Annotated in this window: 57 protein-coding genes; 23 read left to right on the top strand and 34 right to left on the bottom strand. The window is 52.4% G+C overall.

Going from position 1 to position 56919, the window contains the following annotated elements; translation table 11 throughout:
• Window positions 1-119 precede the first annotated feature (119 nt).
• From WCC56_RS11860 to WCC56_RS11840, 5 genes are all read left to right on the top strand, one after another.
• Window positions 120-1544: a cytochrome ubiquinol oxidase subunit I gene (locus WCC56_RS11860; RefSeq protein ID WP_424692568.1), complete on the top strand. Its 1425-nt coding sequence runs from the start codon at window positions 120-122 to the stop codon at window positions 1542-1544.
• A gap of 1 nt (window position 1545) precedes the next feature.
• Window positions 1546-2553 carry a cytochrome d ubiquinol oxidase subunit II gene (gene cydB, locus WCC56_RS11855; protein WP_424692567.1) on the top strand — a complete coding sequence of 336 codons (1008 nt, stop codon included), beginning with the start codon at window positions 1546-1548 and terminating at the stop codon, window positions 2551-2553.
• A gap of 97 nt (window positions 2554-2650) precedes the next feature.
• Complete coding sequence (locus WCC56_RS11850) at window positions 2651-2809, top strand: DUF2474 domain-containing protein (protein ID WP_424692607.1); 159 nt, start codon at window positions 2651-2653, stop codon at window positions 2807-2809.
• A gap of 159 nt (window positions 2810-2968) precedes the next feature.
• On the top strand, window positions 2969-3223 hold the full coding sequence (locus WCC56_RS11845) for a CsbD family protein (RefSeq protein WP_424692566.1): 255 nt from the start codon (window positions 2969-2971) through the stop codon (window positions 3221-3223).
• 258 nt (window positions 3224-3481) lie between these two features.
• Window positions 3482-4822 (top strand): carbohydrate porin, encoded by a 1341-nt coding sequence (locus WCC56_RS11840; protein WP_424692565.1) that lies wholly within the window; start codon window positions 3482-3484, stop codon window positions 4820-4822.
• 60 nt (window positions 4823-4882) lie between these two features.
• Here the strand turns inward: WCC56_RS11840 and fetB are convergent, their stop codons facing one another.
• The 11 genes from fetB to WCC56_RS11785 form a co-directional block, all read right to left on the bottom strand.
• Window positions 4883-5641, bottom strand: a complete 759-nt coding sequence (gene fetB / locus WCC56_RS11835) for an iron efflux ABC transporter permease subunit FetB (protein ID WP_424692564.1) — start codon at window positions 5639-5641, stop codon at window positions 4883-4885.
• Window positions 5628-6296, bottom strand: coding sequence for an iron efflux ABC transporter ATP-binding subunit FetA (gene fetA / locus WCC56_RS11830; protein ID WP_424692563.1), 669 nt, complete (start codon window positions 6294-6296; stop codon window positions 5628-5630). Before fetA ends, fetB begins: the two co-directional genes overlap by 14 nt.
• Window positions 6297-6475: 179 nt before the next feature.
• Window positions 6476-6859: a 4-amino-4-deoxy-L-arabinose-phosphoundecaprenol flippase subunit ArnF gene (gene arnF / locus WCC56_RS11825; RefSeq protein WP_424692562.1), complete on the bottom strand. Its 384-nt coding sequence runs from the start codon at window positions 6857-6859 to the stop codon at window positions 6476-6478.
• A complete protein-coding gene (gene arnE / locus WCC56_RS11820; RefSeq protein WP_424692561.1) occupies window positions 6859-7191 on the bottom strand; it encodes a 4-amino-4-deoxy-L-arabinose-phosphoundecaprenol flippase subunit ArnE in 333 nt (110 codons plus the stop codon). Before arnE ends, arnF begins: the two co-directional genes overlap by 1 nt.
• Window positions 7188-8846: a lipid IV(A) 4-amino-4-deoxy-L-arabinosyltransferase gene (gene arnT, locus WCC56_RS11815; protein WP_424692560.1), complete on the bottom strand. Its 1659-nt coding sequence runs from the start codon at window positions 8844-8846 to the stop codon at window positions 7188-7190. The genes arnE and arnT overlap by 4 nt, the downstream gene beginning before the upstream one ends.
• On the bottom strand, window positions 8843-9745 hold the full coding sequence (arnD, locus tag WCC56_RS11810) for a 4-deoxy-4-formamido-L-arabinose-phosphoundecaprenol deformylase (RefSeq protein ID WP_424692559.1): 903 nt from the start codon (window positions 9743-9745) through the stop codon (window positions 8843-8845). Before arnD ends, arnT begins: the two co-directional genes overlap by 4 nt.
• Window positions 9742-11730 (bottom strand): bifunctional UDP-4-amino-4-deoxy-L-arabinose formyltransferase/UDP-glucuronic acid oxidase ArnA, encoded by a 1989-nt coding sequence (gene arnA, locus WCC56_RS11805; RefSeq protein ID WP_424692558.1) that lies wholly within the window; start codon window positions 11728-11730, stop codon window positions 9742-9744. The genes arnD and arnA overlap by 4 nt, the downstream gene beginning before the upstream one ends.
• Window positions 11730-12710, bottom strand: a complete 981-nt coding sequence (gene arnC, locus WCC56_RS11800) for an undecaprenyl-phosphate 4-deoxy-4-formamido-L-arabinose transferase (protein ID WP_424692557.1) — start codon at window positions 12708-12710, stop codon at window positions 11730-11732. The genes arnA and arnC overlap by 1 nt, the downstream gene beginning before the upstream one ends.
• Window positions 12700-13851, bottom strand: coding sequence for a UDP-4-amino-4-deoxy-L-arabinose aminotransferase (gene arnB, locus WCC56_RS11795; RefSeq protein WP_424692556.1), 1152 nt, complete (start codon window positions 13849-13851; stop codon window positions 12700-12702). Before arnB ends, arnC begins: the two co-directional genes overlap by 11 nt.
• A gap of 476 nt (window positions 13852-14327) precedes the next feature.
• The gene (locus tag WCC56_RS11790; protein ID WP_424692555.1) at window positions 14328-15341 is read right to left on the bottom strand and encodes an XdhC family protein; all 1014 of its coding nucleotides are present in this window, start codon (window positions 15339-15341) and stop codon (window positions 14328-14330) included.
• 3 nt (window positions 15342-15344) lie between these two features.
• On the bottom strand, window positions 15345-15914 hold the full coding sequence (locus tag WCC56_RS11785; RefSeq protein ID WP_424692554.1) for a nucleotidyltransferase family protein: 570 nt from the start codon (window positions 15912-15914) through the stop codon (window positions 15345-15347).
• Window positions 15915-16108: 194 nt separating this feature from the next.
• Here WCC56_RS11785 and WCC56_RS11780 point away from each other — a divergent pair, with 194 nt between their 5' ends.
• From WCC56_RS11780 to WCC56_RS11770, 3 genes are read left to right on the top strand one after another with little or no spacing between them, the layout of a single operon-like run.
• Entirely contained in the window at window positions 16109-18898 is a 2790-nt protein-coding gene (locus WCC56_RS11780; RefSeq protein ID WP_424692553.1) for a xanthine dehydrogenase family protein molybdopterin-binding subunit, read from the top strand.
• Window positions 18895-19449, top strand: a complete 555-nt coding sequence (locus tag WCC56_RS11775; RefSeq protein ID WP_424692552.1) for a (2Fe-2S)-binding protein — start codon at window positions 18895-18897, stop codon at window positions 19447-19449. The genes WCC56_RS11780 and WCC56_RS11775 overlap by 4 nt, the downstream gene beginning before the upstream one ends.
• Window positions 19446-20681, top strand: coding sequence for a c-type cytochrome (locus WCC56_RS11770; RefSeq protein ID WP_424692551.1), 1236 nt, complete (start codon window positions 19446-19448; stop codon window positions 20679-20681). The genes WCC56_RS11775 and WCC56_RS11770 overlap by 4 nt, the downstream gene beginning before the upstream one ends.
• Before the next feature lie 145 nt (window positions 20682-20826).
• Here the strand turns inward: WCC56_RS11770 and WCC56_RS11765 are convergent, their stop codons facing one another.
• Both WCC56_RS11765 and pqqU read right to left on the bottom strand, forming a co-directional pair.
• Window positions 20827-23217, bottom strand: a complete 2391-nt coding sequence (locus tag WCC56_RS11765; RefSeq protein ID WP_424692550.1) for a glucose/quinate/shikimate family membrane-bound PQQ-dependent dehydrogenase — start codon at window positions 23215-23217, stop codon at window positions 20827-20829.
• A 146-nt stretch (window positions 23218-23363) separates the two neighbouring features.
• Window positions 23364-25460, bottom strand: coding sequence for a TonB-dependent receptor PqqU (gene pqqU, locus WCC56_RS11760; protein WP_424692606.1), 2097 nt, complete (start codon window positions 25458-25460; stop codon window positions 23364-23366).
• A gap of 507 nt (window positions 25461-25967) precedes the next feature.
• On the opposite strand from pqqU, the gene WCC56_RS11755 reads away from it, so the two are divergent.
• Together WCC56_RS11755 and WCC56_RS11750 are read left to right on the top strand one after the other, a co-directional pair.
• Window positions 25968-26360, top strand: a complete 393-nt coding sequence (locus WCC56_RS11755; protein ID WP_424692549.1) for a hypothetical protein — start codon at window positions 25968-25970, stop codon at window positions 26358-26360.
• Between the two features lie 65 nt (window positions 26361-26425).
• Window positions 26426-27565 (top strand): iron-containing alcohol dehydrogenase, encoded by a 1140-nt coding sequence (locus WCC56_RS11750; RefSeq protein ID WP_424692548.1) that lies wholly within the window; start codon window positions 26426-26428, stop codon window positions 27563-27565.
• Between the two features lie 144 nt (window positions 27566-27709).
• On the opposite strand, the gene WCC56_RS11745 is transcribed toward WCC56_RS11750, so the two are convergent.
• Window positions 27710-28570, bottom strand: a complete 861-nt coding sequence (locus tag WCC56_RS11745) for an aldo/keto reductase family oxidoreductase (RefSeq protein ID WP_424692547.1) — start codon at window positions 28568-28570, stop codon at window positions 27710-27712.
• A 144-nt stretch (window positions 28571-28714) separates the two neighbouring features.
• Between WCC56_RS11745 and WCC56_RS11740 the strand changes: the two genes are divergently transcribed.
• Complete coding sequence (locus WCC56_RS11740; protein ID WP_424692546.1) at window positions 28715-29491, top strand: SDR family NAD(P)-dependent oxidoreductase; 777 nt, start codon at window positions 28715-28717, stop codon at window positions 29489-29491.
• A 225-nt stretch (window positions 29492-29716) separates the two neighbouring features.
• Window positions 29717-30151, top strand: coding sequence for an RcnB family protein (locus WCC56_RS11735; RefSeq protein ID WP_424692545.1), 435 nt, complete (start codon window positions 29717-29719; stop codon window positions 30149-30151).
• A 34-nt stretch (window positions 30152-30185) separates the two neighbouring features.
• Here WCC56_RS11735 and WCC56_RS11730 read toward each other — a convergent pair whose 3' ends face one another.
• The 7 genes from WCC56_RS11730 to WCC56_RS11700 form a co-directional block, all read right to left on the bottom strand.
• On the bottom strand, window positions 30186-31835 hold the full coding sequence (locus WCC56_RS11730) for a methyl-accepting chemotaxis protein (RefSeq protein WP_424692544.1): 1650 nt from the start codon (window positions 31833-31835) through the stop codon (window positions 30186-30188).
• Window positions 31836-32089: 254 nt separating this feature from the next.
• The gene (locus tag WCC56_RS11725) at window positions 32090-32566 is read right to left on the bottom strand and encodes an RcnB family protein (RefSeq protein ID WP_424692543.1); all 477 of its coding nucleotides are present in this window, start codon (window positions 32564-32566) and stop codon (window positions 32090-32092) included.
• A gap of 318 nt (window positions 32567-32884) precedes the next feature.
• Window positions 32885-34138, bottom strand: coding sequence for a c-type cytochrome (locus tag WCC56_RS11720; RefSeq protein ID WP_424692542.1), 1254 nt, complete (start codon window positions 34136-34138; stop codon window positions 32885-32887).
• Window positions 34139-34149: 11 nt separating this feature from the next.
• The gene (locus tag WCC56_RS11715) at window positions 34150-35919 is read right to left on the bottom strand and encodes a GMC family oxidoreductase (protein WP_424692541.1); all 1770 of its coding nucleotides are present in this window, start codon (window positions 35917-35919) and stop codon (window positions 34150-34152) included.
• 40 nt (window positions 35920-35959) lie between these two features.
• Complete coding sequence (locus WCC56_RS11710) at window positions 35960-36685, bottom strand: gluconate 2-dehydrogenase subunit 3 family protein (RefSeq protein WP_424692540.1); 726 nt, start codon at window positions 36683-36685, stop codon at window positions 35960-35962.
• Between the two features lie 422 nt (window positions 36686-37107).
• Window positions 37108-37605 carry a DUF1198 family protein gene (locus WCC56_RS11705; RefSeq protein ID WP_424692539.1) on the bottom strand — a complete coding sequence of 166 codons (498 nt, stop codon included), beginning with the start codon at window positions 37603-37605 and terminating at the stop codon, window positions 37108-37110.
• Between the two features lie 454 nt (window positions 37606-38059).
• Window positions 38060-38923: a helix-turn-helix transcriptional regulator gene (locus WCC56_RS11700; RefSeq protein ID WP_424692538.1), complete on the bottom strand. Its 864-nt coding sequence runs from the start codon at window positions 38921-38923 to the stop codon at window positions 38060-38062.
• Between the two features lie 184 nt (window positions 38924-39107).
• On the opposite strand from WCC56_RS11700, the gene WCC56_RS11695 reads away from it, so the two are divergent.
• From WCC56_RS11695 to tspO, 3 genes are all read left to right on the top strand, one after another.
• Window positions 39108-40019, top strand: coding sequence for a DMT family transporter (locus tag WCC56_RS11695; protein WP_424692537.1), 912 nt, complete (start codon window positions 39108-39110; stop codon window positions 40017-40019).
• A 111-nt stretch (window positions 40020-40130) separates the two neighbouring features.
• Window positions 40131-40796, top strand: a complete 666-nt coding sequence (locus WCC56_RS11690) for a DsbA family oxidoreductase (RefSeq protein WP_424692536.1) — start codon at window positions 40131-40133, stop codon at window positions 40794-40796.
• A gap of 9 nt (window positions 40797-40805) precedes the next feature.
• The gene (gene tspO / locus WCC56_RS11685; protein WP_424692535.1) at window positions 40806-41249 is read left to right on the top strand and encodes a tryptophan-rich sensory protein TspO; all 444 of its coding nucleotides are present in this window, start codon (window positions 40806-40808) and stop codon (window positions 41247-41249) included.
• 19 nt (window positions 41250-41268) lie between these two features.
• Here the strand turns inward: tspO and WCC56_RS11680 are convergent, their stop codons facing one another.
• The 7 genes from WCC56_RS11680 to mqo form a co-directional block, all read right to left on the bottom strand.
• Window positions 41269-42237 (bottom strand): chemotaxis protein, encoded by a 969-nt coding sequence (locus WCC56_RS11680; RefSeq protein WP_424692534.1) that lies wholly within the window; start codon window positions 42235-42237, stop codon window positions 41269-41271.
• Between the two features lie 176 nt (window positions 42238-42413).
• Window positions 42414-43559, bottom strand: coding sequence for an FMN-dependent L-lactate dehydrogenase LldD (lldD, locus tag WCC56_RS11675; RefSeq protein ID WP_424692533.1), 1146 nt, complete (start codon window positions 43557-43559; stop codon window positions 42414-42416).
• Between the two features lie 9 nt (window positions 43560-43568).
• Entirely contained in the window at window positions 43569-44324 is a 756-nt protein-coding gene (gene lldR / locus WCC56_RS11670) for a transcriptional regulator LldR (RefSeq protein ID WP_424692532.1), read from the bottom strand.
• A gap of 197 nt (window positions 44325-44521) precedes the next feature.
• Entirely contained in the window at window positions 44522-44956 is a 435-nt protein-coding gene (locus WCC56_RS11665; RefSeq protein ID WP_424692531.1) for a 6,7-dimethyl-8-ribityllumazine synthase, read from the bottom strand.
• Window positions 44957-45156: 200 nt separating this feature from the next.
• Window positions 45157-45519, bottom strand: coding sequence for a hypothetical protein (locus WCC56_RS11660; protein ID WP_424692530.1), 363 nt, complete (start codon window positions 45517-45519; stop codon window positions 45157-45159).
• Between the two features lie 72 nt (window positions 45520-45591).
• Window positions 45592-45690: a YoaK family small membrane protein gene (locus WCC56_RS11655; RefSeq protein ID WP_141653825.1), complete on the bottom strand. Its 99-nt coding sequence runs from the start codon at window positions 45688-45690 to the stop codon at window positions 45592-45594.
• 190 nt (window positions 45691-45880) lie between these two features.
• On the bottom strand, window positions 45881-47533 hold the full coding sequence (gene mqo, locus WCC56_RS11650; RefSeq protein ID WP_424692529.1) for a malate dehydrogenase (quinone): 1653 nt from the start codon (window positions 47531-47533) through the stop codon (window positions 45881-45883).
• A gap of 317 nt (window positions 47534-47850) precedes the next feature.
• Here mqo and WCC56_RS11645 point away from each other — a divergent pair, with 317 nt between their 5' ends.
• Entirely contained in the window at window positions 47851-48003 is a 153-nt protein-coding gene (locus WCC56_RS11645) for a hypothetical protein (RefSeq protein ID WP_424692528.1), read from the top strand.
• A 124-nt stretch (window positions 48004-48127) separates the two neighbouring features.
• The gene (locus WCC56_RS11640) at window positions 48128-48439 is read left to right on the top strand and encodes a hypothetical protein (protein ID WP_424692527.1); all 312 of its coding nucleotides are present in this window, start codon (window positions 48128-48130) and stop codon (window positions 48437-48439) included.
• An 18-nt stretch (window positions 48440-48457) separates the two neighbouring features.
• Here WCC56_RS11640 and WCC56_RS11635 read toward each other — a convergent pair whose 3' ends face one another.
• Entirely contained in the window at window positions 48458-48586 is a 129-nt protein-coding gene (locus WCC56_RS11635) for a hypothetical protein (protein ID WP_424692526.1), read from the bottom strand.
• A gap of 215 nt (window positions 48587-48801) precedes the next feature.
• Between WCC56_RS11635 and WCC56_RS11630 the strand changes: the two genes are divergently transcribed.
• From WCC56_RS11630 to WCC56_RS11615, 4 genes are all read left to right on the top strand, one after another.
• Window positions 48802-48984 carry a type II toxin-antitoxin system HicA family toxin gene (locus WCC56_RS11630; RefSeq protein ID WP_424692525.1) on the top strand — a complete coding sequence of 61 codons (183 nt, stop codon included), beginning with the start codon at window positions 48802-48804 and terminating at the stop codon, window positions 48982-48984.
• 23 nt (window positions 48985-49007) lie between these two features.
• Window positions 49008-49448, top strand: a complete 441-nt coding sequence (locus WCC56_RS11625) for a type II toxin-antitoxin system HicB family antitoxin (RefSeq protein WP_424692524.1) — start codon at window positions 49008-49010, stop codon at window positions 49446-49448.
• Between the two features lie 101 nt (window positions 49449-49549).
• Complete coding sequence (locus WCC56_RS11620) at window positions 49550-50080, top strand: glyoxalase superfamily protein (protein WP_424692523.1); 531 nt, start codon at window positions 49550-49552, stop codon at window positions 50078-50080.
• Window positions 50081-50126: 46 nt separating this feature from the next.
• Window positions 50127-50477 (top strand): hypothetical protein, encoded by a 351-nt coding sequence (locus WCC56_RS11615; protein ID WP_424692522.1) that lies wholly within the window; start codon window positions 50127-50129, stop codon window positions 50475-50477.
• Window positions 50478-51089: 612 nt separating this feature from the next.
• Here WCC56_RS11615 and WCC56_RS11610 read toward each other — a convergent pair.
• Window positions 51090-51218, bottom strand: a complete 129-nt coding sequence (locus WCC56_RS11610) for a hypothetical protein (RefSeq protein WP_424692521.1) — start codon at window positions 51216-51218, stop codon at window positions 51090-51092.
• On the opposite strand from WCC56_RS11610, the gene WCC56_RS11605 reads away from it, so the two are divergent.
• On the top strand, window positions 51160-52203 hold the full coding sequence (locus WCC56_RS11605) for a type I restriction endonuclease (RefSeq protein WP_424692605.1): 1044 nt from the start codon (window positions 51160-51162) through the stop codon (window positions 52201-52203). The genes WCC56_RS11610 and WCC56_RS11605 overlap by 59 nt on opposite strands.
• Before the next feature lie 353 nt (window positions 52204-52556).
• Here WCC56_RS11605 and WCC56_RS11600 read toward each other — a convergent pair whose 3' ends face one another.
• Both WCC56_RS11600 and namA read right to left on the bottom strand, forming a co-directional pair.
• A complete protein-coding gene (locus WCC56_RS11600) occupies window positions 52557-53219 on the bottom strand; it encodes a hypothetical protein (RefSeq protein ID WP_424692520.1) in 663 nt (220 codons plus the stop codon).
• A 310-nt stretch (window positions 53220-53529) separates the two neighbouring features.
• Window positions 53530-54606: an NADPH dehydrogenase NamA gene (gene namA, locus WCC56_RS11595; protein ID WP_424692519.1), complete on the bottom strand. Its 1077-nt coding sequence runs from the start codon at window positions 54604-54606 to the stop codon at window positions 53530-53532.
• A 155-nt stretch (window positions 54607-54761) separates the two neighbouring features.
• Between namA and WCC56_RS11590 the strand changes: the two genes are divergently transcribed.
• Entirely contained in the window at window positions 54762-55118 is a 357-nt protein-coding gene (locus WCC56_RS11590; RefSeq protein ID WP_424692518.1) for a winged helix-turn-helix transcriptional regulator, read from the top strand.
• A 573-nt stretch (window positions 55119-55691) separates the two neighbouring features.
• Here WCC56_RS11590 and WCC56_RS11585 read toward each other — a convergent pair.
• Window positions 55692-55853, bottom strand: a complete 162-nt coding sequence (locus WCC56_RS11585) for a YnfU family zinc-binding protein (RefSeq protein ID WP_424692517.1) — start codon at window positions 55851-55853, stop codon at window positions 55692-55694.
• 599 nt (window positions 55854-56452) lie between these two features.
• Window positions 56453-56919: ZinT/AdcA family metal-binding protein (locus WCC56_RS11580; RefSeq protein WP_424692516.1), on the bottom strand; the 467-nt coding region annotated here is incomplete at its 5' end.

Here is a 56919-nt window from a genome sequence, read left to right as displayed (position 1 = left end):
CTCAGGATCACTCCTTCGATGAAATACCCGTTTAGCGGCCTCTGAATGTAGCTTGCTTGTTAAACGTCGGTAAATAAAAAAGAAAGGCAGTTTTTTATTATGTTAGATCGAGGTAAGCAATGTTTGGATTAGATGCGTTCCACCTGGCAAGGATACAGTTCGGGTTTACCGTTTCCTTCCATATCCTCTTCCCGGCCATCACTATCGGCCTCGCCAGTTTCCTGGCGGTGCTGGAAGGGCTGTGGCTGAAAACCAAGAACCCGGATTATCGCGACCTGTACCATTTCTGGTCAAAAATCTTCGCCGTAAACTTTGGCATGGGCGTAGTGTCCGGCCTGGTCATGGCGTATCAGTTCGGCACCAACTGGAGTGGTTTCTCTCAGTTTGCCGGGAGCGTGACCGGTCCGCTACTGACTTACGAAGTGCTTACCGCGTTCTTCCTCGAAGCTGGCTTCCTGGGCGTGATGCTGTTTGGCTGGAACCGCGTGGGTCCAGGCCTGCACTTCTTCGCCACCTGTATGGTTGCGCTGGGGACTCTGATCTCCACCTTCTGGATCCTCGCGTCTAACAGTTGGATGCAGACCCCGCAGGGCTACGCCATTCAGAACGGCATTGTGGTCCCGGTTGACTGGTTTAAGATTGTCTTCAACCCGTCCTTCCCGTTCCGATTGCTGCATATGTCCACCGCTGCGTTCCTCGCCAGCGCCTTCTTTGTTGGCGCTTCTGCGGCGTGGCATCTGCTGCGTAAAAACGACACGCCAGCCATTCGTAAAATGTTGTCGATGGCTATGTGGATGGCGCTGATCGTTTCGCCCATTCAGGCGATGCTGGGCGATGCCCACGGTCTGAACACGCTTGAGCATCAGCCAGCTAAGATTGCCGCCATTGAAGGGCACTGGGAAAACCCACCGGGTGAACCCACGCCGTTGGTGCTGTTCGGTATTCCGGACATGGAACAGGAAAGAACCAAGTATGCGGTCGAAATCCCGTATCTGGGCAGCCTGATCCTGACGCACAGCCTGCATAAGCAGGTACCAGCGCTGAAGTCATTCCCGAAAGAAGATCGTCCTAACTCCACCATTATCTTCTGGTCGTTCCGTGTGATGGCTGGATTAGGAATGTTGATGGTCTTCCTGGGCTTCGCCAGCCTGTGGTTGCGCTTCCGTAACCGTCTTTACACCTCACGACCGTTCCTGTGGTTTGCTCTGGCAATGGGTCCATCGGGTCTGATTGCGTTGCTGGCAGGCTGGTTTACCACTGAAATCGGCCGTCAGCCGTGGGTGGTTTATGGTCTGTTGCGAACCAAAGATGCGGTGTCTGCTCATGGCGACCTGCATATGAGCATCAGCCTGATTGCCTTTATCGTGGTCTATATGTCGGTGTTCGGTGTCGGTTATACCTACCTGTTCAACCTGATCAAGAAAGGCCCGCAACAGGGTGAAGGTGACCATACGCCAGACGGCGGTCCGGGAACCCATCACACGCCTTCACGTCCGCTGTCAGCCGTGCAGGAAAAATTAAACACGCCGGAAGAGGGGAAATAACGTGGGTATCGATCTTCCTGTAATCTGGTTCACCATCATCGTTTTCTCTACGCTGATGTACATCATCATGGACGGTTTCGATCTGGGTATCGGCATTCTGTTCCCGTTCAATAAGGACGCCACCGAGCGCGATATGATGGTTAACACCGTCGCGCCGGTTTGGGATGGTAACGAAACCTGGTTGGTACTGGGCGGGGCAGCACTTTACGGTGCCTTCCCGCTGGCTTACGCGGTGATCATTGATGCGCTGTCAGTTCCGCTGACAGCCATGCTGATTGGTCTGATCTTCCGTGGCGTAGCGTTTGAATTCCGCTTTAAAGCCACTGAAGAACACCGTCCGTTCTGGGACAAGTCGTTTATTGTCGGCTCTTACCTTGCCACCTTCAGTCAGGGTGTGGCACTGGGCGCAATCATCAACGGTTTCAGCGTGACTAACCGTGCTTACAGCGGTCCTGAACTGGGCTGGCTGACGCCGTTCTCATTGTTCTGTGGTGTGGGTCTGGTTGTGGCGTATGCGCTGTTAGGCAGCACCTGGCTGATCATGAAAACCGAGCACGAACTTCATCGCAAGATGACTGCTCTGGCTAAGCCGCTGCTACTGGCTCTGCTGGCTATCATCGCTGTGGTCAGTATCTGGACGCCGCTGGAGCATGCCAACATCATGCATCGCTGGTTTACCCTGCCGAACCTGTTCTGGTTCCTGCCGGTGCCCGTGCTGGTCCTGCTGGCTTCGTGGGGGCTGATGCGTTCCCTGAAGCGCCATGCTCATTATTCGCCGTTCCTGCTGACGCTGGCGCTGGTCTTCCTTGGCTTTACCGGTCTGGGCATCAGCATCTGGCCGAACATTATTCCGCCTTCCATCACCATCTGGCAGGCCGCTTCACCGCCGCAAAGCCTTGGCTTTATGCTGGTCGGTGGGTTGCTGATCATCCCGGTGATCCTGGTTTACACCTTCTGGAGCTACTACGTGTTCCGTGGGAAAATCAAAGCAGACGAAGGCTACCATTGATTTAACGGCAATCGGATAACCCCTGGAGAGCCATGTGCAGGAGGGCGGCTAACGCCCCTGCACTTAGCAAGCTAAAGGATATTTTGGAGACAGTATGATGGTTGAAGCTCAACACACTCAGCAAGTGGCAAAACCCCGGGCGTGGAAACGCGTTCTGTGGATGGTGGCCATTTATGCAGGCAGCGTAATGGCACTCGGTGTAGTTGCGATGCTGTTTCGCGTGATGATGACCGCCGCTGGCATGAAGTCACATTGATACTCTGATTGCCAGCGATCTGCGAAGGGCCGACAACATGTCGGCCCTTTTTCTTTACAACAGTCATAAATAGTCACATAACCGAGGCGGCATAAGGCGCAGGATGGTCTAAGCTTTTAAACGTTCATGAAGAAATCATGCCATCAAGAAGGAGACAGTATGAGTTTATTTGATAAAGCATCAGACAAAGCTGACGAAGCGTTGGGTAAAGGTCAGGAGCAATTTGGTAAAGCTGTCGATTCTCCAGAGCATGAGTTCAAAGGCCGTGTGCGCCAGGGCGCTGCAAAAGCCTCTTATGCCGTTGATGACGCGCTGGACTGTGTGAAATCCAAGACGCAGGATTCCCCGTTTGTTTCGCTGGCGATTGCCGCTGGCGTGGGCTTCCTGGCCGCGAAGATTTTCGGTCGCCGCTAGTCAGTCATCAGCGCCGTTAAACGGCGCTGTTCAGTCAAAGGGCCGACATTTTCGGCCTTTTTTTATGTCTGTCATTTCACCCTCAGCCCCCCGCTTTTCCTGCCGCTACTGTTAACTCTCATCCAAAATTGTGATCGGCCTATAACTTCCAAAACCAATTACTACCAAGCTAATTATTTCAGCACTAATTAGTACATCTTTGCCGCTGATTAATGCTTTCATTCTTTCGGTATCCCTATAAGAACGAAGGTGCTCCAAATGAAAAGCAAATTACCAAAAACCACGTTAAAAAGATCGGTGGCGTTCTGTGGTTTGGGACTGATGCTGGCTTCAGGATCTGCTCTGGCAGATTTTGCGCCGCTCAGTATGGATTCTCCCTACGCATTTGGAGACTGGGACGGTTCGCGCACCCAGCTAAAAAATGACGGGGTGGATTTCCAGGTGAACTATACCATGGAATCCGCCAGTAATTTCTCGGGTGGCTATAACCAGTCCACCACCGCGCGCTACGCCGATCAGTGGGCCTTCGGCACCACGCTGGATCTGGATAAGCTGCTGAATTGGAAAGATACCCAGTTCCAGGCCACGATTACCAATCGTAATGGTCAGGATTTGACCCAGGAGATTAATGACCCGCGTTCGGGTGGCCTTTCCTCCGTGCAGGAAGTTTGGGGGCGTGGGCAAACCTGGCGTCTGACTCAGTTTTGGTTGAATAAAGGCTTCTTTGATAATGCCGTAGAAGTGAAAGCGGGACGAGTAACGGTAGGTGAAGACTTCGACTCATTCGACAGTAACTTCCAGAACCTGGCGTTTGGTAGCGGCCAGCCTGGCAACTGGCGCGGTGACCGCTGGTATAACTGGCCAGTTTCTCAGTGGGGGGGACGAGTGAAGGTTAACTTCACGCCAGAACTGTTCTTCCAGGTAGGTTTCTATAATCAAACCCCGTCAAACTACGATACCGGCAATGGCTTCCGTCTCGATACCAGCCCAACGCTTGGGAATATGGTGCCTGTGGAATTAGGCTGGAAACCGGCATTGGGTGCAGACAAATTACCGGGTAATTACCGTGTAGGGATGTATTACTCCTCAGTACGAGGTGATAACTACAGCTCTTACGACAACGGGCAATACGGCGAAGATAACCACTCTTACGGCGGTTACCTGCTGTTGCAGCAACAGCTGACAGCGATGGATGGCGATAATCAACGCGGTTTAGGGGTAACGGTTCAGGCGGTGATGAACGATCAGAAAACCTCGAAGACCGACAACTATCAGTCTGTCTCTTTCGTCTGGAAAGGACCGTTTGATGCGCGTCCGAAAGATGAGATCGGTGTAGGTGCTGCGCGTATTCACGTTAACAATGATTACGGCAATATGCTGCGTAAAACCAACGAGGAAAACGGGGTTAACGATTACAACAATCCTACCTATCTGCCGATCCAGAGTGGATCGGAATATAACTACGAAATTTACTACAACGCTCAGGTCACTAACTGGCTGAAACTGCGTCCAAACCTGCAGTACGTGGCTTCTCCAGGTGCGGTCAGCGAAGTGAAAGACGCCTTTGTTGGCGGTCTCAGCGCGAATATCAACTTCTGATGAGTCCTTCAGCGCAGGCTTTCTCAGCCTGCGCTTTCACTTTGACGCCTGGTTCAGCCTTTAGCGTAATTGCGATCGAGCCGTAAAGAAGCGGCGGTAGGCCAGATAGCCCGCAACGATCGTAGAGATGCTGGCGGTACCCAGCAGCATAAACGTCACCATGATTTGGTATTTGATCGCTTTAACCGGATCGATACCGGCAAAAATCAGCCCTGACATCATGCCAGGCAAACTCACCAGCCCAACCGTTTTCGCCGCATCTACTGTGGGGATCATCGCCGCACGGATACTGTCGCGGATCAGCTTACCGGAAGCGGTTTTCACCGAAGCGCCCAGGCTCAACATCTCCTGAATTTTTTGCCGGTTGTCGGCAAAGCGCTGGTTCAGATTGCTGTAACAGAGCCCCACCGCCACCATCGCATTGCCGGCAATCATTCCAGAAATAGGGATAACCTGCATCGGCATAAACTCGATGGAACCGCTCAGCACCAGAATCACCAGCGTCAGCGTGGTGCTGGAGGTGATAGCGATAAAGGAGAGCACAAAGGCATTGCCAATATTGCGACTACGTTTGCGGGCGTTCAGCGCTGCATTCACGCAGATAAACAGCACCATCAACACCGTCAGCCAGCTGTTGTTCAGGTCGAAGATATATTTAAGGACATAGCCGACAACGATCAGCTGAACGATAGCGCGAGCGATGCTCCAGACAATGTCCTTCTCCAGCCCAAGCTTCTCTTTCTTACTGACCAGCAGCGCAATCACCACCAGGATCAGCGCCAGGCCCAGCGACTCGTTGGTAATATTATGCTGATTCATCCGTGCCCTTCCCGACCGGTGGCTGGAGCGTGACCACTCTTTGCGCCTGGTTAATTTCGCTGGTGTCATGGCTGATCCAGATCACCGCCACGCCTTTCTCTCTGACCAGCCCATCTATAAGCTGATTAATCGCCTGCTTGTTTTCCTCATCCAGCGCGCTGGTGATTTCATCCAGCAACAGCACATCAGGCAGGAATTGCAGATTACGCAGTAACGCTACCCGTTGTTTTTCACCGCCGGAGAGCCGATCGATATTTTTAGTCAGCATCTCAACCGGCAGGTTGACCTTTTTCAGCCAGTCTTTCAGCTTCTCAGTGTCGACCTTTTTCTGGCGGATTTGCCACGGCAGCGCCAGATTGTCATACACCGTTTCGCCGAACAACGCAGGCGTCTGGAAACAATAAGAAACCTGCTGACGATAGCTTTCCGGCTTGAGTTCATTAATGCTGCGGCCTTTAAACTGAATATCGCCTTGTGAGGGATCAAGCAGTGAAGCGATGATTTTTAACAGCGTGCTTTTGCCGCCGCCGGAGGGCCCGGTCAGCAGGATAAATTCACCTTGATTCAGCTGTAGCGAGACGGGGGCCAACAACGTGGTGCCATCCTGCACATAGCTAACATCCTGCACGTCCAGCAGGAGAGAAGTTCGCGACATAATGAGTCAACCTGATTTGAATTTTAACCCCAGGATATTAACGCGATAAGGCGACAATTTGTCGCCTTTTTAACTAAGTAGGCCGATGCCGGGGCAAAAATTCAGCTACCCTCTGCCATGCTCTTCAACCGGACTGAGAGGACAGTCTGTCGGGGAAGAATTACCCTGCCATTAAATCATCACGCTGCTTTACTATCAGGCCAGCAGATCAACAGTAAGCCGCTAAAAATCAGCGCCACACCGGCCAGTTTTCCCCACTGAAACACTTCGTTGAAGGCGGGTAAGAGCAGGGCTGCGGCCCAGACCAGCACGTAACTCAGACTTAACAGCGGGTAGGCTTTACTCAGCGCGATGCGTTGTAGCGCAAGGAACCAGCACAGCATTGAAAGGGCATAGGCCGCTAACCCTGCGAACAGGGCTGAGGCGGGCAAAGGCGTGGTGATCAAAGCGTGTAAAAAAGCCAACGGATCGCCGACAGAAGGCAGCGACATCATCGACCAGCGCAACAACAACTGCGCCCCGCTGACCAGCAGGACGCTGCACAAAGCCCATAAAATTCCCATCAGGTATAGGCTCCCATCACCGCCACGCCAACCACGATCAGCACAATGCCGATCCAGTGGCGGAAAGGAACGGGTTCCTTCCACAACCAGCGGGCAGCCAGCACCACAAAGATAAAGTTCAGACTAAGCATCGGGTAGGCCACGCCAACCGGCACGCTTTGCAGCACCACCAGCCAAATCAGCATTGCCAGGCCAAGCATCAACACGCTCAGACCCAGCCAAAACAGCAGGTGGCTTTTGCCCTTCCGCAAGCCATAGTGCGCAGCCTGTTTCTGGCACAGTTGCCCGGCACAGCTTAGCAGGCTGGCAAGCAGGATCAGCAGCAGGCTCATGGCGTCTGGCTGTAGCGGAACATCACCAACCTGCCCTGCCGGTAACAGAAATCGGCTTTTGGCAGATCTTTATCCGGGTCGTCATTGCGGGCCAGTAACATCACCAGCGTCACGTCACCCTTTTGACGATGCGCTGCCAGCCAGGCCGGGAAGTTGGCTCCGCTAATAAACTTATCACTCGCGTCTGGGTAGCTAAGACCGTACTGCACTTCGCCGGGTTGATCGTACAAAATGATGTCGCTGCGTCGCATTTCCCACGCCAGCCCTGAAGCAATCCCGGGATTATTCGCCAACAGGTAATGGCTGCCTGAAATGTCGTTTTTAATCCCATGAATAAACTGCTGGGGCTGTTTGGCATCCATGACATGCAGAGGGATCACCTGGCCCGCCACTAACGCCAGCACCAGTGGGCAAAGCGCGGCCAGGCTCCAGCGTGACGCTGGTGCTTTCAGGGTTATCCAGCCACAGAAAGCCCAAAACAGGAAGGCAGAAGCCGCAAGCAGCACTTTGGTCACTTCTTGATGGCTGTAAACCGGGTGTTTAGCCAGTCCCCATGGCGCCAGGAAACCGAGCACAGCAACGCTGACGACCAGACCAAAGACCAGGTTAATCCAGCCATTAATTTTTAAGGTTGTGCCTTCGCCGGACATTTTTATCAGCGCCTGACGAGCCATCAATATTGCCAGCGGTGCAAAGCACGGCAGGATATAGGTTGGCAGCTTGCCTTTGGCGATGCTGAAGAACAGCAGCGGCATGACCACCCAGCTAAGCAGATACAGACTGCCGCGGCTGCTTTGCCGATCCTGCCAGCCTGAACGCACTGCCGCAGGCAACAGCCCCAGCCAAGGCACGCAGCCAAGCACCAGCACCGGCAGGTAATACCAGAACGGCGCTTTATGCTGCGCATTGGCTTCGGCAAAGCGCTGGATATGCTCCACCCAGAAGAAGTAGTGCCAGAAATCCGGCTCACTTTTGGCGATGGCAATCGCCCAGGGCGCGCTGATTAAGGCCGCACCGACGATAGCCAGCGGGCCAAAGCACAGCAGCTCTTTGAACCGTCGCTGATGGATAGCCCAGGGTAGAATGGCAATCACTGGCACCGCAAGCGCCAGAAAGCCTTTGGTCATAAAGCCCATGCCGCAGGCCAATCCGAGCAGCAGCCAGCTCAGAACCTTTTTGCCGTTGGTGGTGACTTCCGTTGTCAGCCAGTAACTGCACATCGCGGCCACCAACCACAAGGTGATCATCGGGTCCAGCACCGCGTAAGTGCCAATGCCATACACCAATAAACAGGTCAGGAAAATAACGCCGGACATCATTGCCGTGGCACGATCGCGCCACAGCCTGAACGCCAGCCAGTAAACCATCAGGGCTGTCAGCGTAATTGAAAAGACGGAGCCAAAACGCACGGCAAAGTTGTTATGGCCGAAAATCAACTGACTGAGATTATTGATCCAGTAACCGGCTATCGGCTTTTCGAAATAGCGCAGATCAAAGAAGTGCGGCACTACCCAGTTGCCGCTCGCTACCATTTCCCGGCTGATCTCCGCATAGCGGGTTTCATCAGGCTGCCATAACGCACGAAACTCCAGCGGGATCAGGTAATACAAGGCAAATAACGCCAGAAGGAGAAAACCCTTTCTCGTGATTGTCATAAAATTGACTCTGTTGATTGCTGGCATCCCAGCCATCCCTCACGCCCGGGGAGGCTACCCCGAACAATTTTTCCTGTCGGCAGGCTGTTAAGATCCTCTGGCAACAGCTCACTGAGTGGGCAAAATTGAATGCCCTCCTGTTCGGCCAGCGTCAGTAGCTCACTGAACAGATTGCTCATCACTATTCCCTCCACCTCCGCATGGATGGTGTAAACGGGCGTGCCCTGATCCTGTTTTATCCGGTCGATAATAAACGCATTAAAATCTTCCTTGCTGACCGAGGAGCCGACCACCTCATCCCAGGTTGGCAGCGTTACCGGGATCTGTACCGTCCCTGGCGTGCCATCATCCAACAAAGGACGAAACGGAGAGGTTCCCCGGCAGTCGCTGTTGTAGTGAAAATGGAACGGTTCTTTGACATCAACCACACGCTGATCGGCGCGCCAACCCGCCACCGCGGAGCAGGTCACAGGCTGTCCGGTGATGACCGTCAGCGCATCTTTTCCCAGGCGGATTTGATGCGTTAACTGTTCCGCAGGCCAGACACCTGCCCAGGTTTGCCAGGCAAAATGATCCCAGGCATGCAGTCCCACTTCATGGTGATCGCTGGCGGCGCTAACGATCTCCGCCAGGCCACTGCCAATCTGCCGGCCCGGCCAGGCCGTACCCGCCAGCAAGATATCCCAGCCATACAGCGAGGCGGCGTTGGATCTCAGCATCTTCCAGAGAAATTTAGGTTTAAGCAGGCGCCATAAGTGGCGCCCCATATTGTCTGGTCCAACGCTGAAGAAAAAAGTGGCCTGAGTGCGATGCATACTGAGGATTTCCAGCAGTTTTGGCACGCCATCTCGGGTGCCCCGCCAGGTATCAACATCTATACGAAGGCCGACTTTTCTCATTTTTTCTCTTCCGGCGCGTCCAGTTCAACCGTTCTCAGGAAGAAGTCCAGCGTGGCATCAATGGTTTTGTCCATGGTCACTTCTGGCGTCCAGCCCAGCAGGCGGCGAGCGTTACGGATGGCCGGTTTACGGTGTTCCACATCCTGATAACCTTTGCCGTAGTAGCTGCTGCTTTCCACGTCACGGAAACCGGCGAACGGCGGGAATCGATCGCGCAGCGGATGACGTTCAAAGCTGGCAAGCAGTTGTTCCGCCAGCTCTTTGATGCTCGCTTCGTTTTCCGGATTACCAATGTTGATGATCTGGCCGTCGCAATTATTGTCTTTGTTTTCAATAATGCGGAACAGCGCTTCAACCCCATCGCTGATGTCGGTAAAGCAGCGTTTTTGTTTGCCGCCATCCATCAGTTTGATTGGCGACCCCTCAACCAGATTCAGGATCAGTTGGGTGATGGCCCTTGAGCTGCCAATACGTGCCGCATTCAGGTTATCCAGGCGTGGCCCCATCCAGTTAAACGGACGGAACAGGGTGAAACGCAGCCCTTCTTTATCACCATAAGCCCAGAGAACGCGGTCAAGCAGCTGTTTGGAGACCGAGTAGATCCAACGCTGTTTGTTGATCGGCCCGACCACCAGATTCGAGGTATCTTCATCGAAAGTAGGATCATCACACATGCCGTACACTTCGGAGGTGGACGGGAAAATAATGCGTTTTTTGTACTTCACGCAGTCGCGGATAATCTTCAGGTTCTCTTCAAAATCGAGCTCGAAGACCCGCAACGGGTTACGCGTATACTCAATCGGCGTGGCGATAGCGACCAGCGGCAGGATCACGTCACATTTTTTGATGTGGTATTCAATCCATTCGGAATGGATGCTGATATCCCCTTCCACGAACTGGAAGCGCGGGTGGCCGACAAAGCGGCTGATCGCATCTGAGCCAATATCCAGACCGAAAATATCAAAATTGTCGTCCTGCAACAGACGCTCGGTCAGATGGTTACCGATAAATCCGTTAACCCCGAGGATTAACACGCGCGTGCGGCGTTTGAGGGGAGAGGCAGGTTTATTGGTCAACAGCGCCTGATTGACCAGACCCAGCGTTTGCGCCAGCTGTGAGCCCTGCATGTAAACGCCGTTGTCGCTCTGCCCGGTCATGACTTCCAGCGCACCTTCACCACAAGCCACCACCAGCGGATTCACTGACAGCACGGTTCCGGCTTTGGCAGCAGGCAGATCGTGACGGACTTTGCCTTTCCAGATAATGAATTTTGCAGCGCCAACATAGCCAAACGCACCAGGCCACGGATCGGTGACCGCACGTACCAGATTATTCACCACCTCAGCCGGTTTAGACCAGTCGATACGGCCATCTTCCGGCGTACGACGCCCAACAACGGTGGCCTCAGAAGCGTCCTGAGCACGTTCGGTCATCTGGCCATTTTTGATCAGTGGCAGGCAATCTGACAGCAGATGTTCCGCCGTAGCATTCAGTTTGCGGTGCAGTGTCAGCGCATTGTCATCCGGAGAGATAGTGACGATCTCCTGTGCGACAATGGCACCGGCGTCTGCGCGGGCAACCATTCTGTGCAGGGTCACGCCGGTTTCCGTTTCGCCGTTAACCAGTGCCCAGTTCAGTGGCGCACGGCCACGGTATTTAGGCAGCAGGGAACCGTGCAGGTTGAACGCGCCTTTAGGGGCGAGACTTAACAGCTCATCACTCAGCAAGTTGCGGTAATAGAAAGAGAAAATGACCTCAGGTGCCAGGGTTTTAATGCGATCAACCCACAGCGGATGGTTCACATCCTCCGGCGCATAAACCGGGATCCCCTGCTCTGCTGCGGTACGGGCTACGGAAGCAAAAAAGTGATTCTCGTTAGCGGTATCAGCGTGAGTAAAAATCGCCTCAATCTCATAACCCGCGTTCAGCAGCGCAGTGATCCCAATGCAACCCATATCGTGATAGGCAAATACGACAGCTTTCATTATTGGTCTTCCTCAGAACGGACAGGCGCGGAAGAGTTAACTACGCGCTGGATAAAATAGCGTGGACGGGCACGAACATCGTTGTAGATACGCCCGATGTATTCACCTAAGAGCCCCATACCGACAAACTGCGCACCGATGAAAATAAACAGTACGGCGAACAGCATAAATACCCCGTCTCCGGACCATTCCGGACCAAAAAAGAGACGTAAAACAATCAGTAACAGTGATAATGCAAACCCGGCCAGCGCAATCAGGCTGCCAAAGACGCTGAGCATACGCAGCGGCGTAGTGGTCAGGCAGGTGACGAGGTCATACATCAGATTGATCAGTTTCATCAGGCTGTATTTGGAATCACCGAATTCACGCTCCGCGTGCAGCACCGGGATTTCAATCGCCCGACGGGCGAAGGTATTAGCCAGGATGGGAATAAACGTACTGCGCTCATGGCAGTTGAGCATGGCGTCAATAATGTGACGGCGGTAAGCGCGCAGCATGCAGCCGTAATCGCCCATCGCCTTACCCGTTGTCCGTTGAATAAGGTTGTTGATAAGCCGGGAAGCGCGTTTGCGGAACCAGCTGTCCTGGCGATTTTGTCGCACGGTGCCCACCACGTCATAGCCTTCTTCAGCTTTCGCCACCAGACGCGGGATCTCTTCTGGCGGATTCTGCAGATCGGCATCCAGGGTGATAATCAAATCCCCGCTGACATGGTTAAACCCGGCCATAATCGCCGAGTGCTGCCCGTAATTGCGGTTCAGCAAAACGGCGACAACGTGGCTTCCCGGCGCTTCTGCCGCGGCCGTCAGCATTTCAGGTGAACTGTCGGTACTGCCATCGTCCACCAGCAGAATTTCCCAGTCCATCGACAGCTGAGCACAGGCTTCAGAAGTGCGGCGGATCAGCTCCGGCAAACTGTCCTGTTCGTTAAAAACAGGGATCACGATGGACACTTTGTTAATCGGTTGTTCAGCGATCATGGTGTTTCTCAGCAATGTCATGCAGCGCGGCAATGACCCGGCTGACGTCTTCATCGGTCATGGTCGGGAACAGCGGAATAGAGCAAATGCGCTCTGAATTCCATTCAGTTTCCGGCAGGGACAACGCCGGGAAACGTTCCCGGTAATATTTCTGGGTATGCGCCGCCCTGAAGTGCAGGCCGGTGCCAATCTGGCGGTCTTTCAGTTCCTGCATCAGCTGGTCGCGGCTCAGACCGCAACGTGCCGGGTCCACACGCAGAATGAACAGATGCCAGGCGTGTTGATGTTCATAAGTGGGTTGAGCCAGCGGCTGGAAAGGCGTTCCGGCCAGCGCCTTCAGATAGCGTTCAGCAATCTCAGCGCGGCGGGCATTCATCTTAGGCAACTTCGCCAGCTGAACCAGCGCAATGGCGGCGTTGATATCAGCGAGGTTGTATTTGTAGCCGGGCGCGATAACTTCGGCCTGCGGCGCGCGACCATGGGTCTGGCGATCAAAAGCGTCAACGCCCAGACCGTGGAATTTCAGGCTGCGGATGCGGTTAGCCAGCGCTTCGTCGTCGGTCACCACAAGGCCACCTTCAGCACAGGTCATATTTTTGATGGCGTGGAAGGAGAAAATCGCCGTGCCGCTGCTTCCTACATGGCGGCCTTGGTAATAAGTGCCTGCCGCGTGGGCCGCATCATCAATCACCGGGATGCCGTAGCGTTTCCCCAGCGCATGGATGGCAGCGATATCCGCCGGTGCACCAGCGTAATGAACTGGCACAATAGCTTTGGTGCGTGGGGTAATCGCCGCTTCGATCAGCTCAGGGGTGATCATCAGGGTGTCACGATCGATATCAATCATCACCGGTTCAGCACCGAGCAGCGCAATCATATTCAACGTGGAAACCCAGGTCAGCGACGGGGTAATCACTTCATCCCCGCTCCCTATTCCCAACGCCATCAGGGTGACATGCATCCCGGCAGTTGCCGAACTCACGGCAATGGCGTGCTGATTACCCGTCAGTTGGCAAAAAGCCTGTTCCAGCTGCTGATTCTTGGGACCTGTGGTGATCCACCCGGAATTCATGACCTCGCCAACCGCGGCCAACTCGGCCTCGCCCATGGCTGGACGGGAGAAAGGGAGAAAATCAGACATTATTAAGTTTCCTTTAACAATAACCTTAAAAAACTTTAGCAGAACGTGCGTTTGTTGCTGGCAAAAAAGAACGCTAATTCCTTGAAATTTAATCGTCGTTTAAACAAGCTGGTCCTGGTTGCAGGCGGTTACCCTTGAGACTCCGGTTTACAAATGGGGCTCAACTGCCGGTGAAATGACTTTATCAGAGTCAGATTTCTGTTTATTCAACACTGCCTGAACGATATAGGAGATTCCTTAGCTAAAAATTAAGATTACGCAAGGTGGGCGAAATTAGGCAGGAAATCGGCGGAGGGGTTTAAGAGGGGTTTACTTTTAAACAATCCATTATCGGGATTGTCGATGCGGAGTAATACAACGAAAACGAAAAACTTAAGCTTACCTTAATTTTTATGTCACTTTTCCCCTACTGCTCGCGGAGAAAATCTCATCAGGCTGCTTTGAGCAACCTGATGACGCTAAGCCTTGTGGCGAATTCACCCAGCAATAAGCCCATCCTGAGAAACTGACTTTGCCAAGGCTGGCACGGTTAGCTGGTTCTTTAGTTGCACGATATCGGCCATTACGGCCAGCGCAATCTCCGCAGGCGTTTTACTGCCGAGAGGCAATCCTACCGGAGCATGGATTCGGTCCAACTCTTCCACGCTAAATTCGGCAATTTTCTGCAGTCGAACGCGCCGGTTATCACTGTTACGGCGTGACCCCATCGCCCCGATGTAAAAAGCCGGGGTATGAATGGCTTCCATCAAAGTCAGGTCATCCATCCGAGGGTCGTGGGTCAGTGCCACAATCGCCGTGTTGGCGTGGCAGCCTTCTTTCTCAATAAATCTGGCCGGGAACTGCCTGAGTAATCTGATGTCCGGTTTAAGTAAATCGGCAAAATTGGCTAAAGCCTCCGGACGGTTTTCGCAAACCCACACCTCAAACCCCAGTGAGCAGGCAAAGTCAGCGCAGTAGACCGCCACGCTTGACAGCCCGGCAATCAATAATCGTGGAGCGGCGGCAATGTGCAGGGTGATCTGCTGCTGATTGCGCTCCACCAGCGTGCCACTGACAAACTCTGCTGGCTGCAAATCGCGGCAAGCTTCAGGCAAGGTCAGTCGCTTAATCAGAGCATGATGTCCGCGCAGGGCAGACTCGATATTCCGCAGATAGCTGAGGCTTGGATCACCGGCAGGCAGATACTCCACCAACACATCCAGAACGCCGCCGCAGGGCAACGAAACCGTTGGGGTTAACCCGCCTTCACCATAACGGACCAGCTGACTGGGTTGCAGATATTCACCGGCGGCAATGCGGCTTAAGAAATCGTCCTCAATACAGCCGCCAGAGAGCGAACCACAGAATTTTCCCTCACCAGCAGCCACCATAAGTGCGCCAGGCGAACGCGGTGCCGAACCATAAGTCTCCAGCACCGTACATAGCCACACCGGCTGATGTTCAAGCCAGAGCTGAGCCTGGCTGACAACCTGTAGATCAAGATGTTGCATAGATTACTCTTCCGACGGCAACTGCGAAGGCAGGTCGATATCCTGCAAAATGGCGGACGACGACAGGCTAAGGGTAAAGACTGGCGAGTGGCGAAGCAGCGATCGTGCCCCCTCGTCCCCTTTTAGCGCACACAACGCCTTACGCAAGGTGGCGTTAAACCCAACGGGATGGCCAGGTAACTGTTCAAAACGGGGTTGCACAATCGCGTGGTTACGCAACTCTTTTGCCACGGCCTGAAAAACCGCAGGCGGGACATACGGCATATCGGCCAGCTGGATCAACCAGCCTTCCCAGTCAGGCGTTGCGTTGACCGCGGCGGCAATCGACTCGCCCAGCCCATCACTTGCCAGCAGCGTATAAGGCACCTGATACCGGGTACAAACCTGCTGCACCAACCCATTTTCCGGGCGCGTGACCACCAGCACAGGCAGTTCAGCCGCCAGAGCCTGCAACAGTGTCTGCTCAAAAATCGTGGTTTTTCCCAGCGCAGCATTCAATTTATTGCCCGCTCCTCCGGCCTGAACAAACCGTTTTCCCTGCCCCGCCGCAGCGATAACTATGCCAAATTTCATTCTGACGCCTCGTTTGCGCAACAAATCATAACCTTAGTCACACTGCGTGTTATTAAATTGTTTTTTAGTTGAATTGCATGTGTTAATCATCACATAATCCGCCGCATAAGCCTATGCCCTTACGTTATAAGCCAGTCCGCAAGCGTTTGCGCAACAATGTGAAAACAATAACAATAGCAGTTGAAGGGATTTTAATGAGCAATGTTAACCCGTCACGCCGTCGCTTTTTACGCGGTGCCGTGATAGCCGGGGTAGCTGTCTACCTCGCGCCCGTCTATAGCCGTGCCTACTCGGCGTTGTTTGAAGAAAAAATTCTGCAGTCCCCCAACTGGAACCCCGAAACCAAACGTTTGCGTTACCGTATCGACGGACGTTCAAAGGTGATGGGTCAGAAGGTTTTCGCCCGTGATATCCGCGCCACAGACATGCCGCACTGGCCGCAGAAACAGGCTCACGCTTTTATCCTGCGTACCACGCGCGCCGACCGTTTGTTCGCCGGAATAGACCTCTCTTTACTGGGAGAGGATCTGCAACCGGATACCCTGGTCACCGCTGCAGAACTGGCACGGGATGGCCTGGCGTTTCCGGCGTTCTACGGTGACGATATGCTGCTCCCGGAAGGCAAAACCCCTGCCTATCTCGGTCATGCTGTAGCGATTCTGATTTACCATGATTTCGCCCGGTTCCGCTTCGCCAAAGACAAGCTGAAATTCAAAGAAGAGGTGATCCGCTACGGCGCAGAAACCGGTCCACTTCAGCGCGATCCCTGGGGCACCTTCCGCTTTGTGCGTGTGGGGGGCAAAGACGCCTTTGATGACGATCGTTTCTCCAGCCTGAAGGACATGCCGATCTTCCCGGTAGGGATGAAAAAGCATCTTCCAGTCTGGCCGGAAGGACGTGAAGGCGGCAAGCTGGATCAGGAAGGCATGTTCTATGCGGCCTCGATGGCTGACGAACTCACCTCCCCGCCGGAAGACTGGCTGGTGATGTCACGCCGCTTCACCACCCAATCTATCGATACCTCCGCTATGGAGCCCGATAACGCCAACGGCTGGTTTGATACCGCCACGCAAACGCTGCATCTGGTTATCCCAACGCAATCCCCACAGGAAGTGGCGGACGAGATGCCACGGATGTTGGCAAAGCGTCATCCGGCGGTAAAACAGCTGATCCTGCATCCCTGTTATACCGTAGGTTACGGCTCGAAAGATCACTATAACTTTCCGTATTACGGCGCGGTTGCCGCGCTGTATGGCGAAGGTTTGCCCGTCCGTCTGGCGAACGACCGTTTCGAACAGTTCCAGAGTGCGTTAAAACGCCATGCGTTCGATATGAAGTACACCATCGCGGTGAATAAAAACAGCGGTGTGCTGCAGTCATTTCACGGCGAGATGACTGCAGATGGCGGCGGCCGCAGTAATTTCACCCCTTCCGTTTCGATGGTAGGTGCCACGGCAGCGCAGTCCATTTACTACTTCCCGAAAAGCGATATTTCAGCGGTTGGCATCGCCTCCCGCGCCATTGATGCCGGTTCAGCCCGAGGTTACGGCACGCTGCAAAGTATGGCAGCAACGGAAATGATGGTGGATGAATTAGCCGAAGCGCTGAAGATCGATCCGATCGCCTTCCGTCTGAAGAATGTGCTGCGTTCGGGGATGAAAAATACCCAGGGTGCTATTCCTGCCGGTGCGATCCGCGCCGATGAAGTGCTGAAGAAAGCCGCAGAACATGAGATGTGGCGTAAACGCGCAGAGAACAAAATTGCCTATGAAAAGGCCCATCCGGGTAAGCGCTACGGCGTTGGATTTGGCTGCGTTCAGAAAGACTTTGGCACTGGCGCGGAAACCTCTTTTGCGCGGGTTGAACTGAGTGAAAGTGGTCACATCACGCTGTATCACAGCGGCGCAGAGATGGGCACCGGTATGTCGACCTCGCAGTCGGTGATCTGTGCACAGTGGCTGGGCAAACCGGCAGACGAAGCGCACTTCTCGGTGACGGACTGGTCAGTATTGCCCCTGGTCACCAGCGGCGATCCCTATCTGATGTCGCAGGAAGATCAGGACAAACTGCAAAGCAACCCGAACTGGACCCCGAGCTACTGCTCTCCTTCCAGTGCCAGCAACTCGGCTTACTATTTCTCGCACAGCACGCGTGAAGCTGCACGTCAGGTCTTTGAGCAAGGGATCTGGCCCGCAGCCCTGTCGATTTGGCAGTCAGGTCTTGGCGGAGGCCAGGCGGCTCCGTTGGTGGTGCGAATTGAGGATGCGCGCTGGGTTGAGGGTGGCTTGACCGCCGCTGGGATGCAGATTCTGCCGCTGGCACTGTTGGCGCAAAAAGCCTGGCAGATGAAAGCGGTCACCGGCGCGGTTGTCCACGTCTTTAACCGCTGGCAGTGGGCCGAAGCGGAGTTCCCGTTGCCTGCAAAAAGTGAGCGTTTGCCGATCGATGCTCTGGCCTTACGCACTGCGGGTGAGGCGTTCAAAAACCTGCCGCGCAGCCAGGTTTACTATCCCCCAACGCAACGTAACAACGCGGCAGTGACCTATTACAGCGCGGTTGGCACGCTGGCTGAGGTCGCCATTGATACGGCTACCGGCAAGGTCGAGCTGCTGGATCACCACTCCATTATGGAGTGCGGTAACCTGATCGTCCCTGAGCTGGTTTCCGGCCAGTTACAGGGCGGCCTGGCGATGGGCATCGGCCATGCGTTACACGAATATCTGCCGTTGTATGAAGATGGCCCGGGCAACGGGACATGGAATTTCAACCGCTACCATTTGCCACGCGCCAGCGATGTCGCAGTGTGGAAACAGAGCAGCGATATCTTGCCTGCCCTGTCAGAAACCGATCCCCCTAAAGGTATGGCTGAAGTGGTCATGATCCCCGTCGTTGCCGCGCTGGTTAACGCCATCGCCCACGCGACCGGCCACCGTTTCCGTGATTTGCCAGTTCGTGCAGAAAATATTCTTGAGGTATTACCGTGAGCCTGAAAACCCAACCCGTCACCCTGACTATTAACGGCAAGCAACAAGGCCCGATCGAGGTTCCGGAAGGACTGATGATGATCGACTTCCTGCATGAGTATCTGGATCTGACCGGATCACGCCTCGGCTGTGGGCAAGGGATCTGTCACGCTTGCGTGGCGATAGTCGACCACCCCAATGGCGCGAGTGAAGAAGTTCGCACCTGCATTACCGGAGCCCATTTCTTCAATGGCAAAAACGTGCGGACCATCGAAGGCATTGCCAGCAAAAATGCGCAAAACGATGAGGTGGTTCTCTCGCCGGTTCAGCAGGCCTTCCTCGATCATTACAGCTTCCAGTGCGGTTACTGCACGCCGGGCTTTGTGAATGCCGCCACTATTTTTATCGAAAAACTGAAGCGGGAGCCCATTGAGCTGGAGCAGTTGGAAAAGGCGATTGAGCAGGCGCTGGAAAACCATATTTGCCGTTGCACTGGCTATGTCCGTTACTACCAGGCCGTGCGCGATGTGGCGCTGAAAACGCCGGGACTGGTCAGGGGGAGCGCGCAGTGAAAAAACGTCTCGCTGTATTGGTATTAGCGATCGTCATTCTTCTTATTGCCTTTCTGACCTGGCGGGAAAATCGCACTGACGATCGTCCGCTGCAGCAAGTCAGTGCCAGCAGTGAACAGATTGCTCGCGGGAAATACCTGACGCGCGCATCTGACTGCGCGGCCTGCCATACCGCAAAAGACGGCGCGCCGCTGGCTGGCGGCTATCCGCTGGAGACGCCGTTCGGCACCCTTTATGGCAGCAACCTGACGCCATCGGCAGAAGGAATAGGCCGCTGGACGAAGCAGGACTTCTATCTGGCGCTGACCAAAGGGGTTGCGCCCGGCGGCCGCCATCTGTATCCGGCGATGCCTTATACCTCTTACAAAGGGATGACGCGTGAGGATTCCGATGCTATTTACAGTTATCTGATGACTCGCCCGGCGGTGGATGTTGCGATTCCGGAAAACTCGATGCCCTTCCCGTTCAATCAGCGTATGTCGTTGATCGGTTGGAATCTGCTGTTCCGCTCTGACGATCCGCTGCCTGCCAGCTCGCAGGGCAGTTCGGCAGAGTGGCAACGTGGGCGCTATCTTGCTGATGTGCTTGGGCACTGTGGGGAATGTCACAGTCCGCGTGGACAACTGGGGCAGATGCAAACCGATCGGCCTTTGCAGGGAGGCAATTTGGGCCGTTTCCTGGCACCGGATATCACCCCGCACGGCCTTGCCCAACGTGGCTGGAAATCTGAGGATTTGCAAACATTCCTGAGCAGTGGGATCTCACCTCAAGGCACCGCCTTCAGCGAAATGCATACGGTGATCGATCTGAGCCTGCGTTATCTGACCCCGGAAGATCATCAGGCACTGGCGACCTATTTATTGGGTGAACAGCCGGTGGAACCGGTGATGATGAAGATCGGGCAGGGCAATGAAACCGGTCGTCAGCTTTATGCCGATAGCTGTTCAGGTTGCCATGCCCGCGACGGTTCAGGGAAACCGCATGTTGCCCCGGCGATGCAAAATATGGCGACACTGCGCCTGGCAGACAGCCATAACCTGATTGTGTCGGTCATCGACGGCCTGCCTGCCCAGCAGTTCCCGAATAATGAGAGCATGCAAAGTATGCCGGCCTTTGGTGATCATCTTGATGATGAGCAGATGGCGGCACTGATTAACTATTTGCGTGTGACTTGGGGAAATCAGCCGGCAGATGTGACGGCAGAGAAGGTAAAAGCACTGCGGAATCAGTAGAGCTAGTTCCGGCCTTATAAGAAGTCATTGCTGGCCGTACGATGCCAACAAAAAGGACGCCTGCAACTCTGCAGGCGTCCTTTTTTTATGCCTCCCCAAACTGACCGGGGAGTTCAGGCGGACCGGAGCCCGCCCTGATCACTGTTTACTTAGCGTCATCCGGCAGCGCATAAGCGACGATGTAGTCGCCCAGCTTGGTGCCGAAGGAACCATGACCACCCGCCGCGATCAGCACGTACTGCTTGCCGTTCACTTCGTAGGTCATTGGGGTAGCCTGGCCGCCAGCTGGCAGACGAGCTTCCCACAGGGCTTTACCGTTAGTCACGTTGAACGCACGCAGATAGTTATCCGCCGTTGCGCCAATGAACATCACGTTACCGGCAGTAGAGATTGGCGCACCCAGCATAGGCATACCCATCTTGAACGGCAGTGGAATAGGTGAGCTGTCACGTACGGTACCGATGCGTTTTTTCCACACGATATCGTTGGTTTTCAGGTCAACCGCAGACACATAGCCCCAGGCTGGTTGCTTACAAGGGAAGCCCAGTGGTGACAGGAACGGGTTCAGCGTCACGCCATATGGCACGCCATACTGTGGCTGAACGCCGGTTTCTGTGCCGCTGCCGCCTTTGTCGTTCTCACCAGGCCACAGTGGGTTACCAGGACCGCGTGGGATCAGACGGGAAACAAACGGCAGCGCCATTGGGTTGGTCACGGCGATCTGGCGATCGGTATCTACAGAGATGCCGCCCCATTCGAACATACCCAGGTTACCAGGGAACACCAGCGTGCCCTGCTCTGAAGGAGGCGTAAACGGACCTTCATAACGCAGGCTGTGGAACATCACGCGGCAGATCAGCTGATCGTAAATCGTTGCGCCCCACATGTCCGCACCGGTCAGGTTTTTCTTCGGACGGTAGGTCAGCTCAGAGTACGGCTGAGTAGGTGACAGACGGTCACCTTTCGCCGGGCCTTGTGGCACTGGCGTTTCTGGTGCAGGAACAACTTCTTTACCGGTACGACGATCCAGCACGAAGATGTTGCCGGTTTTTGCCGGAACATACACCACTGGCACTTTGTTGCCGTTTTTGTCGTTGATATCAGCCAGAGTCGGCTGAGCCGGTACGTCCATATCCCACAGATCGTGGTGCACGGTCTGGTAGAACCAGGCCAGCTTACCGGTGGTCGCGTTCAGTGCCAGCAGGCCTGAAGCGAAACGCTCCATTTCCGGGGTACGGTTGCCGCCCCAGATATCCGGAGTCGCTACACCGATTGGCAGGTACACCAGGTCCAGCTTGGCATCATAAGCAGCGGGTGCCCATGAGTTTGGTGAGTTAGCCACGTAGTGCTGGTCTTCACCAGGCAGAACGTTAGGGTCTTTAGCGCCGGTATCGAAGGCCCACAGCAGTTTACCGCTGTTGACGTCGAAACCACGGATCACACCAGAAGGCTCTTTGGTGGAGTAGTTATCGGTTACCGCACCAGCGACCACAATCACCTTATCAGTGATAATTGGCGGTGATGTTGGCTCGTAAGCACCTGGACGGGCGTTAGGCATGTTCTGCTGAAGGTTCAGCTTGCCGTTGTCGCCGAATTCCGGGCACAGGGCGCCAGTTTCCGCGTCCAGCGAGTACAGGTGACCATCGTTCACTGGCAGGATGATGCGACGTGCGCACATTGCTGGCTTAGTGCCCGCAGGCAGAGCGGCTGCTTCCGGAGTCTGGTAGTAAGACACACCACGACAGGTCACATGCTGGAAGGAAGGATCGGTTTTCAGCTGTGGATCAAATTTCCACTTCTCTTTACCGGTAGCCGCGTCCAGAGCAAACAGAATCTGGTGCGGAGTACACAGGTACAAAGAATCACCAATTTTGATCGGCGTCACTTCATCGGTCATTTCGCCCGGATCGGTTGGGCGCTTCATATCACCGGTACGGAAGGTCCATGCTTCCTTCAACTGGCCAACGTTCTTGTCGTTGATTTGCGTCAGCGGCGAGTAACGAGTACCAGCCTGAGTACGACCATAAGCAGGCCAGTCGCCGGCAGCGATGCCGTCACCAGACTTCTCAATGTTCGCAGCCTGCTCCGGGCTCAGGGAACCGTTGATTTCCTGCGGATCGTTAAAGACCGAGTAAGCCAGCGCAATCACGGTCACTACCAGCACCAGGCTCAGTGCGCCACGGGCAAATTTGCCCTGGCTCAGACCCCGGTAAACAAACGGCAGGACCAGCCACAGGCCGAGGAAGAAGGTGACGTCAAGACGCGGCGTCAGTGCCCAGAAATCGGACCCCACTTCCCACAACGACCAGATCAGCGTTGCCAGCAGGAATACCGCGTACAGCAGCAGGGCTGAAGAACGGCGACGGAACAGCAACCAGGCAACAACCAGTTCAATCACACCAGCGATGATGTAATAGAACGAGCCGCCAAGCTTGGCCAGCCAGATACCGCCAACCAGCAGGTATAACCCGCTGAGGACGGCAAACACAGCCGTAAGGATCACGAGGATTCGTGATAACGGTGCTTTACTTTGCATAGTATGGACCTTACCAAAATTTAACGTCTTCGATTTAGATCGTATGCTAAATCGCAAAAAACACTCGGTTTAAGCAACTCATCCACCCGGTGTTTTGAACCCACCGCCTCACTGAGGTGAAACGGCAGGCTGTGCTGGATTCTTTCTTACAGGAACGAATAGGAGAGCGAAGCGCCCACACCATAATTGCGTCCCGGTGCTGGCTCGTAATAACGGCCATTGCCTTCGTTAACGATGACCGAGCCCACGTAGGCTTTGTCGAACAGGTTATCGACCCGGCTGAACAGGTCGAGTGACCACTTGTCCCAGCCAAATTTATACCCGCTGCTCAGGCCGACCACGGTGTAAGACGGCGCTTTGGCGTCGTTTTCATCGTCCGCCTGGATGCTGCCCATATAGCGAACGTCCGCGCCTGCGTGCCAACCTTGTTCCGGTGCCCAGGCCAGAGAGGCATAGCCCATATTTTTCGCCACGCCCGGCAAACGGTTACCGGATGGCGTACAGCTACCGCTGTCATCGCAGGTGGAGTTGCGGTAAGTAGCGTCCAGATAAGTCCACGCCATTTTCATCTGCCAGTTTTCGGCAAACTGCTGGTCGAAGGACATCTCAACGCCCTGACGGCGGGTTTTTCCTGCGTTCTTATACACGGAACGTCCGTTACTGCTGTCAGCCACGACCAGTTCATTATCGGTATTGGTCTGGAAAATAGCGGCGGTCAACAGGCCATAACCGATTCGGGTTTTACTGCCGAGTTCGACGGTATCGCTGGTTGAAGGCTTGAGGCCAAGGTTCAGGCCTGTCTGGTTGCCCTCCACAGAGCGGTAGGAAAGCTCATTGATGGTGGGTGTTTCAAAACCCCGTCCCGCAGATAAATAGACATTCCAGGCATCGGTCACCGCGTAATTCAGTGAGCCCATCGGCAGAAGTTTGTGATAACGCTTGCTGCCGCTGTCATCGCCATTGCCGGGAGTCACGTAATAATCAGTCGAGTCGAAGCTGACGGTGCTGTAGCGCATCCCGGCATCCAGCGTCCATTTTGAAGTCAGATCCCAGCTGGTTTGCAGATACGGATCGAGATTCCACATCACGTTCTTCTCGTTCCGACGCTTCTCGCCCTTCTCGCCAAACTCCGGTACGCCATTCACCAGAGTGTAGTTCTGGAAGCCCTGTCGGCGTTCGGTCATGGTTTCATAATCCAACCCGCCGATGAGGCTGAACGGGACAGAGCCGATCTGATCCTGATGTTTCCAGCGGGTATCAATACCGGAATATTTACGTTCCAGCACAATCACACCGCCCGGATAGCCCGGTTTTTGCTGGGGAGCATAAGGAATCGACTGATACTGCGTGGTGTGGCGCTCGCCATGCCAGGTAGTCAGTGTTAATTGGTCGTTTTCGCTCATCTCGCGCTGATAACGCAGGCCAAACTGCGTCTGATCCAGGCTCTTACGGGTATTGTAAGCCTCACCGCGTGGTGACTGGCGCGGGTTGTCTTTCCACTCTTCGCGAGTCAGGCCACCAGGATCGTTGGCATCAACCGAGACGCTATTAAACATCAGCGTTAAGCTGCTGACATCATCAAGCCGCACGCCTAGTTTGGCATTGCCGAGGTTCTTTTGCGTCTCGCTGTGGTCGCGATAGCCGTGCGTAGTGAAGCGGGAGCCGGAAACCGTGTAATTCACATCGCCAGCGTGGGTGCCATCACCGGTAGACCCCGAAGCTTTCACGCTGTTGCGCCAGCTGCCATAACTGCCGTAGTAAGTGCCTGCTGTCAGTGTAGTTGGCTGGCTGCCAGTCTGCGTATCGATATTCACCACGCCGCCAGACGCATTGCCGTACAGCGCCGAATAAGGGCCACGCAGCACTTCAACTTTATCAATTGAGTTGATATCAATATTGGAGGTTTGCCCCTGCCCGTCCGGCATGGTGGCAGGAATGCCATCTACATAGACGCGCACGCCACGAACGCCATACATCGAGCGGCTACCAAAGCCACGGACGGACAGCTGAAGATCCTGTGCATAGTTCTGCCGGTTCTGGATCTGCAGGCCAGGCACGCTGCCCAGGCTCTCAGACAGATTGACCTGTGCGGTGCTGTTGCGTAAATCATCACCGCTGACCACGCTGACGGCGGCTGGCGTATCCAGCTCCGACAGGCCACTGCGCTGCTTAATCACCATCAGCGATCCTTCAGAGGTGCTGTCGGTGGGGCTCTGTGGAGCCGCAGACTGGGCATAGCTCATCACAGGCTGAAGTAAAAACAGCGGCGTTAAGAGAAAAGCAGACGTTTTGTTGTTCACAGGATCGGTTCGTTTTTTTAAAAGGTAGCCGTCAATGTTTGTCAGCCGGGATGAGCGCGAAAAGCAGGACTTCTCGCAAGCCCATCTGAGCGACGAAACGCGCGCATCATTGCTGCAAAAGTATACAAGCAGTTTTGAAACTTGCCCGCCAGAGTCCCCTACAGAATTAGGGCTATAGCGCAATCAGTCGAGTAAAACGGCTGTTCAGATGCGGAAAACAGGGGGAAAGTGTCAAAATCGGCCTGGATTGTAGCACTCAATAATTGCTTTGCGAACTGTTGTTACGCATTTAGCTGAATTGATTCAGTACAACGCCACAAAATGATAATAGTTCACTTACATCGCGTGAAATCACCGCTTTTAACCCTGATCTTTACCGGGTTTCAGGCCAGGCGATATTTAACAAACTCCCCGCTATACTGAGAACAACACCCGATAAAAGGATGCATTATGCGCTGGCAGGAAACGAAAAGACCCTTTTGCGCTGGCCTTATTCCGGCATTCGCTTTTATGCCGTTAATTGCCGCGTTGCTGTTGTTAACCGGCTGTTCTTCCGGCGAAAAAGGCAGCATCTGCGAAGGTCAGGCACAAACGCTGGACGGGCGCGTGCTGGGGAATGTGGAGGGCAAAATTGTCGATCGGTTTACCTCCTTCAGCGTCACGCTGCCGGATTTCACCCTGGAAAGCGGCCCTTTGCATTCAGCAGATCGTCAGAAATATGTTCCTTCTGCCGTCACCCAACAGGGCTGGCTGGCAATGCGGCTTTCCGATACCCGCTTTATGGTGGTGAACGCGCCTCAGGATAAAGTGCTGACCTTTACCTGCCCTTCCCGCTCAATCTGATCTTTATCCCGTCTCGGTAGCTTGCTAGTTTGGGGGCTCTGATTCTGACCTTACTGGAAACCCCAATGACCACCAGCCAGATGATTGCTAACCGCCAGACCTTTTTTGGCCGTGGAAGCCTGCGCGAGCTGCTGCCTTTGCTGAAGAAAGATCCTCAACCCACGCTGCTGTTCTGTGGCCGTTCATTTCTGCAGGGCGCCGCGTGGGATGCGCTGAAAGCAGAGCTTGAGCCACTGCTGCTGGGCCATGAAATTGTCAGCCATGAAGCCTCACCTGATGAGATTGATGGCTGGGTGGCAAGCTGGCGCGGCAAGGTACAACGCGTGGTGGCGATTGGCGGCGGCAGCGTGCTCGATGCAGCAAAAGCGTTTGCCGCGCTGAGCCAGCATCCGCTGAATACCCTGCGCTATCTTGAAAAAGTCGGCGACACGCCAATCAGCGGCGCAACCTTGCCTTTGATTGCTATCCCGACAACGGCAGGAACCGGCAGCGAAGTCACTCAGAATGCGGTAGTAACGGATAAAGCGGAGATCAAAGTGAAGGCTTCACTGCGCCACGCTAACTTTGTGCCTGAGATTGCGATCCTCGATCCTGATTTACTGCGCGGCGCGCCAGAGCATGTGCTTGCCTGCTGTGCGATTGATGCCTTCACCCATCTTTTTGAGGCGTACCTCTCCAGTAAAGGCAATGTTTTCAGCCGTCAGACCGCGTTAAGTGGAATGCGCGCCTTTATCAGCGCCTGGCCGCACCTGAACCGCAAAGATGACCAGGGCGATATCGCCCGTGAGCAAATGATGCTCGCCTCCTGGCAGGGCGGATTAAGTCTGAGCATGGCCGGACTGGGGGTGATCCATGGTATTGCTGGCGAGTTAGGGGCGATCAAAGATTATCACCACGGTGAAGTGTGCGGGCGCCTACTGCTGCCGTTCCTGACGCTGCTGAACGACACGGAAAATGACCAACAGCAGGAACTGATGGCCGCGCTGGCTGACGCGCTGTTCCCTGGCTTTACCCTTCCTCCGGCCAGGATGCTGGCACACTGGCTGAAAGATAATGCCATCACGCCGTTCTGGCACGATGCACAGCCACTGACGGCGGAAGAAGTGACGTGGATCCTTGCGCGCGCTAACAGTAAGAACTCACTGGTCAGTTACACTGAAGAGCAACAGCGATTCATGCTGGAACAGGCTTATTCCGTTGCCTGATCACTCCCGGCAGGCAGGCCTGATATCGGCCTGCCTGCCCAGCATTCTCTTGCGTGACTGATCAACACTCCCCGCCAGCTTTAGCCTCTTGCCGTTGCCGTTGCCGTTGCCGTTGCCGAATGAAGCCTGAGGGTAGCCACCTCGTTATGCGCCGATTCCATTCAGTTTTTCCAGCGCTTCAGCGGGTAATTTGAGATCTTTCGCCAGCCTGTTTTCGTGAAAATGACTGACAGAAGACGTGCCGGGGATCAGCATGATATTCGGCGAACGTTGTAACAGCCATGCCAGCGCCACCTGCATCGGCGTTGCTTGCAGGCTCTCGGCCACTTCGGTCAACGCGGTTGACTGCAACGGGCTGAAGCCCCCCAGCGGGAAGAACGGCACATACGCAATCCCCTGCGCGGCCAGACGATCGACCAGTTCGTCGTCCTGACGGTTAGCCAGGTTATAGAGATTTTGCACACAAACGATGGGGGTGATGTCCTGAGCATCAGCAACCTGTTTTGCGGTAACGTTGCTCATGCCGATATGGCGGATCAGACCTTGTTCTTTCAGCTTGATCAACGCCCGCAGCGGCACTTCCAGCGAGCCTTCCTGCGGATGATGCACATTGAGCATACTGCGCAGATTCACCACCTCCAGCACGTCCAGCCCCAGGTTTTTAAGGTTATCGTCTACCGCGCGGGCCAACTCATCGGCACTGAATGCAGGTCGCCAGCCGCCCTTCTCGTCCCTTAAGCATCCCACTTTAGTGACAATGCACAGCGCTTCAGGATAGGGATGTAACGCCCTTTTAATCAGCTGATTGGTAATGTGTGGACCGTAAAAATCCGAGGTATCAATCATCGTGACGCCGGCTTCAACCGCTGCACGTAGCACAGCAATCGCAGCTTGTTCATCAGCCGGCGGGCCAAACACGCCCGGCCCCGCTAACTGCATAGCACCATAGCCCATGCGGTTGATTTGACGACCGGCAAGCGGATATGAAAGCGAATGTTCAGACATAGCAAATCTCCAGAATGGATGACCTGATGAGTGTAGCCTTGCCCGGGCTGGGCGATCGATTTTGTTGGTGAATGTGACTGACGGCCTGCCTGGCTGTTTCGCTTGTCTACACTTATCTCTTTTGCGCCCAAGTAGGAGATCAGCATGAAGATTGATTTAACCGGCAAAACAGCATTAGTCACCGGCTCGACGAAAGGCATTGGTAAAGGGATTGCGGAAGGTCTGGCAGCAGCCGGAGCCACGGTGATTGTCACCGGCCGTAGCGAAGACCAGGTTACCTCGCTGGTGAAAGAGCTAGGCAATAATGCCCGTGGTCACGTGGTGGATTTGGGCACCGAAGAAGGGTGTAAAGCGCTGGTCAAAGCGGAACCCAACTGTGACGTGTTAGTCAACAACGTGGGGATTTTCCCGCAAGGGGATTTCTTTGAAACCTCCGATGAGACCTGGCAAAAGATCTGGGACGTCAATGTGATGTCTGCCGTTCGTTTAAGCCGGGCCTATATGCCAGCGATGAGGCAAGCAGGCTGGGGACGCGTAGTTTTCCTCTCTTCGGAATCCGCCGTGAACATCCCGCCGGATATGATCCACTACGGCGTCAGCAAAACGGCCCTTCTGGCACTCTCTCGCGGCTTAGCCAAAGCGGTAGCCGGAACAGGTGTGACGGTGAACGCCGTGCTGCCGGGCCCAACGCTGTCCGACGGCTTTAAAGAGATGTTTAAGAAAGAGCTCGACCAGGGCGCCGACCTGGAAGAGTTGGGCGCGAAATTCGTTAAAGCCAACCGACCCACTTCGGTCATTCAGCGTGCCGCCACCGTGGAAGAAGTCAGCAACATGGTAGTGTATGTCTGTTCCCCGCAAGCCTCTGCCACTTCCGGCGCAGCCTTGCGCGTAGACGGCGGCGTAGTAGACACCCCGTTCTGATCCCCATGGCGCCAGTTCGCTGGCGCCTGTTCATCTCTTCAGCTGGCACTCTTTCTCCCTCTTCCGATCCCTGACGCGGTGAAGAGTCAGGGTTACGCAAAGCAAGTGTAATTTTATCGTTAAGATCGCCGTTCTTCGGATTATTCAGCTTGTTCTTCCCTTGCCAGAACCCCAAATTGTCTGCATCAACAAGAGCATGGGTTCAAACCCACAGGGAAAAAAAAGATGAAAAAATCAGGAATTATTGCCCTTTCTGCGCTGCTGTTTGCTTCAACCAGCCTGAGCGCGTTTGCCGAAGGCCCACAGCAGGGTCATGACAATCAGCACCAGCAGCAACCCGTTAAACGCCCACCGCAGGATGGCAATCAGCAAGGCGGAAATCAGCACAATGGTCAGCCGCAGGGCAACCAGCACGGTGCGCAGCCACAGCATGTTTCCGAGCACCGCGAACCGCAGCACAAACAGCCGCAGCACAATGACTTCCACCAGGGTCGCCCACTGCCAAAGAAATACCGTGGTGAAGGTTACCAGGTGAACGACTGGCACCAACGCGGCCTGAAGGCACCACCAGCCGGCCACCGCTGGCAGAATGTGGATGGCAACTATGTGCTGATCGCGATCGGCACCGGCGTCATTGCTTCCATCATTGCGCATCAGTAAAAAGATGAGCCTGCGCGGCTCATCTCCTGGTCTGTCAGAACGAGCTCCAGTTATCCGTAGCCAGTTCAGGTTTAATCAGTTTTCCAGCCCTGGCAGGAGATTTCACCGGCGCAGGTTGGTGAACGGCGGCTACCGCGCTGCCAGCCTGAACTTTGAATGCCCCGACCAGATTGCTTAACGTCATTGCCTGTTCCTGCAGAGACTGAGAAGCGGCAGACGCCTCTTCCACTAATGCGGCGTTCTGCTGGGTTACGGTATCCATCTGCCCAACGGCCAAATGAACCTGCTCAATGCCCTGGCTCTGCTCAGACGTTGCGGCCGCCATTTCACCAACAATGTCGGCTACCTGACGAATTGACCCCTGCACTTTTGCCATATTATCGCCGACGTTGGCTACCTGAACGGCCCCACTTTCTACCAATTGCGCAGAAGAGATAATCAGGTCTTTGATCTCTTTGGCGGCAACAGATGAGCGCTGTGCAAGATTACGCACTTCGCTGGCTACCACCGCAAATCCACGCCCCTGTTCACCAGCACGTGCGGCTTCCACCGCGGCGTTCAATGCCAGGATATTGGTCTGGAAGGCAATGCCTTCGATCAGGCCGGTAATGTCAGAGATTTTGCTCGAGCTGGCTTTGATATTGTCCATGGTTTTCACCATAGAAGACACGGCATTCCCGCTCTGCTCAGCCATTTCATTGGCGTTGCTGGCTAACAGGCTGGCCTGTTTGGCGTTTTCGGCGTTCTGTTTCACCGTGTCGTTCAGGGTGCTCATACTGGCTGATGTCTGTTCAAGTGAAGCAGCCTGCTCTTCAGTTCGCGCAGACAGATCTTCGTTCCCTGCCGCAATCTGTGTAGAAGCCGAACTGACGGACTGCGCAGAAGCGGTGACCGCAGTCATCGCTGTGGCCACGCGAGCCATCAGGGCGTTGAAAGCGAAGGCCGTTTTACCAATTTCATCGTGACGGCTATCGTCAGCAAGACGGGTCAGGTCCAGAGATTCGCTGGTCTCTACCATCACTCGCTGGATGTTATTCAGGCTGCGGCGCACACCAAAGATAGTTTTGCAGGCCAGTGCGCCCATCAACAGGATCACCACCAGTGAGAAGCTCAGTAATCCCCAAAACACGCTGCTGTAGATCGCGTTGTTTTCTTTGCGTAAATTATCACCTAATTGAATATTGAGTTCGATTTGCGCATTCAGATCGCTGGTCAATTTGCGCACTGCTGCGCCTATTCCGGCCTCTCCCTGGATCATAGGTAATGAAACGGCGTCGTTATGCGCCAGCGAAGCCGCAATAAAAGCCGGCAGGGCGCTGTGAATAGCCACGATATCGGCCAGCGCACCTTCGGTCATGGTTTTATCCTGATCGTTGGAGATATCATTCGTCAGGTAATAATCGGTCTGAGTTTTTAGCAGACCGATCAGTTCGTTAATTTTTTTCTCAACTTCATTTTGCTTACTGGCATCCATTTCACTCTGATGTTCGTAAAGTGCCATATTCAGCTTGCTGGCGCTGCTGATGGTTTTGTCTAAATCTTTGATGCTGGGGATCGCGTTCATCTGAACGTATTCAAATCTGGACTGGAACCCGGTGATGGCATACAGAGAGAACCCGGCCAGCAGGCACATTGCCACCGCAAGCAGGGTAAAAATAGAGAACAATCTTTTTGTAATAGTCATGCTGAAACCTCAACGTGATTTCACTGGCTTGCCTTTTAAATAGCTGACAGACATCGCCCTCCCCTTGCAGGTGAAGCAGCAGTCGGATCTAAGCTGGAATTAAGGTCAAAGAGCGGCCTTGAACAAGGTTATCGGTAGTTGAGAGGCGAAACTTTACCCTGATGAAAGGATAGTCAGAATAATGCTGTAGAAGTCTGAAAAGAAAGGAAAATAATAAAACGGCTGACACAGGGTGTGCCAGCCGCGGAGGAGACTTAGTTAAAGGCGTTATTCAACAGGATGGAGGTAATGATCCCCGTTGCTGCCGCAATCAACACATAGTTACCGTCGATGTACGCCCAATGCTCACCACGAGGCGGCTCACGCAGACCACGCTCGTGCCAGTCATTTACGCGGTAATCATCGCCACGATAGTGCGTTGGCATACGCTCGCCACGGCGGTAATCGTGTCCCTGCCAGGCAAACCGGTCGCGAGACTCGTAATGACGATCCGGGCCATGATTGTCGTGACCGCGATCGTCATGACCGCGATTGTCGTGTCCGTGATCTTCATGTCCGTGTTCCGGACCACGACCTGGGCCGTCACCGTGGTCGTCATGACCGCCGTGACTATCATGACCACCCTGCTGGTGCCACTGCTGTCCCGGAGGGCCATCAGCCTGAGAAACAGTGGAGAACAGAGTGCTTGCTGTAAAAACGGTCATTAACAGTGCCAGAGTCGTTTTTTTCATTTTTGTATCCTCGATTATCACCCGGCTTTCGTGCCGCCGTTGACCCGTACTATCGGCTAAGCTGGATCGGATGAATATCTCCAAATGTCTTAAAACCCATGGACTTACCGTACTTTACCCCTTCTTATCACTTCCTTAACACTGTGAACGAATTAAGGACTTTCCAGACGCAAATGATTTGTGTTAAGGGGTAACGTAAGCCAGTTGCAGGGTCATCTTTGTGTCATGCCCAGCCCGAAATGAGCAAGAGCTGGTAGCGGCAATAAAAAAAGAGAGAGGCCAAAGCCCCTCTCTTTTCATGTCGCACTAACGAACAGATTACTTCTTCAGGGATTTCCTGACTTCGGCAACCTGGTCGGCCGTCACGGCTGAGGCTTTGTTGCTCCAGCCCTGGCGGATAAAGGTAGCCAACTGCGCCACTTCATCATCGCTAAGGCGTTTAGCAAAGCCTGGCATTGCCAGCGTGGACGGGGCTTTAGCCGTTGAAGGCTGCTGCGCACCGGCCAGAATGGTATGAATTAACCCACCCGGATCGCCTGCATTGACGATTGTCGCCTGGTCCAGCTGCGGGAACACGCCTGGCGCCCCCTTACCGGTGACAAAGTGGCAAGCGCTGCAGTTGTCCAGATACAGACGCTCACCTTCGGACAGGTTTTTCGCTGCCGTCAGTTTCGCTTCCGTAGGGCTGATTGCCGTACCCTGCGGCGCAGGTGCCGCCGGGTTGCCACCAATGAACTTCAGGTAAGCGGCAATCGCTTTCAGGTCAGCATCGCTCATGTACGAGGTGCTGTGCTCAACAACCGACGTCATCTCGCCACCTACAGCAGCCTTGTCGTTACGGCCGGTTGCCAGATAGTCGACGGTTTCCTGTTCTGTCCAGTGCGGCAAACCACGCAGGGAAGGGACTTCCCATCCGTTCAGGTTGCCACCGGCAAGGAACTGGTCATCTCCGCTATCCAGCGCTTTCTCGTTCATGCCAAGACCGCGAGGCGTGTGGCAGCTGCCGCAGTGACCCAGGCTTTCCACCAGATAGGCACCGCGATTAACTTCCGCTGTGGCTCCGCCGATGGGCTGGAAGGGCTTATCGGAAGCAAACGCCCAGTTCCAGAAACGCATTCCCCAGCGCTGGCTGAACGGGAAGCTCAGATCGGTTTCAGGCGGCACTTCTGCACTTGGCTTCACACCCTGCATAAAGTAGGTGTAGAGCGCATGCATATCCTGATCGTTGATCTTGGCGTAGTCCGGATAAGGCATCGCCGGGTACAGACGCTTGCCGTCTGGCAGCACACCTTTACGCACAGCATCAGAGAATTGCTGCTCGGAATAGTTGCCAATCCCGTGATCTTTATCCGGCGTGATATTGGTCGAATAAATAGTGCCAAGGTTCGACTCAATCGCCAGGCCGCCGGAGAAAGCCGGTTTACCAGGAATAGAGTGACAGGCACTGCAGTCGCCCAGACGAGAAATGTACTCGCCTTGCTTCACCAGTGCGGCATCATCCGCCTGCGCCATCTGAGCAAATCCTGCACTGAGCAGTACCGCGTTGGCGATTAAAAAATGCTTAAGTTTCATCTTCAACTCGCTTATGCCTGTACCAGTGGGCCGGGATTTTTCAGATAGTGCTCTTTGATAGCCTGAGCGGCCATCAGCGTAATGGCGCCAATGGTGTCGGTCGGGTTAGCCTGGAAGTTCTGCGGGAACGCATTGCCTCCCGGAACAAAGACGTTATGAACATCCCAGCTCTGAAGGTATTTATTCAGTGCAGACGTCTTAGGATTATCTCCCATCACCGCGCCGCCCACGTTGTGAGTCGACACGTATTTGGTCAGGTCAAAGTGCGCATCCATCGGCAGGAAGCTCTCACTGTAGCTGTCCGGGTTCAGCTCTTTGGTGATGTTGGTGACGATGCCTTTCAGATACTGTTGCAGCTTGAGCTCGTTCTCTTTCCAGTCGAAGGTCATGCGCAACAGCGGGTAGCCGTACTCATCTTTGTAGTTCGGATCCAGATCGAGATAGATATCGCGATAAGACTGGCAGGTAGTGGTGATGCTGATCTTCATCGAGTGGCCGTACCACTCTTCCATGCCCTCTTTCCAACCGGATCCCCAGGTCGGAGTGCCTTTAGGCAACGCCGTGCTGATTGGCGTACCGGTGGCCTGGGAACTGTGGATTTTCGCGCCGCCGATAAAGCCCAGTGAAGGACCGTCGAAGTTGCCCGGAGAGATGTCGTTAAACATCTGGCCAGTAGCACCAGCGGTAGCAAACGGGTTGAAGTTTTTGTCCTTGAAGAACAGCGTGGAACCGCCGTTGCTCAGGAAGGCATAGTTACGCCCGACGACGCCTTCTTCGGTGATTGGGTTGTAAGGTTTACCGATGCCGGACAGCAGCATCAGGCGCACGTTACAGAACTGGAAGCTGCTCAGTACCACGATCTTCGCTGGCTGGAAGCACTCATTGCCCTGTGCATCGATATAGATCACGCCCTTGGCGGTTTTCTTATCGTCGTGCAGCACCACTTTCATTACGTTGGCGTTCACTTCATAAGAGAAGTTATCCATCCGCTTCAACGCATCCATGACCGCAGTCTGAGGCGAGGCTTTAGAGTAGTTCAGGCAAGGATACTTGCTGCAATAGCCGCAGTAGTTACAAGGGGCGATCTGGTTACCGTAAGGGTTGGTCCAGGCGCGGGACACACAGGCTGACGGGTTCGGGAACGGGTGATAACCCATTTTCTTGGTCACTTCAGCAAACATCGCGCTGTTCAGCGTGTCTTCCAGTGCCGGCAGTGGATAAGGCTCTGAACGTGGCCCTTCGAACGGATCGCCGCCTTCCAGGATCTGACCGCGCAAATTACCGGTCTTGCCGGACTGACCGCAAATTTTCTCAAACTTGGTGTAATACGGTTCGATTTCATCCCAGGTAAACGGGAAGTCCATAATGCGCATATCTTCCTGCAGAATACCTGGCTTATAAGCCTCGTCCGCATAGGTTTTCAGCTTGATATCCGTTGGTGTCGGGCGCAGCAAGACGCCTGTCCAGTGCAGACCCGATCCGCCTACGCCGGTACCTGGTGCAAACGCCCCCCATTTACGGGTAGGAAGCGCGGTTTCGCTCATGTTATAGCGAACGGTTACCGCCGCTTCTGCTGGCGTTGCCATCACTTTGTTACGCACGGCGTAAGCGTATTCATCCGCTGGTTTTGGGTAAGCAAATTCTTCGTACCCACGATCGCCGCCGCGCTCCAGTGCACGCACTTTCAGCCCGGCCATCGCCAGCTCAATGCTCATCAGCGAGCCAGCCCAACCCAGGCCAACGACGACGACGTCGACTTCTTCTTTATTTACAGTTGCCATCTTAAATCCTGTCACTCTTCAGAAAACGGAAATCGCTCACTCAGGCACGCATGCCTTGCAGGCTGACCGGGCCCAGCGGATATTGCACGTTGTGCTGCTTCACCCATTCGGTAAAGCTTGCGCGCGCGCCAGGGAAGCCGATGGCGATCCACGCCTTCATCCCTTTGTTTCCGCCATAGATCGGATCGGCAAGATAACCATGCTTGGTATCGCCCAGCAGTCCGGCAAAGAATTGCGATCCTTTAAGTGAGTCTTCACCTAATTCAGCGAAGTTAATCGTGTTCTTCTGAACCTGCGTCAGCACGGCGTCTTTGTCCGCGTCAGGCAGTTCATGGAAGGATTTTTGATGGTTGCTTTGGCACCAGCCCTCGATCAGCTTGATCCCAGTTTTGTAGATCTGCTGAGGACGGAACGGGATCTGGTAACCCATAGTGGCAGGCGCGTGGGTGTTGAACGGCCCCTGCATATAGATTTCTGAGCCCATATCGCTGTGCATCTGCTGATCGATAAAGATCGGCACGTTGGTTTCCAGTGCGCCTGGGGCTTTGCCTGCTCCGCCAGCGGGGATTAAACGATCGCAGGCGGCCAGGATGAACTGCCATTCATCAGTGCTGAAGAAAATAGGTTTATAGGTGGCCAAATCGGGTGCGGCCATTTCTGCAGCTTGCGCTGCGGTTAAACCTTTAAGAACGATTTCGCTTAGCGGTAAGGCTAAAAGCGAACCGACTAAAAACTTACGACGGGTAGTTTCTTTTTGAAGGAGCATAACATCACGACTCTCACATGCTAAAAAAATGTAATTTGAGTTAATAAGAAGTGTTATCGACAGTGCTGAACGTAATGTTATGGATAGATGGGTTACAAAATGTAAAATTTGAATTCAATATATATACAGTTAAATATTTATCACATTGTTAAATTTTACCATTGAAATGCTAAAGGCCTGTTATGGTTAAAATAACCGCATACCCCCTGCTTTTATGCTGATTAGGGCCAATTATCCTTGGTGATTGTCCGGAGATAATACAGAGGCGTGACAATACCCCCATTGAATAAATGGAAAAAATTCGTCTGACGCTGTTTTTCTTATTTAACTTGGTGGGATCAGGTTATTAACAAATATAAAACAAGTGGCCGACTGAATTCCCTTTTTACCCGGAATTCAGTCAAAAATGGCATAAGCGAACATCAGTGACGATTGAGATGAGAATGCAGGGAGTAAACATTATTCTGCGGCTCGTCAGGGAAATTATCGTCCGGGGGAGCAAAGCGCGCATTGTAGCGCTGACGGAAGGCCTGCATTTCCTGGGCATCCGGTTCCAGCTCACGCAGGAAAGAGAGCGCCAGCCTGACATGTTCATTACTGAGTTCAGTTGGCAGGTAGGCTTTGCGCAGTACGCCGCGCCAGAACATCACGCTTTCTTCTGATTCATCGACGATGAACACCTGGTAGATCAGCAACACGCTGGCGCCGTTGGCGATATGGGCTTCATTATCCCGCGCCAGATACTGCACAAACTCTTCGCCTGCCACGCGCCCCATTGAGCTGATCAATGACTCCACGTAGACCGGCTCCAGATTCAACCGTTTAGTCAGCGCTTTGCTGGCCCGGCGGGTCTGGGAATTGAGCACACGAAAACCAATTATAAAGACCACAACCAGGGTCACGAGCATCAACCAAATCATCAACTTTCCTGTTCCAGACACAGGCCACCCCACTCTGTTGAGGGCGGCGATTCTGCGGAGCGTCAGAGTAATTCAGCCTGTCAGCCTTTGCAACAAAGAGAAAAGGCTGCCCGAGGGCAGCCCCTGATTCACTGCTTCTTCATGCAGCACAGAGGACATAAGCGGCTGCTACCATAACGTTTGTTTGCTGTAAGTAATGCATCTGTTGAGGTGTAAAACGTGCCTAAAAACTCTCTTTGACGTTTCAGTATGCTTAACTTCAGGCAACCTGAGCGGTGGACAACTTGGAGAGCATCCTGGCGCGCTTTCTGCTCCAGATAATAGTAATCGCCCATTGTTATCTCTTTGTCATAAAAAACCCGACAAACAGACAGTACACCCGTGCGACTGATAAAAATGTCTTTATATTCCGCTTTCAGGCAAATTCAGAAAGCTCCCCAGGATAAGCCTCAGGCTAGCCACGCAGCGTGGAGGGCGTACAACCATAAACGCTTTTGAAGCGGTTACTGAAGTGGCTGGAGGAGTTAAATCCGCAGGCCAGTGCGATGTCGGTCAAGGGAAGCGCACTGTGGCGTACCAGCTGTTCTGCTTTCGCCATCCGGCGCTGCATGACGTACTGATGAGGTGCCAGTTTAGTAGACTGCTTGAACATCCTGGCGAAATGAAACTCGCTAAGACCGGCCTGAAAAGACAGCTCTGCCAGCGTTAACGCCGCCGCCAGGTTCTCTTCGATAAATGCCAGAGTGTTGCGTAACACAGCCGGAGCCAGGCCACCACGCACCGCCGGCAGCTTCCACAACACCTCGCTGTACTGTTGCAGCAAATGGGTCATTAACAGGGTTGAGGCGCTGCTTAAGGTCAGATGATTGGCATTTTGTTGCCAGTCACTGCTCAGCAAGAAATGGCGATACAGCTGCGTAATCCGCACGTCGTCCCCGAAGGTGATCTCATCCAGCGAAATGCTTGCCGGGCTTTTATCCCAGATTTGCTCAGCCAGATGGCGCAGATGCTCATCGGTGCAATACAGATGGACGAAGGAAAACTCCGCGCGTATATCCCAGGTGGACTCGCTGTTTTCCGGCATCAGACAAAAACGGTCCGGCCCGCCGCCGTTCTGCCAGCCAGCCTGAGTTTTGTGCCAGGTATCAAACCCCGCTTCGACATACAGACTGAGCGTATGGTGATCGCTACGCTGCGTCACGCAGTCAAAGTCATTGCGCCAGGCGGCCAGTTGAATGCCCGAACCAAGCTGCACGCTGCCTTGCAGGCGCGCGCGATGCTGACACAGATTCTCAAAAGCCTGATAAGGCTGGGGCATAGCGACACCTGAAGGAAGGAAGAGAAGCCCAGTTTAATGAGCTGAACAGCCTGATTCCAGCGCTTATCCCCGCTGCGGAAAAATAACCGCAAGAATATGCAAGTCAACGCAGGCTGCTGCAAGCGGCAAGGGCTGGCAACTGAGAAACTGGCGGCAATATCAGGCAGTCTCAGAGGCAGTAGTGATGAACGGAATTTTATACGCGTTGGTGGTGGTGATTTGGGGAACCACCTGGATTGCTATTGTCATGCAGCAAGGCGTGGTATCGGTGACCGTCTCCATTTTCTGGCGCTTTCTGGTCGCCGCTCTGGCGATGGCGATTGTGCTCGGTGTGCTGGGACGGCTGCGCAAAATTAGCCTGAATGACCATCTTTACTGCCTGTTGCAAGGGTGCTGCGTGTTCGGCTTTAACTTTGTCTGCTTTTATCACGCGGCGTCCTACATCAGCAGTGGGCTGGAATCGGTGATTTTCTCCATGGCAGTGCTGTATAACGCGGTGAACAGCATGCTGTTTTTCCGCCAGCGTCCGCATCCCAACCTGTTGCCGGCCGCCGCGCTGGGCATCATCGGGATTATCGCCCTGTTCTGGCACGATCTGGTGGCTACGCAGATGGCCCCTTCGCTGTTGATCGGCATTGGTCTTAGCGCTTTAGGGACATTCGGCTTCTCGCTGGGGAATATGATCAGCACCCGACACCAGCGCCGTGGACTGGAAATTTTCTCTACCAACACTTATGCGATGTTTTATGGTGCGCTGGTCATGGCGGCAATCAGCCTGGTTAACGGTGACCATTTTATGCCGGTGCTGTCGGTGCGTTATCTGGGATCGCTACTGTATCTGGCGATATTTGGGTCGGTGATTGCCTTCGGTGCTTACTTCACGCTGGTTGGGCGCATAGGGGCCAGCCAGGCCGCTTACAGCACCCTGCTGTTCCCGCTGGTTGCGCTGACGCTTTCCACGCTTTATGAAGGCTACATCTGGCACGCCAACGCGGTGATTGGGCTGGTGATGATCCTGCTGGGCAATCTGGTGATGTTTGCTAAGCCCGGCTTGTTCCGTTTTGGCCGTAACAGAACGTTATCAAAGTCTTCCTGAGAGGAAAAAGCTCAAGGTGCCTCCTGAGCGTCCGGCGTGTGATGCTAAACTGTAGGAATTCGCTGTAGCGCAAAGCCTCTACAGTCTGCCCATCACGCCAGAGGAGGCACCATGAGCAAGCCATTGCAGATAGACTTCGTTTCCGATATTTCCTGTCCCTGGTGCATTATCGGCCTTCAGGGGCTGGAGCAGGCGCTGGCTGAACTCGGCCCCGATGTTCAGGCTAACATTACCTTCCAACCCTTCGAATTGAACCCGTCTATGGCTGCTGAAGGCCAGGACCTGGTTGAACACATCACAGAGAAATACGGCTCTTCTCCGGAAGAATCCGCCGAGAATCGCCAGCGCATTCGCGAACGTGCCGAAGCCGTAGGCTTTGAGATGAATAATGACGGCCCTGACCTGCGCATCTATAACACTTTCGATGCTCACCGACTGCTGCATTGGGCAGAAGAGTCTGGCTTGCAGCAGAAGCTCAAACACGCGCTTTTCACCGCTTACTTTACCGATGGCGAAAACCCCTCAAGCCACGTTGTGCTGGTGAATGTGGCGGAAGACGTTGGGTTAGATCCGGTGGAAGCGGCAGAAGTGCTGGCGACGAATCGTTATGCGGAAGAAGTGCGAGCGCTGGAGCGTGAATGGGTGGATGCGGGGATCCAGTCCGTGCCAGCTATGGTATTCGATCGCCAGTACCTGCTTTCCGGCGGTCAGCCTCCGGAAGCCATCAAATCGGCCATTGAAAATATTTTAAAACAGCGGGAAACAGCGACCAGCTAAGGACAACGGATGACCTTCTTTATCTTTCTTTTTGCCTGCTGCGCTGCAGGCAGTACCGGCATGTTGTTTAAACCAGGCAGCTGGTATCAGGCGTTAAAAAAACCGAGCTTCACCCCGCCCAACTGGGCATTCCCGGTGGCCTGGACGATTATCTATCTGCTGATCGCCTGGGCTGGCTACCGTCTGACGATGTTGCCAGGCAGCGAGACACTGCTGGCATTGTGGGCGGCGCAAATTGCGTTGAACACGCTGTGGACACCGGTGTTCTTTGGTTCGCACCGCATTCTCGCCGGGATGATTATCCTGACCCTGCTGTGGCTGGTTGTTGCCACAATGGTGGTGATGGCCCTTCAGCTTGAAGCGCTGACTGGCCTGCTCCTGATCCCATACCTGGCGTGGCTGTCAGTAGCCGCCGCACTCAACTTCTCTATTCTGTGCAATAACCGCCGGTAACGGGGTAAAGCTCCTCGCCTCAGCGAGGGGCTTCTGCCAGCACCTTGTGGATCACCGCGGAAAGCTGGTTGATCTCAAACTTCGCCACATAACCGTTAGCACCGACTTTACGGACGTGATCTTCGTTAGCGCTACCAGACAGTGAAGAGTGGATCACCACCGGAATATCACGCAGGCTGATATCGGTTTTGATGTTGCGCGTCAGGGTAAAACCATCCATTTCTGGCATTTCCAGGTCGGTCAGCACCATCGAGATTTTATCGCGGATCGAGATCCCTTCTTCCTTACACTGCTGCTGAATCGCTTTGATCCGGTTCCAGGCTTCCAGCCCGGTGTTGTGCATTTCCGCCGGGATCGCCATTGCCTTTAGGCCTTGTTCGAGCATCTGACGGGCAACTTTAGAATCTTCTGCCACTATCGCGATAGAACCTGGACGGATATCAAACTCTTTCAGCTTGATGTCGCCCTCTTTCACTTCACGGACTGAAGGGATAACGTCATGCAGGATCTGCTCTACGTCCAGCACTAACGCCATGGTGGTATTGTTATCTTTGTCGGTATTCAGACAGGCGATGCTGGTGATGTTACGGCTGCTGACGCCCGCTTCAGCGGCGTGCACCTGGCTCCAGTCCAGACGAACGATATCCTCAACAGATTCGACGGCAAATGCCTGCGTACTGCGGGCGTATTCGGTGACCAGAATCAGGTTCAGACCGGTAGTTGGCGTGCAGCCCACTACCGCAGGAAGATCGATAACCGGGATAAACTGACCGCGAATGTTGGCCATCCCTAACAACGGCGACTTCATGCCAGCCGCTTTGGTGATGGTGGTCATCGGCACGATTTCGCGCAGTTTGAAGACGTTAATGCCGAATAACTCAGACTTTTCTTCATTGAGATCGGAGCCTAAGCGGAACACCAGCAGTTCAAATTTATTGGATAAGGCGAGGTTTGCGCGCTCATCGATCTCTTTCTGAAAGTTATCCATTTTAATCCTCTAGTTTTCGTCGCTGCTCTCAACGAGGCGCATACGGGAAGCGTCACTTCCTGCACGCCGTTGCGCACCTGAAATCACTCTGAGAGGGTTATCGGCAGAGGAACAAAAAAGTACAGGGGACTTCTCTCCCCTGCGGCCATTTATCGGCGATTTTTTTATCAGACCGGCTACTGTTTCGCCGCAGCGACCAGCGAATCACGGGTGATCTCGGCAATCGAACTGGCACCGGTCAGCGTCATCGCTACACGCATTTCTTTCTCAAACAGATTGAGAAGATTCGTGACGCCCGCTTCGCCGTCGGTTGCCAGCGCATAGAGGAACGCACGCCCAATTAACGCCGTATCGGCACCTAACGCCAGCATTCGCAAGACATCCAGTCCACTGCGTACGCCGCCATCGGCCAGGATTGTCAGGTCGCCTTTCACGGCATCAGCAATCGCTGGTAAAGCACGGGCTGAAGAGAGCACGCCATCCAGCTGCCGGCCACCGTGATTGGACACCACAATGCCATCTGCGCCAAAGCGGACAGCATCGCGCGCGTCTTCAGGATCCAGAATGCCTTTAATGATCATCGGCCCCTTCCAGAAGTCGCGGATCCACTCCAGATCGCTCCACGAGATCGAGGGATCGAAATTGTTTGCCAGCCAGCCGATGTAATCCTGCAGATTGGTCGGCTCCCCGCGATAGGCCGAGATATTACCCAAATCATGAGGCCGTCCATGCAAGCCGACATCCCACGCCCACTGCGGGTGCGTTACGGATTGCAGGTAACGGCGCATCGCCGCATTCGGGCCGCTCATCCCGGAATGGGCATCGCGGTAACGCGCGCCTGGCACCGGCATATCCACGGTGAAGACCAGCGTGGTACAGCCAGCGGCCTGAGCACGTTCCAGCGCATTACGCATGAATCCACGGTCGCGCAGCACGTACAGCTGGAACCACATCGGACGAGTCATTGCCGGGGCGACTTCTTCAATTGGGCACACGGAAACGGTCGATAAAGTAAAAGGAATGCCCTTTTTATCGGCAGCACGGGCGGCCTGCACTTCTCCGCGTCTTGCGTACATGCCGCACAAGCCGACGGGGGCCAACGCAACCGGCATCGACAGGGTTTCGTTAAACAGTTTGGTCTCCAGACTCAACGAAGACATGTTGCGCAGAATGCGCTGACGTAGCGCGATATCAGCCAGGTCTTCACAGTTGCGCTGCAGCGTGTGTTCGTCATAAGCCCCGCCATCCGCATAGTGAAACAGGAACGGAGGGATCTTGGCTTTTGCCGCTGCGCGGTAATCTTTGGAGGAGGAGATAATCACAGGTGTGCCTCACTTAAGCTGCTGTTTATTTTCCGGAATACGCAGGCTGCGGGCATGGCGCGCCTCCTGCTCTGTCAGGCCATGCAGGGTTTGGGCAACAAACTCAAGATGGTGGAGAGTGGCTTCTCGGGCGGCATCAGCTTCACCGGCGACAATCGCCAGGTAGATAGCCTGATGCTGTGCGGAGAGCTGGTCGAGAATGGCAGGTTGATTGAACATCTTCTGGCGGCTTTGCATCACCGAGGATTGCAGCAGATCGAACAGACCGCGCATTGCTTGCAGCAAAACCAGGTTGTGCGCAGCCTCCGCAATCGCCAGATGAAAGCGCACGTCAGCGTGAGCAGCCAGATCGGGATCGTCACGATCGGAGAGGGTTTTCATCGCATCAAAACAGGTTTTCAGGCGCGCTTTATCTTCTTCTGTGGCCCGGCTGGCGGCGTGCCAGGCGGTGCTTGATTCAATCGCCATACGCGCTTCCAGCACGTCATAGCGGTAGCCCGGATCGTCGGCCAATAGCGAACTCAGCGGCATCACCAAACGCTCTTCCGTCCAGTCTACTGCTTCGGATTGCAGGAAAGTCCCCCCGCCGCGACGGCTGATTAACACGCCCTGGCTGGTCAGGTTCTGTATTGCTTCACGCAGAGAAGATCGAGAGACGCCAAACTGCTGCGCCAGTTGACGCTCAGCAGGCAGACGCGCGCCGGGTTGCAGTTGGTTAGCGTGGATAAAGTCCCGCAGGCGATCGACCAGAAGTTCATTGCTCATCGTAATTGGTCCTACCAAAAGAGGCGTTCGACCGGGCGATTGTTCCTCTTTCGCTCACTACAATGCAACAATTGCGTAACCTGATGATGTCAGTGCCTAAGCGGGATCACAGATTGATGGAATTGGTAGGACCAAAGGCAATAAAAAAACGCCGGGGGATTGCTTCGCCCGGCGTCATTTGGCCTTAGCTGGTGCGCTTACTTCAGGTCAGCAACCATGCAAACGGCACGGGCAGCTTCAGCGCCCTTCTTGATGAAGTGTTCGCTGTAGAACCCGGTGAACTCCTCAGCAGGCTGGAAGTTATGCGGCGTCAGAGAGACCGAGAAAACCGGCACGTCTGTAGCCAGCTGCACATCCATCAGGCCCGTCACTACGGCCTGAGCAACGAAGTCGTGACGGTAGATGCCGCCATCGACAACCAGCGCAGCACAGACAATCGCATCAACGTCACCACGTTTGGCCAGGCGTTGTGCCAGCAGCGGCATCTCAAAGGCACCTGGAACGTCCAGAACGGTAATCTGGCAGTCAACGTCACGCGCGGCCATCTCGTTCTTAAACCCAACCAGCGTCTGGTTAACGATGTCGGCGTGCCAGTTGGCTTTAATAAATGCAACCTTCAGCGGGGAAACCATACATTACTCCTGTCAAATGGGCGACGATGACCACCCTAAAGTCAGCTAGTTTAAGCTTCACGGCGGCAATGGGAAAGCCTGTTTCTAAAACATTTCAAAATTGTCATAAGTAAGTGACGGAAAAAATTCAGTAAATGGCTGGACAGGAGCAATAAAAAACCCAGCGCGGAGGCTGGGTTTGTCGGGCGGTGCTTGCTGTCTTACTTGCCGGCTGGTTTACAGTCCGAGTAGACGTAGCTTTCGCTTTTATTGCGCAGCACGTAGCTGTCTTTCAGCTTCACGAAGGTGACATCTTTCACCTTGGCGGCCAGCGCCGTTTCGCCATCGTCAGTCTTCAGCGGCTGCAGCTCTGGGCTGGTGATGCGCTTCTGTCCATCGGTTGAGAAAGTGAAGCTGGTGCCTTCATCGGTAACAGCAGAATTTTTGCTGACTACCGAGACTTTCGGCTGCTGTCCCGGAGAGTCTACGCTGTGCGTGAGGCTGCAGGTTAACGACTCGGCAGCGGAAGCCGACAGTGAAACTGCCGACAGGGCGATAATCAAAAGTGCATTTCTTGTGCGCATAGGCCTCCCTTATATGTCTCCCTTTAGGGTAGCAGAGGTCGGCCCCTGATTGGCGCTGGATAATTCCGAGAGCTAAGCGCCCGGCATCCACGCCCCGCTGGCGATAAACCAGATCAGCAAAGTGACACCCGCAATCCCCACAGCGGCCGGGAACAAATAACCAATTTTCATGATTTCCTCATTCGTCGTTAAGGCCTGATGCTAAGGGCACCAGAAATAAGCGCAGCGATAATAGCACAAGCTAACGCCGCCGCTGGCCCAAACTTCGCTGTAAAGCTCCCCTGCAAAACCAGTGAGGAGCGACGCTCAGAAACAAAAAAGCCCCTGACGTTTCCGTCAGGGGCTTTCAGCAAACTAAGGCTTAAAGTGCCATGTCATGCTGACCAGTGACCACTGATTTGTGGCTGTCTGGTACGCTAACAGCGTCTTTTTCAACATTTTTCATGTTGATGACCGGCGGTTTAGTCAGTTGCAGTGCAGCGGCGGTGTCATCCCAGACTTTCTGAGTTAACGCCACGTTGCCATTCAGTTCCTGACCGTAGCTAGGCACGATGGTGCGGATTTTGCTCTGCCATTCTGGTGAGTTGAACTGCTCAGGGAACAGTTTCTTCATCACGTTGATGGAGATAGGTGCAGCGGTAGAAGCGCCCGGAGAAGCACCCAACAGCGCAGCCAGCGTTTTCTGCTGGTCGGTCACAATTTCTGTGCCCAGTTTCAGCACGCCGCCCTTCTCAGCATCTTTCTTGATGATCTGCACACGCTGACCAGCCTGAATCAGCTTCCAGTCTTCTTTACGGGCTGCCGGGTAATACTCTTTCAGCGCCGCAAAACGGTCATCATCACTCAACATCACCTGACCGATCAGGTATTTCACCAGATCGAAGTTATCCATGCCGACATCCGTCATTGGGATAACGTTTTTGGTGGTGGTGGTGCTCAGCAGATCCATAAATGAACCCTGCTTCAGGAACTTGGTTGAGAAGGTCGCGAACGGTCCAAAAAGAACCACGTGCTTACCATCAAGGTAACGTGAGTCCAGGTGTGGAACCGACATTGGTGGAGCACCAACTGAAGCCTGTCCGTAAACTTTATCGTTGTGAAGACGAGCAACATCCTGGTTCTCGGTCACCAGGAACGATCCGCCAACCGGGAATCCACCGTAGTTTTCGGCTTCAGGAATACCGGTTTTCTGCAGCAGTTTCAGCGCGCCGCCGCCAGCACCGATGAAGACATATTTAGCGTCAACAGCGTGGGTGTTACCGGTTTTCACATCGGTCACGGTAACGTGCCAGGAGTTGTCGGCATTGCGTTTGAAGTCAGTCGCTTCGGTAGAGGTTTCCAGCTTGAAGTTGTCGTTCTTCTTCAGGCTACCGACCAGCTGGCGGGTGATTTCACCGTAGTTGACGTCGGTGCCCACTGGTGTCCAGGTTGCGGCAACTTTCTGCTGCGGATCGCGGCCTTCAATAACCAGCGGAGCCCACTTCTTAATCTGGTTCTGATCGGTAGAGAACTGCATCCCCTGGAACAGCGTGGTTTCCTGCAGCGCTTTGTAGCGTTTGGTCAGGAAGTCGACGTTCTTATCACCCCAGACAAAGCTCATGTGCGGCGTGGAGTTAATAAAGGAGCGAGGATTGCTCATCACACCGCGCTGAACCTGAGTGGTCCAGAACTGACGGGAGATCATGAAGGCTTCGTTGATTTCCAGCGCTTTGCTGTAATCGATGGAACCGTCCGGACGCTCCGGCGTGTAGTTCAGCTCCATGTTGGCGGAGTGGCCAGTCCCGGCATTGTTCCAGCCGTTAGAGGACTCCAGGGCTACGCCATCCAGTTTTTCAACCATCAGCTGCTTCCAGTCAGGCTGGAGGTCATGCAGCAAGGTGCCTAAAGAAGCACTCATAATGCCGCCGCCAATCAGCAGGACATCGGTCTTTTCCGTCTCTTCAGCATGAACGCTGGAGCAGATGAGCAGGGCCAGAAGCGAGACAGCAGGAATAACTTTTTTTGTGTGCGACATATGAGTAACTTAGTTCAACAATTATTAAAAAATTAGGTGAATATTTTAATAATTTTGTTAACAAATCACAGATACCTTTAGCTACAAATAAGCTTTCTTTACTTACTTTAATAAAAAAACGTTCAATTTCATTTATTTATTGTTATTACGTAAGTTTACAAGACTAATTTGCGTTAACTCGTTAATTAACCTTAATCCGACCAAGTGATTATTTAACGGATCCCGCCAGGAGTATCCGCTAATTACGTGTGGGATTTAGCCAGTTTGACGAATTTTTCGTCTATCCTTATTACACCTGATAAAAGAAGGAGATAAACATGGCTGGCAATACGAAAGAGAGTGGAAAACACGAAAAAGAGATTAAGGAAAGCGAGCATCCTGCCAAAGATAACCCTGAAGAACATGGTGAGATCCCAAGGACCCGTGACGACAGCGAAGATCATAAGAAAGATCCCTACAAAGACCAGTAAATCCGGGTGAGATGGGGATAAAATTGGCACGTCTGTGACAGAGTTAGCAATTACTGTCGCAGACGAGTTGAATAATCGAAGGCTGGTTATAATTACAGGACTTATCACAACCTATTGGTGACTTATGCTTTGGCTGGAACAAGGTTTGTACCTCAAAGTGAAGGAGATGGAAAACGGTCCTCGTCCTCTTCCCCTGCAAAGCGGGTTTAACAGTGATACGGCTTACCGGGCTTTAGGCTGTTTTAATCCTTCTGAAACGTCCGATGCTTATTACATTCTGTCGAACGACCGGGATGAAATCTGGTTTATCTGCAATCGCCATTTACGGACCGTCTGCCTGGCAAGCGATTCGGCTGAATTCCGCATCCCTCTGTTATCAGGGCAGCAACTTGGTGGCAAGGTAAGCGATGCCGATATCAGGATCCAACACAGCTAATCCCGATACGGCAGGTTTTTATCGGCACTGGCCGGTAACGCTGTCGATGCCGTTCGGACAAACATCTGAAGAAGGAATCAGCGAAGCTATCCCTGCGCCACACCCGGACAGCACCAGGCAGGCTAACACTACAATCACTGTCTTCATAAACTCCCCTCCAGGCAACATGCCTGCACATAAGATATACCCAGACTCAGCAGATCCCAATGTTCTGAGTCACATATAGCGTTTCAAAGTTTGAGCGCGGCTGTTTATGCGCTACATCAACGGTGTTTTTAGAAGAGAGGTTCATGATTAAACGTTAGTGACACCTTTTCAGCAATGTGTATATGTGTGTATAGTGAACTCTGCCAGGAGGGCAAATGAAATCGACTGAACTACTGAAAGAGTTGGCAAAAGCAGGATGCGAACTCAGTCGACATAACGGAGGAAGCCATCAGATCTGGTGGTCACCCATTACGGGAAAGACCTTTGCGGTCCCTCATCCCAAAAAAGACCTGCCGCTTGGTACCGTGAAATCCATTAAAAAAATGGCTGGCATCTGAGCCCGCCGTATAAGGAGGTTTGCATGTTCTTTTCTGTCGGCGTTGAAACACCATCAGATGAAAATACCGCCTACGGTATGATTGTTCCGGCTTTTTTTGTTCACGATTATGGGTGCTTCTCTGCTGCTGACTCTGAACAGGAGATTGCACCCATGGTGAGGGAAGCCATTTTATTGAACGTTGAAGAAATGCTGCTGAGTGGCAACTATTCCGTTGAAGCGATCAAAGATGACGGCTATCTGGCCTATTCTCGTCACCCTGATTATGCTGACTATGACTCCTGGTTTATGATCGACGTAGATCTGTCTCAGTTTGAAGGTAAGCAGCAACGCATCAACATTGCTCTACCCGATACGCTTATCAGCCGGATAGACAATCGTGTTAAAGAGCAACCAGCGGTTTATCGCGACAGAAGTCACTTTATTGCTGAAGCCGCGCGCCATGAGTTGCAAGCAGGTTTGTGAGAGAGGATGAATGCATTTTCTTCCTGACTTTGTTTTTATGACCTTCAAGAATAACCGGGATTAACACATTACGCCGAGATGCCCTTGAGGGTGGAGGAAAGATGGTATCAATTGAGCAAGCCAGACTGATGGCTACAACGTTGTGCGAGTCAATGAAGTTACATAACCTTGAACTAACGCCCTCCTCCGCACTGGAGATTGTGTCGCATCAGTTAGGTTACCAAGACTGGAAGGCAGCATCAGCGGCTCTTGAACCTGAAGCCACTCAATCCAGTATAACCTTTGAAAAAACCATCCCCATCTTACGAATCTTTGACGTAGCAAAAGCCCGAGAATTTTACTTGGGTTTTCTGGATTTCAACGTTGAATTCGAACACCGATTTGAAGCTGATTTTCCTCTTTATATGGGCATCAGCCGAAATGGCCTTCAGCTGCATCTTTCTGAACATCATGGCGATGCCTGCCCGGGAGCCACACTCTTTGTCCCCATGCACAATATTGAAGTGTTCAGGGATGCGTTAAGGGAGAAGAATTATGGATACGGACGCCCAGATATCGTGCAGCAAGACTGGGGGAAAACGCTGGAGGTTTGTGATCCTTTTGGTAACCGGATTCGTTTTTGCGAGCGTTGATTTCAATTCGATCAAATCTAATAAATCACTGATATGGATAATTTTTATGAACAAGTTAGCAAGGATAGCTATTGGGGCAGTGGCTATTTTTGGCTTCAGTGTGGCGGCTTTGTTTGTTGATATGCAGCTTGGGTTGAAAGCTGATACAGAAGCTTGCCCGAAAGTACAAGTTTCAGATGCGGTTGAAGCTGTTATTCAAAACGTAATAAATCCCTCAAACCGCATATTCGCGGATCATCATTTATCTGCAAACGATGTAATGGTTAATCCTTACGACGTCCAGGTTGGGACAAGCGCAATACTGGTACCCTTTCGCCTTTCAAAAGGACCCGATCGACAGTTTTTCGGCATGCCGCGCTGTTCAGACCTTTCAAGCATCGAATATGCATCCGATTAAACAGAAAGCGTTTTAGAGGATTGGATAAATGTACGTCTTCTAATGTTGCCCTTCCCCTCCCAATAAAGCCTTCATAATAAATTATTGCGACATGCCAATTATATAAACCTTGTGGTGACAAACCTTCCGTGCAATCTCTACATTAATACTCCGCCAGGAGAAAGGCACCATAACTAAAAAAGGTTATATATATCAAAAAGTTACATTCTTAAACATCGTAAAATGAATCATTGGTATGGTTGCCATGTAATTTGGGAAAGCAAGCCGGAAGACTGTCAGCTGATTGCGTTCAAAACAGCGCCCTCTCATGAAAAGACATTTATAAATTAAGTATCAACAGATACAAAAGATGACCACACACAAAAAATACCTTAAATTCAATTAGTTAAATACATTTCAAAATATTTTGTTAAAGTATTGATTAGAAATTCTTAATAAGTTAATGTTATTGCAAAATGAGACGATTCTTAAATATGCTTTGTGTTTAAGCACTGTCAGTGAGTCTGGCATCGCTCTTCACACTTTTGCGTCAACCGGAAATGAGGTTATCAAAATAACCCTGTGATTTTTAGATACCCGATGACGGCATCGAAATCAGGCACGGATTTTTTTTCAATGAAACCGACAGAAAATGGTGGGAAAAATGGAAATTTTGGACACTCTGAATGCCCTTTCTGAAAAAATAAAGCAACAGGCTTCATTAATAAAAACCGAAGAAGCAACCAAAAGTGCCTTTGTCATGCCATTTATTAACAAGGTGCTTGGCTATGATGTCTTTGATCCAACAGAGGTTATACCAGAATTCATTTGTGATGTTGGAACAAAAAAAGGTGAGAAAATTGATTTCGCCATAATAAAGAATGAACAAATACAGATCCTCATCGAGTGTAAAAAAATTGGTGAGCCGCTGAACATAAATCATGCATCTCAACTTTTCAGATATTTTCACGTCACAACTGCAAGAATCTCTATACTGACTAATGGCCAGGTGTATAAGTTCTTCACCGATCTTGATGCGCCGAATAAGATGGATGAGAAACCATTTTTAGAGTTGGACCTAGATAACATTGATGAAAATGTAGTTCCTGAGATATTCAAACTGACGAAAAGTGCTTTTGACGTAGAGTCAATAGTAAATGCTGCTGGTGAATTAAAATACGTGAGTCAAATCAAGAAAATCATATCCTCACAATTTATAACACCAGACGATGATTTTGTTAGATTAATTGCATCTCGTGTTTATGAAGGCGTGCAAACGCAGAAAGTGAGAGAACTCTTCTCAGTCCTTACTAAAAAGTCACTGACACAATGGTTAACTGATCAAGTTAATGAGAGATTAAAATCAGCGATCAATAGCACTAAAGTTATTGATACAAAGACTGATTCGGATCCAACAAAAAATGATGAAGAGTCATCAATTAGCAATGAAAGCAGTGATATAGTGACTACGCCTGAAGAAATTGAAGGCTTTCACATTGTGAAATCAATCATAAGGACTACTCTTTCGCCAGAAAGAATTGGATTTAGAGATACCAAAAGTTACTTTGGCATACTCATTGATGATAACAACAGAAAACCGATCTGTAGACTTCATTTAAATAGAAGCCAAATTTATATAGGCTTGTTTGATGACGATAAGAAAGAAATCAGACACCCTTTGGCTTGCATTGATGACATCTTTAATTTTTCTGAGCAGTTAGTGAAATCAGCAAAAGCGTATTTATAAAAATGAAAACCGCATTTTAATTGCAATTGATTACTTTTAAAAAAAATCTATTTATTTTAAAAAACATAGAAAAAATTATATAAAAGTTAATATAAAGCGGGCAGGATAGCAAGAAATTAAATATCATTGAAGCCTGGTTTCTAGAATGTAAAAAGTATCGAGTTTGCTAAACCGCAGCGTAAAAATCTGGCGCGATACGCATTAATTACAGCTAACTATGTTGATCATCTGACATTTTAGTTAACGAGATAGCTTACATGAGAAAAGTGCAGAACTTCGCAATTTCACTTACTGCTAGTGTAGCTGTAACTAAAACAGCGGTGTATTGATCAATGAAGAAGCAAGTCAAGTATTTAGTTAAAATTCTTTTCTTCTTTAAACTGATTATATTCTTTAAAGATATATCCATCATTAAGTGCTTGATTAGCCTTCTTAATCATGTTCTTCGCCTGATAAAGGTTGATCAATAGCCAAGCAAAGAGAAAGTAGATAGATAGTGAGGCTATAACTGCTGAAAAATATGCCACCAGTTCGAGGTGTAATTCTGACCTCTTCCATTCATTTACTTGCGCAAGGGCTTGGATCTTATAATAAACATCGAAAGTATCTGTAAGCATTTTAAAAAACTCATTATACATTAACACTATAACCACCAAAAATATAATTAAAATCATGATGCGTGATGATTTTCTCTTAAAACAAGGTGTAAATTCGAAATGAACTTTATTTTCACATATAACTGATCTTGCCAAGTAAAGTAGCCTACGACACTTTGAAATATACATGAGTGCCATGTAAGCATTATTTGCTCTCAACAGAGCCATTATGTGTTCATAAGGAATAGGCCGCATTGAATGAATTTTACTTACTAAGCATTCTACGATGTAAGGGTTTGGTTCTTTTAGTGCAAGCTCCTTGGATAACTCTGATACTAGACCTGAATTATCCTTCTTAAGAGATTGAAAATAAGTCAAAATTGAAATTAATATTGGTAGAATAATTAAAAAATAACTCATTACGCCTCCTTTTCTTAAAATATATATATACTATCGGCTAAAGGTGAGGATTGTTTAATTTTTTTTGCTGCCTGTTTTCACTTCGGATCAATACATAGAGCTTGTTTTACTCAGCAGCTGAACCTGCCAGATAAAAACGAGCTTGCTGCGATGCATTCTCTGACGAAAGCGGCAGAATTCGGTAAAAACATTTATCCGCAGGAAGCCGCCCGCGTACTGCTTGGAAAGGCCAGGTCGTTGCTAAGAGAATGGCTTAATAATCTTAACAAGTTGACAACCATTGAGTACCCGGGCTTAGAAGGATTTCCTGTTAACGCTCTACCGTACTCTCAAGTTCAGCTGCTGGCTGGCGTGGCTGAGAACGTTGCCAACCGGATCCATAACGTGTGTACTGCGCCGGTACCGGAAGTTCTACATTCAGATTATCCGCTGCTGTACGTGCCCAGAACGGATCCTTAAGCATATCGCGCCCCACGAAAATGATATCGGCGCGACCATTCTGCAAAATTTCTTCTGCCTGGCGACCTGTTTCGATCAGACCTACCGCACCAATTTTGATATCCAGCTCTCGGCGCAGCAACTCCGCAGCCGGTACCTGATAACCGGGATAGGTATTTACCTGCACCATGGCGATGCCACCGCTTGAACAGTCCAGTAAATCAATACCTTGCTCTTTCATCCATTTCCCGTAAATCAGGAAGTCTTCTGGACGGTTACCATCTTCCACATAATCAGTCGTGGAAATGCGCAGGAACAGCGGACCTTTCCACTCACTGCGTACCGCATCGATAACTTCACGCACTATACGGTAGCGTTTTTTGTGGCTTCCGCCGTACTCGTCAGTCCGTTTGTTAGCCAGCGGAGACAGGAACTGATTCAGCAAATAACCATGTGCACCGTGAATCTCGATAACATCGAAACCGGCTTGACGTGCACGACGCGTACTCTGGCGAAAAGCTTCTACAACCTCTTCGATCTGCTCAATGCTCATGGACTGCGGTACGCGGGACTGTGGCGTGAAAGGAATCGCTGAAGGAGCGATTGACGGCAGGTCAATGCCCAGTTGACGACCAGCATGACCGATTTGTGCGCCGGCTTTCCCACCAAACCGATGAATAGCGTCGGTTACGCGTGACAGCCCTTCAACGTGGCTGTCGTCCCAAATACCAATGTCGCCCGGGCCAATCGGGCCATTTGGTAATACGGCGGCGGTTTCCAGCATGATCAATCCCGCGCCGCCCAAAGCCCGTGAGCCGTAATGGATGACGTGGAAATCGTTCACATGGCCGTCGTCAGAAGCAGAGTGCATGCACATCGGTGACATGGCTATACGGTTACGGAATTCAACGCCCTTAATGGTAATGGGTTCAAAAAGTAAAGCTGACATGTCTTCTCCAGAAAGTGTTTGATATTTAACCCGAGCAAAGTACCATACGAAGATATTTAGTAAATACGCTAAAAAAAGACACATACTAACCAAAAGGTAACCACTGGGAAATTATGACAAAATTACGTAATTATGACTGCGCGCCGGGTTGCTCAATGGAAGCGGCACTCCATATCATGGGGGGAAAGTGGAAAGGGGTGATCCTCTTCCATCTCTTTAAAGACGGTACACTGCGTTTCAGTGAGCTTCAGCGATCTATGACCACTATCAACCAGCGGCTGCTGACGAAGCAGTTACGCGAGCTTGAAGAGGATGGCCTGATCCTGCGAAAGGTTTATCCTGTTGTTCCGCCTAAAGTAGAGTATTCGTTGAGCGATGAAGGCCGTGAGCTCAACAAGATTGTCATGGATTTGAGTATTTGGGGCAGAAAGTGGCTGGAGAGGCGGGGTCTTAAAACCGCAGTGCAAGAAAATATGGATGAGCTAAAAGTTATTCTGGGCAAATATGATTGAAATCGAGAGTGAGTCATTATTCCAGAGCGCAAACGCAATTCTACTAACCATGATAATTTCTACATTTCGTCTTAACGCGGGTCAAGATCAGACATTACTGACTTAGCGTTGTATCTAATCCTGGAGGCAGGTCACTGCTTTGCACATTCCCCTTCCCCTTTTTTCACCTCCGCCTTTCGCCGCACTTCCAAAAAAAACCGCCTTCGTGAACTGAACCCTTCGTTGTAACAAGGATCCAGTTCAGGAAGGCGGTAGACTTGGCTGAACGAACAATTATCAGTGCCGGGCCCGGTCGAGGTTGCTGACACTCTCCTGAACATACAACGTACCGTCACTGTGCAATGTCCCTATGCGGCCAGCCTCTAACAGCATTGCTTCTAACACCTCTTCCAATGCGGCTGTGCCATGGCGCGTCCTTAATAACACAATTTGCTGACATATCGTTTCTTTACACGTCCCTCCGCGCAAGGCGGATGTGAGCATCAACGATGCCCACCTTTTGACTTCCGGGTCTGTGAGCATAAGACCTCCATCACCCGATATAGGGTAACTAAAGTATAGCTCAGCGGTGGGTTAAGGATGGACGACGAACAGAGATTTACAGTGTGGGCAAATTAACGTTTGTTCCCGGTTAACTTTAGCGAAAGATTGTTTTGATGTTTTTCCGCAAACAGGACATTTAGTCTCTGAGCTCATTTTGGTCATTCTGCCCATAAGTTGATTTAAGAAGGACATGGTGGTCGACCTTTTTAGTGAATGGGCCTAATCATACCAGCACTGATTAATTTTTATTCTGCTTATCTTCGCATTCTGCACCAAAGCCCCCGGCTCTCTCTGCGCTGCTTCGGCAACAGTTACGGCTACGGGAGAATATCCGGAAGCCGGAAAGAGAAAAGGCCGCCGAATGGCGACCTCTTTGAAGACTGCTCCCCACCCGGCGCTTATCTCCGGCACTCTTAATGGCTTAGCTCTTGAAGGGGGCGGAAGTGATTATCACTCAAGTCTTAAGATGATTCTTAGCAGTTCTTGCTATTGTTATTATTAGTCTGCTTATTAATAAATTCCTGTAAGAACCGCTGACTGTCCGCCTTATTGAAAACGCAGTGAAAAAAAACTGCCTGACATTTCAGGGCGGATTTCAGTCCAGAATCCCCCTAATTCCGCCCTACCCCAGTGATAAGAGACTAAACTTTGATCAGCGCTGGCTATCTGCTGACATCCCTGTATGGTGGTCGCCTCACTGCCGAATTGATGAACATGCTGGGTACTCCTACTACCCGGCAAGTGAGAAGAAGCCTACCTCCGGGTAGGCTTTTTTTCGCCTGTCGTTCATTTTAGTGGTGCAGCATTTCGTCGACGACCTGCTCATTCATCATCTGGTAAGGGTAATACGTTGGCCAGCTGTCCATCTCTTTCAGCAGCGCTTCCTGAGAGGTGCTGCCGGTAAAAATATGGAAGTGAGTGGATTTGCGTGGACCGATGATATGGTCGCTGAACTGCACGAATTTCGGCGCATTGCTGCTGGCATCCTTGCATTCAAACAGGTAACGAACGCCTTTTTTGCCTGAGTCATAATTCAGAATTTTGTAACCCGCATAGTCATACTTACAGGCACTCACCTGCTCACCGACGTGAAACTCCATCGTGCCATTCTCAATACCGATGTTTTCAATCTTCGTGGCGTACCCTTTGCGGTAATACGCCTTAATCTCTTCGAAGGTTTTCCCTTTATCCTTCTCTGCTTTTTTCCTGAACACCGGATCAAGATCGCCGCTCTGCAGCAAAGGATAAACGGATTGCC

Origin of the sequence: Erwinia sp. (assembly GCF_049696395.1) — a bacterium.
Classification (GTDB): domain Bacteria; phylum Pseudomonadota; class Gammaproteobacteria; order Enterobacterales; family Enterobacteriaceae; genus Erwinia.
Note: the sequence above shows the minus strand (reverse complement) of the source record. Positions and strands in the feature narration are given on the sequence as shown.

Coding starts and splice junctions, on each gene's coding strand:
- WCC56_RS11700 (WP_424692538.1), bottom strand. CDS start 38,923: ATGCCCCAGCCTTATCAGGCTTTTGAGAATCTGTGTCAGCATCGCGCG.
- WCC56_RS11660 (WP_424692530.1), bottom strand. CDS start 45,519: ATGCGCACAAGAAATGCACTTTTGATTATCGCCCTGTCGGCAGTTTCA.
- arnE (WP_424692561.1), bottom strand. CDS start 7,191: ATGAGCCTGCTGCTGATCCTGCTTGCCAGCCTGCTAAGCTGTGCCGGG.
- WCC56_RS11790 (WP_424692555.1), bottom strand. CDS start 15,341: ATGCAACATCTTGATCTACAGGTTGTCAGCCAGGCTCAGCTCTGGCTT.
- WCC56_RS11615 (WP_424692522.1), top strand. CDS start 50,127: ATGAACAAGTTAGCAAGGATAGCTATTGGGGCAGTGGCTATTTTTGGC.
- WCC56_RS11860 (WP_424692568.1), top strand. CDS start 120: ATGTTTGGATTAGATGCGTTCCACCTGGCAAGGATACAGTTCGGGTTT.
- WCC56_RS11850 (WP_424692607.1), top strand. CDS start 2,651: ATGGTTGAAGCTCAACACACTCAGCAAGTGGCAAAACCCCGGGCGTGG.
- WCC56_RS11640 (WP_424692527.1), top strand. CDS start 48,128: ATGCTTTGGCTGGAACAAGGTTTGTACCTCAAAGTGAAGGAGATGGAA.
- WCC56_RS11620 (WP_424692523.1), top strand. CDS start 49,550: ATGGTATCAATTGAGCAAGCCAGACTGATGGCTACAACGTTGTGCGAG.
- WCC56_RS11740 (WP_424692546.1), top strand. CDS start 28,715: ATGAAGATTGATTTAACCGGCAAAACAGCATTAGTCACCGGCTCGACG.
- WCC56_RS11735 (WP_424692545.1), top strand. CDS start 29,717: ATGAAAAAATCAGGAATTATTGCCCTTTCTGCGCTGCTGTTTGCTTCA.
- WCC56_RS11695 (WP_424692537.1), top strand. CDS start 39,108: ATGAACGGAATTTTATACGCGTTGGTGGTGGTGATTTGGGGAACCACC.
- WCC56_RS11725 (WP_424692543.1), bottom strand. CDS start 32,566: ATGAAAAAAACGACTCTGGCACTGTTAATGACCGTTTTTACAGCAAGC.
- WCC56_RS11610 (WP_424692521.1), bottom strand. CDS start 51,218: ATGACAAAGGCACTTTTGGTTGCTTCTTCGGTTTTTATTAATGAAGCC.
- WCC56_RS11635 (WP_424692526.1), bottom strand. CDS start 48,586: ATGAAGACAGTGATTGTAGTGTTAGCCTGCCTGGTGCTGTCCGGGTGT.
- pqqU (WP_424692606.1), bottom strand. CDS start 25,460: ATGAGCTATGCCCAGTCTGCGGCTCCACAGAGCCCCACCGACAGCACC.
- namA (WP_424692519.1), bottom strand. CDS start 54,606: ATGTCAGCTTTACTTTTTGAACCCATTACCATTAAGGGCGTTGAATTC.
- WCC56_RS11710 (WP_424692540.1), bottom strand. CDS start 36,685: ATGCTCCTTCAAAAAGAAACTACCCGTCGTAAGTTTTTAGTCGGTTCG.
- WCC56_RS11780 (WP_424692553.1), top strand. CDS start 16,109: ATGAGCAATGTTAACCCGTCACGCCGTCGCTTTTTACGCGGTGCCGTG.
- WCC56_RS11680 (WP_424692534.1), bottom strand. CDS start 42,237: ATGGATAACTTTCAGAAAGAGATCGATGAGCGCGCAAACCTCGCCTTA.
- WCC56_RS11665 (WP_424692531.1), bottom strand. CDS start 44,956: ATGGTTTCCCCGCTGAAGGTTGCATTTATTAAAGCCAACTGGCACGCC.
- WCC56_RS11690 (WP_424692536.1), top strand. CDS start 40,131: ATGAGCAAGCCATTGCAGATAGACTTCGTTTCCGATATTTCCTGTCCC.
- tspO (WP_424692535.1), top strand. CDS start 40,806: ATGACCTTCTTTATCTTTCTTTTTGCCTGCTGCGCTGCAGGCAGTACC.
- WCC56_RS11755 (WP_424692549.1), top strand. CDS start 25,968: ATGCGCTGGCAGGAAACGAAAAGACCCTTTTGCGCTGGCCTTATTCCG.
- WCC56_RS11630 (WP_424692525.1), top strand. CDS start 48,802: ATGAAATCGACTGAACTACTGAAAGAGTTGGCAAAAGCAGGATGCGAA.
- WCC56_RS11625 (WP_424692524.1), top strand. CDS start 49,008: ATGTTCTTTTCTGTCGGCGTTGAAACACCATCAGATGAAAATACCGCC.
- WCC56_RS11655 (WP_141653825.1), bottom strand. CDS start 45,690: ATGAAAATTGGTTATTTGTTCCCGGCCGCTGTGGGGATTGCGGGTGTC.
- WCC56_RS11585 (WP_424692517.1), bottom strand. CDS start 55,853: ATGTCCTTCTTAAATCAACTTATGGGCAGAATGACCAAAATGAGCTCA.
- WCC56_RS11705 (WP_424692539.1), bottom strand. CDS start 37,605: ATGATTTGGTTGATGCTCGTGACCCTGGTTGTGGTCTTTATAATTGGT.
- lldR (WP_424692532.1), bottom strand. CDS start 44,324: ATGAGCAATGAACTTCTGGTCGATCGCCTGCGGGACTTTATCCACGCT.
- arnT (WP_424692560.1), bottom strand. CDS start 8,846: ATGACAATCACGAGAAAGGGTTTTCTCCTTCTGGCGTTATTTGCCTTG.
- arnC (WP_424692557.1), bottom strand. CDS start 12,710: ATGATCGCTGAACAACCGATTAACAAAGTGTCCATCGTGATCCCTGTT.
- WCC56_RS11600 (WP_424692520.1), bottom strand. CDS start 53,219: ATGAGTTATTTTTTAATTATTCTACCAATATTAATTTCAATTTTGACT.
- arnF (WP_424692562.1), bottom strand. CDS start 6,859: ATGGGAATTTTATGGGCTTTGTGCAGCGTCCTGCTGGTCAGCGGGGCG.
- WCC56_RS11765 (WP_424692550.1), bottom strand. CDS start 23,217: ATGCAAAGTAAAGCACCGTTATCACGAATCCTCGTGATCCTTACGGCT.
- arnB (WP_424692556.1), bottom strand. CDS start 13,851: ATGTCTGATTTTCTCCCTTTCTCCCGTCCAGCCATGGGCGAGGCCGAG.
- arnD (WP_424692559.1), bottom strand. CDS start 9,745: ATGAGAAAAGTCGGCCTTCGTATAGATGTTGATACCTGGCGGGGCACC.
- WCC56_RS11715 (WP_424692541.1), bottom strand. CDS start 35,919: ATGGCAACTGTAAATAAAGAAGAAGTCGACGTCGTCGTCGTTGGCCTG.
- WCC56_RS11745 (WP_424692547.1), bottom strand. CDS start 28,570: ATGTCTGAACATTCGCTTTCATATCCGCTTGCCGGTCGTCAAATCAAC.
- WCC56_RS11645 (WP_424692528.1), top strand. CDS start 47,851: ATGGCTGGCAATACGAAAGAGAGTGGAAAACACGAAAAAGAGATTAAG.
- WCC56_RS11590 (WP_424692518.1), top strand. CDS start 54,762: ATGGAAGCGGCACTCCATATCATGGGGGGAAAGTGGAAAGGGGTGATC.
- mqo (WP_424692529.1), bottom strand. CDS start 47,533: ATGTCGCACACAAAAAAAGTTATTCCTGCTGTCTCGCTTCTGGCCCTG.
- WCC56_RS11720 (WP_424692542.1), bottom strand. CDS start 34,138: ATGAAACTTAAGCATTTTTTAATCGCCAACGCGGTACTGCTCAGTGCA.
- WCC56_RS11785 (WP_424692554.1), bottom strand. CDS start 15,914: ATGAAATTTGGCATAGTTATCGCTGCGGCGGGGCAGGGAAAACGGTTT.
- fetB (WP_424692564.1), bottom strand. CDS start 5,641: ATGAATCAGCATAATATTACCAACGAGTCGCTGGGCCTGGCGCTGATC.
- WCC56_RS11840 (WP_424692565.1), top strand. CDS start 3,482: ATGAAAAGCAAATTACCAAAAACCACGTTAAAAAGATCGGTGGCGTTC.
- fetA (WP_424692563.1), bottom strand. CDS start 6,296: ATGTCGCGAACTTCTCTCCTGCTGGACGTGCAGGATGTTAGCTATGTG.
- WCC56_RS11750 (WP_424692548.1), top strand. CDS start 26,426: ATGACCACCAGCCAGATGATTGCTAACCGCCAGACCTTTTTTGGCCGT.
- WCC56_RS11845 (WP_424692566.1), top strand. CDS start 2,969: ATGAGTTTATTTGATAAAGCATCAGACAAAGCTGACGAAGCGTTGGGT.
- WCC56_RS11730 (WP_424692544.1), bottom strand. CDS start 31,835: ATGACTATTACAAAAAGATTGTTCTCTATTTTTACCCTGCTTGCGGTG.
- arnA (WP_424692558.1), bottom strand. CDS start 11,730: ATGAAAGCTGTCGTATTTGCCTATCACGATATGGGTTGCATTGGGATC.